The sequence below is a fragment of the Chryseobacterium sp. UF-290 genome (genome assembly GCF_058245615.1).
The window spans coordinates 173015-230685 of record NZ_JBSICB010000002.1; the positions used below are offsets into that span (position 1 = coordinate 173015).

The window sequence follows — 57671 nt, forward strand, 5'->3', positions numbered from 1 at the left end:
CTCTCTAATGGCAGCCTCCAGATTGAAAGGCACTTCATTTTTTCGCCTTGCAAGGGTTTCTTCAAACCAGTCAAAACCGATCATTGACCTTCCTTTGATCAGATACGCTCCATTGGAAAGTCTCACATTCAGCAATCCGCCGACACCATGACAAATAGCAGCCACCATTTTCCCGCTTTCATATTGCTTTTTGATCATCTGCTGCATAGCCATATCATCAGGAAAATCATACATCGTCCCATGTCCGCCAGCCAGATAAATCAGATCATATTGCTGATCGGCAACTTCTGACAATCGGCAACTGTTATTCAATAATTCACGAAAAGAGATGTCGTTCCAGTATATGGTGGAAATTCTGTCGAGTGTAAAATATCTGAGGCTTTCCGGATCTACCGGCACATGACCACCGCCGGGACTTGCAATGGTTATATCATATCCTTTTTCTTTTGCTGCATGGTAGATATGCGTAAGCTCACTCAGCCATAAACCGGTCTTCAGGTGTCCATTGGCATATATACCTACATTGGTTACGATAATCAGGATCTTTAAAGCGCTCATATCAATACTGTTTTGTACTTCAAAGTTCGGGAGAAACACTAAAAACAGAGTAGCTGAATCAAGGAAAATTGTAACCCAATCTCTGAATGTTCCAATATTATTTTACTTGCGACCTTGCCAAATCTTCAATGTATGGCTGATATTAAAAGCTTTAATGAAAAGAGGCCCTGAATTCTAATGGTGAAACAGAGGTACGGCTTTTAAACAGACGGTGAAAAGACTGCGGATGTTCAAAGCCCAGATGGTAAGCAATTTCAGAAACTGACATTTCCGTAGTGGAGAGCATCTCTTTAGCCTTATCGATCAACCGGCTCTGGATATGCTGCTGTGTAGTCTGCCCCGTCTGTACCCGAAGCATATCACTCAGGTAATTGGCACTCAAATTCAATTGCTCGGCGATAAAGTGAACGGTAGGAATACCATTGAGGATTAGTTTATCATTATTAAAATAATCATCCAGCAAATATTCCAGCTTTGAAAGTAAATCGTTATTGACTTTTTTTCTGGTCAGGAACTGACGGTTATAAAAACGGTCACAATACTTCAATAAGAGATCAAGATTAGAGACCAGCAGATCCTGTGTAAAGGAATCCATATTGGCATCGATTTCCTGACCTATATTGTTTATAATATCCATAATGGATTTTTCTTCCTTTTCGGAAAGATGTAATGCTTCATTCGTTGCATAGGAAAAGTATCCGTAACTCTTAACCTTTGATGCCAAAGGATAGCTTTGAAAAAAATCGGGATGAACCACCAAAACAAATCCTTTTACCCCGTTCAGAAGTATATCTTCAAACTGCAGTACCTGATGCGGGGCAATAAAATACATGATCCCATCATCAAAATCATAATACTGCTGGCCGTACCTGCACTTTCCTCCGGCACAATCCTTCTTCAGGGCAACAACATAAAAGTCAGTTATTATCGCGCTGAGAATGGTTTCCGGTTCCAGTTTCACATCATCAAAACTGAAAACACTGATCAGTGGATTTGACGGTCTTTTCAATCCCAGGGCCTGATGCATCGCGCTTATTGATGAAATTTTTATCGGCGTTTTCATAAGTTGATTTTCAGATTTATACATTTTTTATAAACCACATAGGGACATAGCCTTATGGGTTAGTAAAACGCTAAAATATTCATTGACCAAAGTCTTCTGTAAGACTACTTGTAATCAATTCTAAGGTAGCGATTTTATTTTTTCCCTGAAAGCTGCTCATTTTTGATCTGCCCAATTCCCTGTTTGTAGGTGGTCACCTGAAACTCAGGAAATCTTTTTCTGAACCTGGAATCGTCAAATATATTATCGTATTCATATCTTGGAAGCAGCTCCAGCAGTTCTTTTACCCGTTGATTAAATAATGCGCCTATCATAAAGAAAAATTTAGGAACAACCGAATATTTCAGATCTTTGCCATAAATTCCGGAAGCTATTCTGATAAACTCCTGATACGTAGGATGACTTTTATCAACCGGAAGATGCCAGGTCTGCCCGAAAGCATCAGGTGTATTTCCGATCAGTGCGGTTGCCCGGCTGGCATCAGGAGTCCAGATCAGACTTCTTTTCTTATGAGCACTCAAAGGAACCTTCAGCTTTTTGCCTTCCTTTATGTTGTTAAAGACCAATGTATTGGTAATGCTCTGGGTCTTACCCGGTCCGTAAAATTCAGGGGCACGGCAGATAACCGCTTCCAGCTCACCAGACTGCATTTCTTTCAGAATCATTTCTGCCATTTCTCTTCTTACCTTCCCTTTTCTGCCTACCGGAGCAAATATTGTATTTTCAGTCAGGGCACGGTCATCTTGCGGATACATATAAGTATTGTCAAAGAACACCAGTTTCGTTCCATTCATCTTACAGGCATCGATCACATTACGGAGAATAAGCGGAAACTGCTTCTCCCAGAGGTCAGAACTGATCGGAAGACCTAATGTGAAATAGGCGATCTCACTGCCTTTTACAGCTTCAACAGCCTTTTCACGGATTGACAAATCCGCTGAGAACACTTCGTCCGTATCATTTACTTTTCGGGCATCTCTGCTGACAATACGAATATCTGAAGTAAAATTTCTTTTTAGCTCTTTTGCAAGCTCTTCGCCAATCTGTCCATTGGCTCCTAATATTGTTTGCATATTATTTTATTTTTAAATGATCGACCATTAAAAAACTCTAAATTTCTTAATCCCTTAATCTCTTAATTCACAAGGTTTACATTACCTTTTTCAGCCAGTGCATTTTTTTATCCGTATAAGGCGGATACTTCCAGTCCGGCTCCCCCCAGTTCGCTTTTTCAATTACTGATTTCTGGTGCGAAAACGTAAGAAAGCCGAATTCTCCATGATAATTCCCGATCCCTGAGTTCCCTATTCCTCCAAAAGGCAGAGAGTCACTGGTAATGTGCATCAGGGTGTCATTGATACATCCTCCGCCAAAAGAAACCTCTCTTAAAAGCTGTTCTTTTTCTTCTTCATTTTTTGTAAACAGATATGCTGCCAGCGGTTTCTCTCCATCTATTATTTTACATAGCATATCATTGTAATCCGTATAGGAAATAACAGGAAAAACGGGGCCAAAAATTTCTTCCTGCATCACAGGATCTTCCCAGGTCACATTATCCATGATCGTTGGCTCTATGTAAAGTGTGTGAGCATTATATTTTCCACCATATACTATTTTAGGCTCATCAATAAGGCCAAGGACACGGTCAAAGTTTCTTCTGTTAATAATACTTGTGTAATGTTCCGCACCATCTGAATAATTGATCTCATCCAGTTTCTCTTTCATCAGCTGTAAGAGTTTGGGTTTCACCGATTCTTCTACCAGCAGGTAATCCGGAGCAATACAGGTTTGTCCGCCATTCAAAAATTTCCCCCAGACAAGGCGTTTGACGGCAACTTCCAGATCCGCAGTTTCAGTAACGATCGCAGGAGATTTACCTCCAAGTTCCAGGGTAACCGGAACCAGGTTCTTTGCAGCTGCTTCATAGACGATCTTTCCTACTTTAGGGCTTCCTGTGAAAAATATCTTATCAAAACGGAGGCTCAGAAGTTCTGTTGTTTCAGGAATACCACCTTCCACTACGTACAGATAATTCCACGGAAAATTGCTGTTGATAAGCTCTGCCAAAAGATGCATGGTATTTTCAGGCAGTTCACTGGGCTTTACAATACAGGTATTTCCCGCTGCAATGGCACTTACCATGGGGCTCAGTGTCAGCTGGTAGGGATAGTTCCAGGCACCGATGATTAAAGTTACTCCCAATGGATCATAGTGAATATGGCTTTTTCCGGGCTGCAGGTTGAGTGCTGTTTTTACCTTTTTAGGTTTGCTGAGCTTATCCAGATTCTTCAGGAAAAAATCTATTTCATTGTACACCAGATTCAATTCAGTGAGAAAGGTATCAAATTTTCCTTTGCGGAAATCTTTATAAATCGCTTCGTAAAGTCTTTCCTCATTCGATTGTAAAAGGTTCTTCAGCTTCAACAAGGTTTCCTTCCGAAAAGCAATATCCTTTGTTTGATGAGAATTAAAAAATTCTTTTTGTGACCGAAATATCGTAGCGAAATCCATTTTTTTATCTTTAAAAGGTTGAAGCTATTATTTTTTTGTGTCCTCTACCCAATCAGGGGTGTACAGTGCTGCCTGAAATTCAGGCTGGTAATCGTAGCGGATCAGTTTTCCCAGATCCAATGATTTGATAAATGCAGATAGCGGGCCATTGGTAAGCTGAAGCTGAAGATCTTCTTTCTTTTTACTGCTTGCTTTTTTCAGCGCTCTTACATCTGTGTAACCATGTGTCAGTTTTCCTTTTGCATCCAGATTGATAAAATTGGAACGAACAATCTCAGGCTTAGTATCTGCGACATCGAGTTTTTTCCCCTGGATTGAAAAATCCATTTTTCCGGATTCATCGTAGAAATTAAAGGTCATTGAATTTCCTTTATCATCGTAAGTAATCGGAATCAGCCATTTCGGCAAATTGTAGCCCACTACTCCACGTACCCTTGCCAGCTCCGTATCTACCGGAAGTTTCAGAACATATCCCCAAAGATTTTTATTCTTCACTTCACCCATCAAAGAAAATATCCCCCAGTTTCCCGAATTGGGCTTAGTCGTTACAATAGAAACGGATAATTCATTGTACGAATCGTTGTCACAATAATGATAAGCATAGGCTGTAATCGCTACCAATCCACGCCCGGGAGTAATAGAGATAGGTTTTACAACATCACGGACTTCTTCCGGAATCAGCGTTTTCAACGTTTTCATATCAGCCGTATAAATAGCTGTAATGCTGCTGTTGCTGTAATAAAAGTTTGGCGAATAGGTTGTAAATCCTACCTCTTTTTTCTGTTTCTGAATAGTTTTGAACCAGCTCAGGTCAATCTCCGGAGCCTCGTTTTCAATAACTGACAAAGGCGGGTTTGAACGAAACCTATCGTAAAGCCCGTCTTTTAAAACAGGAACTTTATGACCTGCAAGGTCAATTACTGACTGATCAGGTTTGATCGTATCCATTATAATGTGATTTTTATTGTTTGCAGTTGTTATATCGGAACCCAATAAATGCTGACCTGTAAAAGAACTCCCACCAACCGCTGCCATTCCATTGAAATAAACAGCAAGACCGGCAGCTGTAACTAATATTTTAAATGTATTCATATTCTGTTGTTTTGTACGACAAAGTTCAGAAGAATACGGATGATCAAAGTATCTCAATTAAGGTAAGTTGTAACAGAATCTCTGTTTTGGATTTTGGAGGTTCTTCACCGGCTCATGATGACAAAATGCGACTTCTGGTAAAATCAGAGGAGAATGAATTTGTTGGCGTGACTGACGACAAAGCCTGGAAGCATGTGGATGATATCAAATCTACAACAATAAAGGCCAAAGTATTTCAGATGACGGTAGAGATTGTATCGGGAATTAAGATTCCGGTTTCTGAAATTTTTCCACTACAAATGCACGAATAAATGGAAAAATTCGTGCATTTACGGCTATAAATAAAGCGTTTATTTTATGTTTACTTAAGCTAATTTAGTTCCTGATTAGCCTTCTGAATAAAATCATCCCACTGTTTGTTCAGATATTCTACGGCCTGTTTCTTTTCATTTTCATTCAAAGAGGAATAACTGACTGAATTGAAAACCAGTTTTTTCAAAGCTTTTACATCCAGATCCCAATACACAAAAGCCATCCAGAAATCATAGCTAAGACCTTCGTATCCATAGACGGAAGGGTCATCACTGCTAATAGAACATTGTATTCCGTTACTTAACAAAACTCGTGCGGGATGATTCCTCAGGTCACTGACATATCCTAAGATCTGATTGCTGATAGGGCTTACCTCAACCAATTTATTCTGTTTTCTGATCAGTTCCATTGTTTTGGGAAAATAGATCAGATTCAGACCGTGACCGATCCTTTGATTGTTCAGTAACGCAATATCCAGGACATTTTTATTAAAGACAGAATTGCTTTCACCGGCATGAAGAAAAAGAGGCATTTCCACCCCGTATTTTTTAGAAAGCTCATTCAGTTTCACCCAATTTCCCTGGAAATAATTAATACTGTTTCCGGCTGCCTCATCTGCAACAAGATCAAAACCGGAAATCATATCCGGGAATTCTTTTTTGAGTCCAAAAGCGGCCTCAAGCTGCTTTTCAATCTCTTTCTGATCATAAAACTTAAAGCTTGAATAAATTAATTTCAGAGTGAACCGGGGATTGGATCGATGCATTTGCTTAATAATATCCTGCAAATCAGTAATCGCAGTCTTTAATGGGTACTTCCCATGCTGAAAATCATAAAGCTCTTCAAAGATAAATCTGATTTCCACATGCTGTACTTTATCTTTCGCCAGATCCTGGAAGCCTTTTAAGTAATAGTCCTTGAAAAAAGGGCGATAAGGCAATAACAGATTAATACGCTTAAAACGCTTCTCAAATTCAGTCCAATAGTCGGTGTAAGTGCAAAGGTTGTCCCGCTTCAGGGTAAGAAGTTCCTGTAATTCTTTTTCAAATCCAGGATTGGAGATCAGCTTCTGATCAAGGCTGACGAATCCTTTTGGAACTTTTCCTTTTTCAAAAAAAGCCAGCTGCCCGAAAATGAATGAGTCATTATCCTTCTGATCGTAGACATAGCATTCTTTATATTTTCTTGCCGCTGCAATTATCCATTTCACATCTGTTACCCCTCCACTGTGAGTATGTAATAACCCTCCTTTAGGCATTGACCGAATGACTTCAAACAATTTACTGCTTTCTATCATCGGCTTTATTTCACTGAAAGAGCGGTTATATAAAGGGATCTTTTGTTTTTCCGCATCAGTAATGAATTGCTTCCGTAACCCGAACATTTTTTTATCCAATGCCTGTTCAGCATCAGATAATCTGATATCAGCATCAAAAGCCAGCGCTTCATTTTCCTTTTCCAGTACTGTCCAGTTCTTTTGATAATCAGAATTCTGAATGCCATTATTCTGACAGTTAAACCATGGGGATCCTAAAAGCAATATATAAGTAAGGTATTTTCTCATCGTCATATGGGTCTTTTACACGAACTCAAACAGTTCGTGGGTAAATTATTTTCAAAAATATAATTAATTTTCTGGTAAAAGAACAGCAAATCTAAGAAGATCACAGATACACAGATAAATTCCTTTGTTTTTCAGCAAATAAAATAAAACTTTTGTTGAAAATATTATTCTTACCACACTTTAATTCAACAATTTCATTGTATACCATACTTTTATGCAAACAATATTCACATTCTTATGAGCCTGTTTAAATTTAATGGCTAATCATTTTGTCTCATTAATTTAACGCTTTATTTTTTTATTTTCCCGCTGATTTTGCTGATTCATCAGATCATTATTCGTAAATCAAATCAGCAAGAAATAATATTTTAATACAAATTTAAACAGGCTCTATGACTCTAATTAAAAACAGAACCCTGTTTGCGCATAAAATAAGCAAAAAGTCTACAAAAACAATAGACTTTTATTATTAACCTTTATTCACAACAAAAGAAAGATCTCCTGTACTATCTTTTCTTTTTCTACAAAACATAATAAAATACTGATATACAATATATTAAATTCAAAATAAGATATCATAATCTATTATCCTACTAAATTAGTAGACTTATATGATATATCTCATATGCTCTTTTAACAAAGTTTTATGAATTATTAAATAATTTTGAACCAGTTAAAAAAATATAAACTTTATTCTCATGAATAAGAACAACTTTGATTCTTACCTATGCACAATTACGGCTTTAGTATCTGTTCAACATAAGTGTTCTACGGTACCTGCCCATTCACAGCACAATTTTATTTCTAAAGAAATGTGTTTTGATATGATGTGCAAAATGATGATGCCATAATTTCCAAAGAAATACATCCATTACTGTAGGAATTAAAGCGATTATTTTAAAGCTTCTTTAATCCGGATACTTCTCCTGTAAACTTTTAACATCTCTCATAACCTCCCTGAAAAAAGGAGGCAGGAAATTATTTTTCTTATCCGAAGAGACCGGCAGTAATACACACATTCAATTTTAAACCTAAGATTAATATAATGAGAAAAAAACAATGCAAAATTGGTGTATTGGCCGTGGTCCTATCCGCACAGTATGCCTTTGCACAAACCAAAGACAGTCTTTCCAAGGAGACCTCCATCAAGGAAGTGGTCGTCGTAGCCTTCGGGAAACAGAAAAAAGAAGAAATAACCGGGTCCGTACAATCTCTGAAAGCAAAGGACCTGTCTAACCTTCAGAACGGAAATATCCTTCAGGGAATTGGAGGTAAGGTCGCAGGGGTACAGGTGATCTCATCCGGGCAACCCGGCTCCCAGCCCACCATCAGAATGAGGGGAATAGGTTCCATCAACGCTTCCAGCGATCCGTTGATCGTATTGGATGGCATCCCCTACAGCGGAAACCTGAACAGTATTGCGGCTTCGGATATCGAGAGCATTTCTTTTCTTGAAGATGCCTCTTCCAACGCGCTATATGGTTCCAGAGGGGCCAATGGTGTCATCATTGTAAATACCAAACGCGGTAAAAATAAGGGACTGAGCATTGAGGCTGATATCAGAACCGGAGTCAATTTCAGGTCTATTCAGGATTATTCGGTGTATACGTCTCCACAGGATTATTATACGGCCTTCTACAACAGGGGAAGAATCGGGGAAATCGCGAGATTAAAACAGCCGGGAGCTGTTCCCTCCGGGGCTACACCTCATGATGTGGGACTTGCTGCATTGAACAAACTGGGATATAATGCCTATAATGTACCTTTCAGCCAGCTGATCGGCAAAGACGGTTCTTTCAATCCTGAGGCACAGCTTCTATATCAGGACAATTGGAAAAAACTTCTTTTCAGACCGGCATTGAGAAGAGAAGCAACTGTCGGGATCAATGCCAACGGTGATCAGGTAAAATCTTACACCTCTCTTAATTACCTGGATGACAAAGGATATCTTATCTCTTCAGGATTTGAAAGATTCGGGATAAGATCAAATGTAGACTATTCCATTACTTCAAAACTAAAACTGACCAGTGCTTTGTCTTATACTTACAGCAAGCAGGATTTCGGGGAAACCGGAGGCTTTTCCAATCCTTTCCAGTTTGCCAGAAACATATCTCCTTTTTATCCTGTCTTTCTCAGAGATGATAATTACCAGAGGCTTTATGATATTCATGGAAATGCCCTGTATGATTATGGGGACGGGCAAGGTCCCAATGGGGCAACCAGATCTTATGCGGTTTTTGAAAATCCGGTAGGTAATCTCCAGAAGGATAAATCCCAGACCGTAAGTAATATTACCAACCTTAATCTCGGATTAAATTATGAGATCATTAAAGGATTAGACTTCACCTATAATTTCGGAGCCTACCTTGAAAATGTAAAAAATCTTCAGTTCGGGAATACGGAAGGAGGAACCTCATCTTCCGTTGGCGGAACAATTTCACAGGCCTCCGTATTCAAATATACGCTGAACCATCAGCAATTGCTTACCTATCAGAAAAAACTGGATAAGCATAATTTCAATCTTCTTGTGGGCCATGAATTAAACAAAATAAAAAATGAAGGCTTCTCCGGTTCAAAGCAACAGCTTTTGCTACCCAACTCACAGTCTTTTGATAATGCGGTAAAGATAACAGATCTGTCAGGAAACGGATATGAATATGCTGTAGAAGGATATTTCTCAAGATTGCTTTATAATTATGACGGGAAATATTTCTTTAATGCCAATATCCGAAGAGACGGTTCTTCAGTATTTTCTCCGGAAAGCAGATGGGGGAATTTTTACGGATTGGGAGCAGCCTGGAACGTCGCAAAAGAAGACTTTCTTAGAGACAACAGCGTGATCAGCGCTTTAAAGTTAAAAGTATCGTATGGACAGCAGGGAAATGACAATATCCTTCTGGATGGTTCCAACAGAGATTATTATGCTTACCAGGATATCTATGGGATCAATAATTTTGGGGATGACAAACCGGTCCTATCTTTAAAGAAACAGGGAAACAAGGATCTGAAGTGGGAAACATCCAAAAACCTGAACGCCGGATTTGAAGTGTCTCTTTTGAGTAACAGAATCACATTGAATGCCGATTATTTTGAAAGAAAAGTTTCGGATATGATCTACACCCTGCCTCTCCCACCATCCAACGCGGGTTCTTATGTGAAATACGGAAACATTGGAGATATGACCAACCGAGGGATACAGGCCAATATCAATGTAGATCTTTTCCGAACGGAGCAGTTCCAGTGGAGCATTTACGCCAATGCGACCCATTATAAAAACAAGATTACCAAATTACCTGCCGAGCAAAGAAATACAGGTCTGGTTACAGGTTTGTTTATCCTTACGGAAGGAGGAGACCGCTACACCTATTACCTTAAAGAATTCGCAGGGGTAAATCCTGATAATGGAGATGCGTTATGGTACCGCACTATCATCAACCCGGATACAAAGCAGGAAGAGAGAATCGTCACCAATAACTATAAGGAAGCTACCGATTACAACACCGGAAAATCAGCCATTCCGAAAGTATATGGTGGATTCGGGACAGATGTAACCTATAAGAGGTTCAATCTCGCCGTTAATTTTGCCTATCAGTTTGGCGGATATGGGTATGACGATATTTACAGAAGCTTATTCCATTCAGATACGTATGGTTCCAATTATTCAACCGATCTGGACAAGACATGGACTCCTGAAAATCCTACCGCAGCTTTACCAAGAGTTGACCTGACCGCAACGAATCAGAATGGAAATTCTACCCTTTATCTGATCAAATCAGATTATATCAGCCTTCAGGATGTAACATTATCTTATCAGTTGCCCGATGCTTTCGCACAGCAGGCAGGGCTATCCGGCCTGAAAGTCTATTTCACTGGAAACAACCTTTATCTGTGGTCTAAAAGAAAAGGTTATGACCCGAGAGCTTCCCTGACCGGAGTATCTGATCCGTACAGATATTCGTTGTTATCAAGCGTTTCTTTAGGCTTTAAATTAACATTTTAAAAGAATACAATGAAAAAAATAAAATATTTTATAGCCGCTATTGCAATAGGTATTATTACCAATAGCTGCGCCAGTGATCTGAACACTTCGCCGGAAGGAGACATCTCCGGAGAACAACTGAATGAAGACCAGTCAAAACCTGAAAAGATATTAGGTGGAATTTATCTGGACTTCCGCAGTAACGGAGCCGGAGGGACCACTGCTCACTCTGATTTCGGTATCATGGGTATAAAAGCAGGAGCGGATCTGATGTCTAATGATGTCATACAGTCTACCAATCAGCATCTGGGCATGTTCTATAATTATGAAGCGACAAATGCCAGCAATATAGCTTCAGAGATCGTCTGGACTACTTTTTATGCAAGAATATTCGTCATCAATAAACTGCTTGACGATCTGCAGAATGATACAAGTGCAAAGAACAAGGCAATCAAAGGACAGCTGCTTGCGCTAAGAGCGTATTCCTATTTTCATCTGATCCGGTTCTATGCCAATGATTATAAAGGGCATCCATCTGATCCGGGGCTGCCTCTGGTCCTTACAAGCAGCAATCCGAGCCAGGGACTTCCAAGATCTACGGTATCTGATGTTTATGGGCAGATCATCAAAGATATTGAAGAGTCTATCGTACTTCTGGACAGCTTTGCGCGTCCATCCAGAGCCCAGATCGATCAAAGAACCGCTAAAGCCATTGCCGCAGAGGTATTTTTGCAGACGGGAGATTATGCAAAAGCCGGAAAGTATGCTGAGGAGAGCAGACAAGGGATCGCTCTGATGACTGAAAACGAGTATACCACGACCGGATTCTCCAATATCAATAATCCTGAAGTGATATGGGGCTTCCACAATACCATTGCCACGATGAGCATCGGAAACTATTATGCTTCCTTCTTCTCAATGTTTGATAATACCAATGAAGGCTATGCCGGTGCCGCACAGATCCGTAAGCTGATAGACAAACGTCTGTATGAAGCTATTCCGGAAACGGATTACCGTAAAAAAGTATTCAATGGCAGCCAGAATGCGCAGTATACTTTTAACGGAAAAACAAAAAATTATCCGGCTTACGTAAGCTGGAAGTTTAAAGATCCTACCCTTTTTGAAGGTGATTATATCTACATCAGAGCTTCCTCACTCTATTATATAGAAGCTGAAGCCCTTGCCAGACAGGGAAGAGAAGCTGAAGCCAGACAGATCCTGTTTGACATCACTTCCAAAAGAGATAATGCCTATACTTTGTCTACAAAATCAGGAAACGACCTGATCAATGAGATCATTCTGCAAAAAAGAATAGAGCTCTGGGGAGAAGGCTACGCATGGTTTGACATGAAAAGATTAAATACTCCTCTGGAAAGAATCTATACGGACACCAACCATACTTTCGGAAGGTTTAATCTTACACCGGATAAATTCAGATTCCAGATACCGAATAAAGAGATTAATAATAACCCACAAATCAAGCAGAATGAATAGATAGACAAAACATTAGCTGAAAAGCACGACAATTTTAATATATTTTGAATAAGAGTCGGCCTCATGAGGCCGACTCTTGTTTCATGTATAAACATTCAAAATAGGGTCTCTTTTTTATTTTCCTCTGCTAAATTACAGTGCCCCATCAGGATTTCAGCATCTCTTCTCAAAAAACAAATGACACCATTATTGAAATGATGTCATTTTTATACAATTTGATGATCAATAGCATTACTCTTAGTTTTTACCCTGCTTGCTTTTTGAACTATGTTTCATCCGCTGAATTTCTTTTGTTCTTGTTTACTGCAACAACTCATTTAAAAATGCAGTATTCAAAAATATAGTTATAAAGATACGAATATTTAATATAGTATTTCATGCTTCTCTCTATAAAAGCTATGAAAGTCAGCACATTGCCAGCAACCAGATAAAATGATAATTTTACATAAACATAAAATTTAAAAGCCATGAATGTCTTCACCTTATTAATTCTCCTTCTAATATTGGCTGCTGTCTATCCGTATACAAAGCAGATACCGGAAAATACAGCCTCTGAGATCATGCCGCCTGACCAGCCTCCTAAAAATGGAGGTCAGTGGTAAAGTATATATTCATTAACCTATAAAAAAGTCTCAGAATTATTAAATTCTGAGACTCATTTACATTTTTATTAATCTGAAGCACTATCAATTATGAATACATCCGTTTCCACTTTGTAATGGTATTTCTGCTGATCTTAAAGATCAGGGACAGTTCTTTATTACTGCAGGGGTTATTTTTCTGATAGGACAAAATTTCAATAATGGAGCTTTTGTCATATGATTTATGCCTCTGATTACTTTCCGTATGTCCGAAAATCATTTTATTAAGGGTGATAACGTCCAAAGCTTCCAGATTTCCTTTCTTTAAGACTTCAGAACAGATTTCTTTTTTATCCGGATATTTCCAATCCAGCATATCCATATAAATTCTTTTATAGTTGGGTCTTATTACTTCTGCCATATTATTTATTTTGATGAGTGGGTGTCTGTAGAATCTGTCACCTGGTGTTTGGTGATCCATTTATAAAGGGTTGTTTTGGGAATCCTGTAGTCGTCCACAACCTGTTGTCTGGTCTTTTTTCCGGTCTTTATGAGTTCCAGAATAAACTCAATCAGCTCATCCGAATAAATATTTTTTCTGAACTGCATTGATTTTGAAGGGGTTTTCTTTTTGACCGGGGTTGGATACTGCGGGGTATAAAGAATCAAATGTTGGGAGTATATTCTGAAAAAATCATACCTGAGAAGTTTAGACCATTTTAAAAGCTCCCCGGTAGAAATTTCCGGCTTATCGAATGTTTCTAAAACAGCAGCAGCAGGTATCCTGAAAACCTCAGCAATGTGGTGTACCGTCACCTCCATTTCATTCACTTTGTTCCTGATCATTTCTCCTATATGAATTTCTTTATATAACATATTCATTCTTCAAGTATTTTTTAATAATAAGTTAGAGTACCATACAATACTCTAACTTATTTATGTAAAGATTAGTTTTCTGTTTAAGTGTCCTTTTCATCCAATATGAGGGAATAATATCGGGGGTCCGGACAGAATAATAGCTCAGATATGTAACTTGTGTTTTTAGAATCAGTATGCCGTAATCTGATCGATTTTGAAAAAGATTTTTGTGCCATCACATGTTCCTGCCGGACAATTTGTTACATTACCTGCACCGCCTGGATTATTAGTCCCCATCATGAATTCAAGTGTATAAAAAACTTTTGTTGTAGGGGTAAATTCTGTCCATTTGTAAATTCTCTGTTCAGGCATAGATCCTGCATATACACCGGGGTCTCCCCAGTAAGGAAAGTTTGCGGCAGTTTGTGCTGTAGCATTTATAAGACCGGATCCTCCGTTATTCATATTACCGGACCAAACATTCGCAGGCAGTCTTAGCTGATTATTCTGGGTTCCTCCAGCTCCACCCCATAAATAATGGGTATTGGAAATAATGTCAACAGGAGATGCAGTATTGTTTCTGATCTGAAGATTGGCATTCGAAAAAGCAGTACCATCTGGAAGGAAACAACGTACGGAGTACTTTCCATCCCTGGTTGTAATAACTGTCGCATATCCGTTTCGGCCATCTTCACTGGTAGCCACCAATGGCCCCAGTATGGCAAATGTTTCCAGATTCGTGGCCAGCGTATTTCCAACTGTGATATTACATGTACCGGTATAGAACGGAACGATACTGCTATCAATCGGGAACGTTGTCGTTGCCGGTGAGCTTACCGTAGGAGTTCCTTGTACCTTGAAGTACAAATAGCCGCTGGCATAATCAAGGATACCTTCTATAAGCGTTAGTGTCAATCCATTCACGGTGATAGATCCGCCCGGAATATAGGGACGTCCATTTCCTCCTTCGTATGGAACTCTTATTGTCCCGTTGAATGGAACACCTGCAGTATAGCTTGATGGATACATTTCAGCCGAACCACAATTAAGCGTTGTAATAGAAGGGGCTTCAAAAGATGTGGACATTACCAGCTTCCATTCTGATCCATTCCAATAGTAGTACCCTTGTGAAAGAGAGCCGGAACCTAAATTCCATACCCATAAGCCGGTAGCATTTGCTGAAGTAGCGTTTAGCTGCATCGTTTTACTGGTCAGAGTAACTCTCGGAGGTAAAAAGCCTTTGTCTGTTGCTGTGACATCAAGCATTGCTGAACCGTCCGGTACTGGAGTTCCAATTCCAACAGTCCCATCATCCTGAGCTACAAATTCCGTCCCTGCAGTTCTGGCAGTTCCGTCCGATTTGCTGCCCAATTCTACACGGGTATCGGTTATATTGTCAACCCAGGCATCTTTTGAAGGGTCACCCGAAGCACCTCCGCTTCCCGCAAGAGGTTGCCAGACCGTTCCGTCCCAGTAATGAAATCCTTTTGTGAATATTCCTGCATCAGCCACCAGGTAAACCAGCTGACCATTTACAGAACCACTTACAGAAAGAGCGTTCACTCTTGGGACCAATACCCCATCCTCTGCCGTAACAGTTCCAAGATGATTTTTCGCCCTTACATCTAATGTCGATTCAGGAGCGGATGTATTAATTCCAACTTGGGAATACAATCCGCAGGAACATAATGCCAGAAACAGCATTGATAAATTTGTTCTCATAATGTAATATTAATATTGGTTTCACTTGTTATCTGTCGTTTTTAGTTTCAAACACACCTCCATATCACGTTTACTATTCAATATTGAAACTTGTTTGTCACTACAGTAAATTTAAATGAGACCAGGAAATACAACCAAAAAATACCATACTACAAATATCCTTCGAAAATAACAACATCCTGAATATCAGTCTATTATTTTAAAAACAACAGACACTACAGTATAAAAAATATAAACACAATACCTACCACAAGTGAAAATTCAAATAAAATAAAAGCATTGTAGTATAAAAAATAAATAAATAGACACCTATTATATTAAAATTATATCCCATAAAGCTGAGAAACGTAATCCATTTGAAAAAAATGAAATGATAAAAAGCAGCAAACAATAAAAAAACCATCCCGCAACAGGACAGTTTTTTAAGGCTGTTATTTATTGACCCCATTCAAGATCAATCCGTTATTGATGAAATGCCATTGATAAGGCCCGGGTGAATGCCACCGTTCTCGTCCAGTATACTATTACAGGTTAGGAATCCAGCCCCTGAAAGAAAGTATACAGATCCTGATCACTGGGTACATTAAGCTTTTTACGGAGTCTGTATTTTTTCTGCTGAGCAGATTTATGCAGAATAGACATATAGGCAGCAATTTCTTTTGAGCTGAAGTTCAGCTTGATCATGGCACACAACTGCAAATCTGCCCCTGAAAGATCTCCATTGATATCCAGCAATTTCTCTATAAAGTCCGGATACACTTCCTGAAACCGGGCAAGAAAAGAAGAATCATTTCTTTTAGCCAGCCTGATAAGATCACTGAAACTTTCATTCACCTTACTGGCCAGAACCTCGGTCTCATTGGTCAGAAGCTCAGTCTGATTCTTCAAAATAGCCGTCTCTTCTCTCAATTTACTTTTTTTGTTCTTCAGCTTTTTATATTTCAGGATAAAAACAGTTACCAATACCAATATGAGCAATGATACTCCCACAAACAACTTCATCTTAAAGCCTTCAATATCATCCTCTTTTTCAGTTAACAGTTTATCGATCAGAAGATTGACGGTCTCATTCTGATCCTGTGAAAGCTTTGCTTTTGCATCAAGATATTTATTTTCATATTCCGTTTCCTTCTCTTCATCCCCCATTCCCTTATAAGCCTCTGCGATAGATTGATAGATAAAAGGAATATTATACACCCTATGGGTCTTAAGGAAAACATCGAGGGCTTTCTGGTAAAAATCCCTGGATTCGGAATAGTTCCCCAATTGTCCATAATAAGCTCCCGCAATCCTATACACCATTCCCTCCTGTGCATCCAGTAATGCTGTATCCTGCTTTATAAGCATTAGAGACTTGTCAATATAAAATTTTGTAGAGTCAAGATTTCCTGAATAATACAGGTGATGCTTTGCGATCAGACTATTGACCAACGGGGTATTTTCAATTGTAAGCGCTTTATGAAAATAGATCAGGGATGAATCTATTTTTTTTGTTTCGTATAGAAAATCGGCCCTGTTTGCAAAAACCTTACTTAAAAAATATCTCTTTTCATCTTCATGTGTGCAGCTCCTGGTATAATACAAGGCTTTTGCATTGTATTTTAATGCATTCTTATACAGACCTGTCACCTGGCTAAGCTGCCCGTATTCCTGATAAAGCCTTGCCTTAAGTGCTTTATTTTCAGATTTTTTCAATATTATCTCTGCCTTTTTCAGAAACACAAAGCCTTTTTTGTAATTCCCGATCGTCACACATATATTGGATAAATTGATATAGCAAAGAGCTTCCCCATCCTGATACCCGTTCTTTTTTGCTTTTTGCAGATATTCCTCATTGAGAAGCATGCATTTTCCATAGTTCCCGGCAAGACGTAAAACTTCATTATCATGAAGCAGAGGATAATCAAAATTTTTCGTTGACAGATCCGACCCTGTACAGCTGTTCAGAAAAATAAAACAGAATATGCTTATAATAAAATAATCATTCTTCAGAGAATTAATATCTATCATAAATTATTTATACATAAAAAATTAATTACAAAACCCATTTAGGAATATATTTTGTGAAAAAAAGTTTAACGAAAATAGTAAAACAGACATAGGCTTCAGAAAAAACGCATCCTACAAATATCCTTCAATGCAACAAACTTTATGAAAATCAAACAATTAAAAAAATACGCACATTAAGCCTTACAAAAGGATTAAAAGCAATATCCCGTGTTGTAGTATGTGAAATTCTATCATCATAATCTTGAAAACAGATAAATATTTTCGTTAAAAAATGACTTTTTTTTCAAAATATGGTTCTCAAAACCCGGCTCAAAAATCCAAAGAATCGTATTCAAGAAAAGATAAAAAACTCAACTTAACGGGGGCAAAAAATTACGGCATTTTACCCGCCCAGCTTTTTCAGAAATTATACTGTATAATCTAAATTTTTAATATCCGTCAAAAAGAAGGACAGGAAATACATATATTTGACCATTAAAAAACTTACTAAATAACTACATAAAATGAAGAAGGAGATCATTTTAACAGTATTCATCCTTTTTTTAAGTTTGCCACTTTTCTCACAGACGAAAACATATCCGGACTTAGTAAAAACGCTTGAATCTATTATTTCAAGCAAGAAAGCCGACGTAGGGGTTTCAATTGCAGGACCTTATAAAAAGAAGATTACCCAAATCAATGGAAATAAGCTTTATCCCATGCTCAGCACTGTAAAGTTTCCTATCGCTTTAACGGTTCTGCATAAGATAGAAAAAGGTGAGCTTTCTTTACAGCAAAAAATATTCATCACAAAAGAGGAGCTTCTAGAAGATACGTGGAGCCCTTTCAAAAAAGAATATCCTGAAGGGAATATTGAGATCAGTCTGGAGGAAGCAATAAAATGGATGGTTTCTTACAGTGACAATAACCTGACGGACATTCTGCTGAGATTGATCGGAGGTCCTGAACCGGTTCAAAAGTTCATCAACCGTAAAGGCTTTATCATTCAAAACAATGAAGAGGATATGCATAAGGACTGGGAATCCCAGTTTGTGAATACAATAACACCCAATGAGGCTGTGAAATTGCTTGAAGCATTCAATAATGAAAAGATTCTGAATAAAGAGCATACCCAATGGCTGTATACCGCTATGGTCAATAACGTTGCAGGAGCTAAAAGACTTAAAGGCAGCCTTCCAAAAGACGTAAAAGTAGCTCACCGGACAGGAACTTCTTTTACCAATGAAGCCGGAATGACCGGAGCTGTGAATGATTTTGGAATTATTGAGCTTCCCAACCGCGAGCGAATATATATTGCGGTATTCGTTCATGATACTTATGAAAAATTTGAAAATGCAGAAGCTATCATTGCAGATATTGCCCAAGCGACTTATGACTACTACCATAAAAAATAAACGATGGACAAAACAAAATCATTCCTCGTTTTGATACTTTCCGTATTGCTATCTATAGCTACTGGCTACGCGTGAAAATATTATTTCAAAAAGTAAAATAGCAGATCTTGAAGCAGCTTTATCAGGGAAAGGCTTTGTAAGGCTCCACAGGTCTTTTATCATCAATTCCAAATTCGTTACAGCATTCAGCCATCATGAACTGCTTCTGGGCAGCCATCAGATCCCGGTGGGAAGAAGCTATAAGCAGGAATATGATTCTTTCACATCTGACATTAAAAAAAACAGGCTTTTATAAAACTGTTCATGAATAGCTTATCACCAGGTGTTATTTCCTGAATTATTATTTTTAACATTTATTTTTAATAATTTTTAATACAGGATATCAGACCTTCATTTTTTTAATCTGTTTTTCAATGCTTTACGTCTTATTAACTCATATAATCTTCCTTAATAGCAGGGGGTCACAAAACAACTAATCAAATGATTTACAACACATTATATTATCTATGAAATCCATAGCATTCGCAGATCAACGCCTATAAATATTAAAAAAAAGTATTACTTTTGCTTCAAGTAATAAAATTGTTTTATAACTTTTTTATTAATAAATTTATGTGCACCAAGTTATAAAACATTAAAATTCATTCCATGAGAAAAATAATTCTACTTATTATATGTATGTTCAGTATTTCAGTTTTCTCACAGATCAAAGTGTTGAAAAATGAAAGTTTGGTGGAAATTGGTAAAGATAATTCCGTCGGTCTATATAAAAAGGAAGATAAATTTACAGTTAACTACCAGGACCTGAACACCAGTAACCTGAATACGATCAGATCTTTTTCATTTCAAAACCTGAACGGAGATGTATCAGGATTATACAAACTCATTATGGATGGTTTCATATCCGCTCCTGAGGGAAATATAGTACTGGAACTTCCCAATGATATCATCGAGCTTCATTATGAAAAAAACTATGGTCAGCAGACCGTACAGTTTATCCAGGTTATCAACAAGAACAGGAAATACATCGGAAAATCCCAGTTTCTGACTCAAAAGCAGGTTGAAAAGATCTTCGGAAGAACAAACGGAAAGTATACACTGTATGATAAGCCTGCTACCATTAACAATAATACCCCCAACACCAACAAGCAAGGTTCAAATACGGCTTCTACAGTCACTCCTACCTCAGGTGCCGGCAATGGCAAAAAATCAAAAAAATAATCATAATTTATAAATATTACGAAACTCATTCCGGCGAATGAGTTTTTTTATTTTATTTTTGCAGAAAGACATTACAACTTATGCCGCTTCAGATAATCAATCTTACCAAACAATTTGGTGAACAGACAGCTCTTAACAACATCAACATTTCTATTGATAAAAATGAGATCATTGGTCTTCTCGGTCCGAACGGAGCCGGGAAATCCACTCTTATGAAGTCGATTGTAGGGGCATTGAAAATCGACCAGGGAGAAATTATCTTTAACGGTTTAAATATTTCGGATCACGAGATTGAAAGCAAGAAAAAAATAGGCTTCCTGCCTGAAAACAATCCCCTGTATCTGGAAATGTATGTCAAGGAATACCTTCAGTTCGTTGCCAATATCCACAAAATCTCTGAAGCCAGAGTAGATGAGGTGATCGAGCTGGTAGGGATCACTCCGGAAAAATCAAAAAAGATCGGACAGCTGTCCAAAGGGTATAAACAACGTGTAGGACTCGCACAGGCTATTATTCATCAGCCGGACCTGCTGATCCTGGATGAGCCGACTAACGGATTGGATCCTAATCAGATCCTGGAAATCAGAAATGTAGTGAAGGAAATCGGTCAGCAGAAAACCGTTTTGCTTTCCACTCACATTATGCAGGAAGTGGAAGCGCTTTGCTCAAGGGTTATCCTTATTCATAAGGGAAATATCCTTCAGGACTGTCCTATTGATGAATTTAAAGGAAAATTCAACAGCCTGGAAGAAGCTTTCGCCAGCTATACGGCAGTTCATGACTAATGATTTTCAAGCTGCAGCAAAAGTCACAAAAGCTTCTAAATAAAAACTTTTGTGACTTTTGTGGTTCATATGATATAAGTTTAGCATCTGCTTCTTTTAAAGCCTATTCAATTTCCCCAAACTCCTCTTGTTATAATGGCGTCATATTTGATAAGGTTTGAATGTTAACCAATAACCACTCATATGATCAGACATTTTTTATTAGGAGCTTTTTGTTTAGCTCAGTTTTCTTTCGCTTATGCTAAAGAAACACCGAATGATCTAAAAGCTGAGAGTTCTCTTGCTTCTCCGGCTTTTCAAACCGTACCCAAAACAGTCATCATTAAAACCAAAAAGTTCAAGATCAGAATTGATAAACAACCTAATGGTAAATACCTTTACCAATCATGGAACGCTAATGCAAGCCTTAGCACGAAACCGAGCATGATCATCAGTGACGGAGAGCTGGTTCCGGACGGAACCGGAGGGAATTATTATATTGTCTTCAATAATGAGGGCCATACCTATCAGGTCTGGAGAAATTATCTGACCGATTCTGCGAAAAAGGCACCATACACCCTGACTGTCACTGATCCTAACGACCGTGAGATCGTAAGCCAGGACGGATATGTGGTAAAAAAGTAGGTAATCTGATATTATAAAAAATAAAATCCTGTACTTTGTGCAGGATTTGTCTCATGTTCCGGACTGTCTCAGCTCTGTAAGGAAACGGCTGGATTCATAGCTGTCTTTAGCGGCTTTGTAGCCGATATTAAAGATCTGTTCCAGGCGGTCTTTTCCTCTTTCAAAAGTTCCGTAAGTCGATAGCTTCTGGGAAGAGATAAACCAGTCACAATAGTCAAATTTCACCTTTTCAATCCTGTAGGAAAGAAGATCATAGGAACGGGAAACAATGGCTTTGATCGAATTCAGGTCTTTGATCTTGGCATCATTCGGAGGTGATACAAATACTCCGATAAGTTTATCACAGTCGTCCCTGATGATATCTGCCGGAAAATTGTTCAGGACTCCCCCGTCACAATACATTTCCTCACCGATGATATAAGGAGTGGTAATTCCGGGAATGGAGCAGGAAGCAATGATCGCATCAACGACCTGAAAATCTTTGTCAAAGATCTTCTGGGTTCCGGAAACTAATTCTGTAGCAACAATTTTAACCTCCATATCCAGGTCTCCCAGCTTCATTTCATGAAAAACAGGCTTAAGATAATTTCTGAAGATAATGGAAGAAACCAATCCAGGCTGATTGAATGTAAAATGTTTCCAGTTGAAAAAGTATACCGAATTGAAAAAATCCAGAATTTCTTCCGGCGTCTTTCCTACGGCATGAAGGCATCCTACAATAGATCCGGCACTGCAGCAGGAAAGAATATCTATTTCAACATCTTTTTCCTTTAAGAATTTTAATACTCCTGCATGGGCGATCCCTTTGGTACCGCCTCCTGATAAAACAAGTCCTACTTTCTCAAAATTCATAGAATAAATTTAAGAAAAGACCATGAGATAATCAGGTTAATTTTTATAAATATGCTGATTTTAAAATTATTTTAACAAAAGACATGGCCAGTCTGCTTAAAAATGTACAATAAAAGGAGACAAGCGACTTTCAAACAATAAAAACACTACAGCAAATGGCAAAATACTATTTGTTGTAGTGTCATCATTATCTGTCCCGAATGGCTATTTCAACAGATATTCCTGCATAAACCTGATCATTGCAAGGCGCTGGAAATCTATATTCTCTTTCTTTCTGAAGCCATGTCCTTCATTTTTGGCTTCAAGGTACCATACCGTTTTTCCCTGAGCTTTCAGCTTATCACGCATTTGTGTTGCTTCAGAAACAGGAACTCTGGGATCGTTGGTCCCCTGAACGATAAACATTGGTTTTTTAATCTTGTCGATATTGTTCAGCGGAGCAATTTTGGTAAAGAATTCAGCCATTTTAGGAATTCTTTCATCACCGTACTCCACCCTTCTCAGGTCTCTTCTGTATTCTTCCGTATTTTTGAGGAAGGTGTTGAAATCTGAAATTCCCACAACATCCATTGAGCATCTGATCCTGTCTGCGTATTCGTAAGCTGTAGCCAATGTCATAAATCCACCGTAGCTTCCTCCTGTGATCATGATCCGGTCTTTATCTAATTCAGGCTGCTTGGCAATCCAGTCTAATAAAGCGCCGATATCTTTCACGGAATTCATTCTCAGGTATCCGTTATCTGCGGCAATATAGGTTTTTCCAAATCCTGCAGAGCCTCTTACATTAGGATAGATCAGCGCAATTCCCATCTCATTGGAAAAATAATTGGAAGCTCCCAGAGAAGATGCCATTGACTGGCCTTCAGGGCCTCCGTGAATGGAGATCAGAACCGGTCTTTTCCCGGTAAATTTCGCAGGTGCGGGATAGTAAAAGCCTGTGATCTTCATTCCGTCAAAGCTTTTCCAGTCGATCAGTGTTGGAACAGCCATATCTTCCGGCTGCATTTCGCCCTGCTCACTTTCTGTCCATCTTTCAATGTGCTGGGAAGCTACATCCATTTTATAGACATCTGTGCCTAAATTGGCAGTTGCCTGTGAAAAATAGATCGTACGTCCGTCCCCTGAAAATTTACCGCCACCAATAAGCCCTGCCGGAATTTTATTTACCGGAACATATTTTTGAGTATCGGTATTCAGAATATACAATTTATTAATTCCGCTTTCATTGGTAATAAAGGCCAGCCTGGATTTATCTTTAGAAAGGTCATAGCGTTCTACATTCCACGGAATGGCTGTAGTAAGATAGCTGATCTTTTTGGTTTTCAGGTTTAAAATTGCCAGCCTGCTGAATTCATTATCACGGTCTGTAATATAAAAGATCTCATCAGAATTTTTCCCGAAAGAGGCATTAAGCTGTACTATTCCCTTTTCTTTTCTGTCCGTAACAGGCTCAAGCTTTTTAGTCCCGATATCGTAGATATAGAGATAGGAATCGTTTGCAGAAACATATTCTGTGATCAACAGCTTTTTGTTGTCATCAGAAATATCACTGATTCCCCATCCACCCCCTTTCAATTCCAGGACAGGCTGAACTTCTTCCGGTTTTAGAGGGTTGATGTAGTAAATATCACGGTCTCCTCCGTTTCTTTTAGTAGAAGTAAAATAAAATCCAGAGCCATCTTTTTTCCAGGTAATCCCACCGTTTTGAGATCTTCCTCCATCGGTAAGCAGCTTAGATTCCAATGTTTTTAAATCCAGTCTGTAAAGCTGCCCGAACTCATTTCCTCCGGTATCCCTCGAATAAATAAGGTATTCACCTTTTGTAGGCTCATAGGAAGCTATATTTACCGGCTCATCGAAGAAAGTGATCTGTTTTCTAGCGCCCAAAGGCATGGATATCTTATAAAGCTGATTGGTAGAAGCAAAACGGGTAACAGCAATAATTTCTTTTCCATTGGGATGGATATCCGCCAAACTCGCATTTCTGCTTTCAGAATATTTCTTGATCCCCTGGCTCAATGTTTTGGGAATTGGTAAAATATTTTCGGTAATAAGATTTTCATTAGGAGTTACAAATTCAGTTGTATTCTGGGCCTGAACAAATATTCCTCCCAACATCAACAGCGCTACAATAGATGTATTCTTCATGTTAAATTTTTACCGAAATTAGGCATTTTTTACAAAAAAATCATGAGAAAAAGTGGTGGTTTAAGTGAGTAAATATTATGCCTATAAAAACCTAACAGGTTTTAGAAACCTGTTAGGTTTAGTCTCTCCCCATTTTTTATCAGCTTTGCATCCACTCAATAATACCAGCCTTAACTCATTTCAATGAAAAAAGCCCAGATTTCTCTGAGCTTTTTGTTATATAAAATTCTGTATATCTTCAGATTAAATGTGGATCACCTCTCCGTAAGCTGCTGCTGCTGCTTCCATGATCGCTTCAGAAACTGTTGGGTGCGGGTGGATCGATTTGATGATCTCATGACCTGTAGTTTCTAATTTTCTCGCTACTACAGCTTCAGCAACCATATCCGTTACGCCTTCACCGATCATATGACATCCTAGCCATTCACCATATTTCGCATCGAAAATAACCTTGATAAAACCATCCGTATTTCCGTTAGCCGTCGCTTTACCACTTGCAGAAAGAGGGAATTTACCAACTTTGATCTCATATCCTTTTTCTTTAGCCTGCTTTTCAGTAAGACCTACAGAAGCTACTTCAGGGTGGCAGTATGTACATCCAGGGATATTGCCATAGTCAATTTTCTCAACATGCATTCCTTTGATTTTCTCAACACATGTAATTCCTTCCGCAGATGCTACGTGAGCCAATGCCTGAGTAGGAATGATATCTCCGATCGCATAGTAGCCAGGTACTGAAGTTTCATACCATTCGTTAACCAATACTCTTCCTTTATCTGTCTGGATTCCTACTTCTTCTAAACCGATGTTTTCGATATTGGCAGCAATACCTACGGCAGATAATAAGATATCGGCTTCAAGGGTAATGTTACCGTTAGCGGTTTTAACGTTAGCTTTTACTCCTTCTCCTGTTGTATCTACACTTTCTACAGAAGCGTTTGTCATGATCTCGATTCCTGATTTTTTCAGAGATTTCTCTAAGTGCTTAGAGATTTCCTCATCTTCAACAGGAACGATATTCGGCATAAATTCTACAATCGTTACTTTAGTTCCCATTGTATTATAGAAGTCAGCAAATTCTACTCCAATGGCTCCGGAACCTACAACAATCATAGATTTCGGCTGCTCAGGAAGAGATAATGCCTGTCTGTATCCGATTACTTTTTTACCATCCTGTGGTAAGTTTGGCAATTCTCTTGAACGAGCTCCTGTAGCGATGATAATATGGCTGGCAGTATATTCAGTTACCTTACCGTCTTTATCTGTAACAGAAACTTTTTTACCTTTCTGTACTTTTGCAGTACCAAGAATTACGTCAATCTTGTTCTTTTTCATCAAGAACTCGATTCCTTTGCTCATTTTGCTGGCAACACCACGGCTTCTCTGAATAACATTCGGGAATTCAAAGCTTGCTTCCACTTTATTTAATCCGTAATCTTCAGCATGGTTGATATAATGAAAAACCTGAGCAGATTTCAATAAAGCTTTAGTTGGAATACATCCCCAGTTAAGGCAGATCCCCCCTAAGTTTTCTTTTTCGATAATTGCGGTTTTGAAACCCAATTGTGCTGCTCTGATCGCAGTAACATATCCACCAGGACCACTTCCAATGACAATAATATCGTAATTCATTACTTTAAAAATTTTTATGCGAATTTAAGGAAAAATATTGGATGTTTCATGTTTATGCAAACTGATCTTAAAATGCATTCATAAGGCTATTTTTATTTAATTTTAGATAAAAAAAGAGAACACAAACTCATTCCCTTTCAATAAATTTTATTTAAAGTTAAAAATTCTTCAAAACAAGCCCTATAAAAAATGATCCTTCTGATTTTAATAATGGCAAGAAATCCGTATTATTTCATTTTTTTAAGTAATCGTTTCTGGCTTTGATATTTTTTATTTAAGGCTTTCATCTGATCTCTTTTCATTTGTTTGGTAGCAAGCGGATGATTCAGGATCAGCTTCTTTTCTGTATTGTATCTTTTATCCAGTTCCTGCATCTTATGATTGATCAGTTCACTTTTCGACGGGTGTGAAGGATGTTCCTGCGCAGGAACATTCATTGATAAACCTAATAGCAATAATGCTGATATTAAAAACTTCTTCATGATATTCATATTTTTGAATGAATTCAGCAAACCTGTCTTATTTAGATCCATTCATATTTTATACAATACATCTGCATATACCATACCAACGTTCTATTGGTTCAATGTAAAAAATACACCCAACCTTCATATACTATGTAAGACATACATTTATAATTATTCTAAATATCCATCCATGCTTTTATAATTTATAAAATATTTAGTCAGAATAAATTGATGATCACTTATAATGAGTATTGCTTAAGTTTAACATTTATATCACTTAAAATGAGAACATTATATTTAATATAGTAAAAAAAATAAAATACTCACAAAATAGAGATCTATATTAAATAATTATAAAATCTATTGATTTAAATCTGGTGCCAATGTTTTTTTTATACTTTTGCAAAAAAAATAATTTCTTAAAAAAGTCAAGATGAGAAAATATATTTCAATTCTTTTATTTGGAGTTGTCACTTTACATGCGCAGGTTGGAATTAATACAACTACCCCTAACAGCACCCTGGCCGTAAACGGTTCTTTAAGAGCAGGGTACAAAGAAGTAGCGACTACTTCGTATGCGATCACGGCTACTGATCATTATATTACCTATAATGGAACGGGTGCTACGACATTTACGCTTCCTGCCATCGGAACCGGGGCAACAAGCTACACAGGAAGGATATATAAAATAAAAAATATCTCTAACTCAAATCTTACTCTTCAGCCCTCCGGCGGTAATACTTTAAGAATAGACAACACTCCTGTTTCTTCTTTTGTTGTTCCTGTAGGAGCATATGCTGAAGTAGTCAACAACAGCAATACCAGCGGTGGGACATGGGATCTTTCTTTTACGGTTCTTCCCAAGCCAAGTAATGTGGAAATTTATGGTGTACAGCTTACGATACCTCCCCATAATGGAGGAAGCCCAAGTGTAGGAGACTGGAGTGCCCACCAAAATACGGCATATGACACAGGAACAGGAACTGATGCATGGTGGGTTATCAGTAAATCTTCTGTAAATGCGGCTCACACATCTGCCTATTCAAATAGCAGTAGAATGACGATTGTATATGAATACCAGGGAGCTCCTTTCAATGTAGCCAATATGTATCCTATCCTTACAGCAGGAAATAATTCAAGTTTTCCGGATGTATTTACAGCATCATTCGTAAGTCTTGCCAATGTAGGTGGAAAAACCAGACTTACCGTATCGGTTGCCCGTGTAGATTTCATGGGAACCAACTCAGGTAACAACAGTAACTGGACCGGTACATTCCTGTTGAACGTACTGCTGGCAAGAAAATACTAAATTTTTAAACTCATATTTTTCATAAGAGCAGATGTATCTCTGCTCTTTTTTGTTTTCTATTGCTTTAATTGGATCACAGCAGCATATCTGAGTTTTTTCCTGTCCTCCGGAAGCTGTACTTTGACAATGTTTCCGGATCTTTTCCACTGTACTTTAGAGAGTCCTAAAATGTTGAGTGATCTTGGGTTAAATTTTGCTGGCAATGTAAAGGTTAATTCTGCCGGAGCATGGTATTCTGAATTTTCATCAAGATGGAAAACATTGACAGTATTACCGTCTTTGCTTTGGGTGTAATAAAAATTCCCTTCATGATAAGGAGCAATACTTCTCGTTGCAAAGACAGCAGACTGATTTTTATCCATCCAGCCGGAGATTTCCTGTAATCTTTCATAGACTACCGGATCATAGTCACCATCAGGCCCCGGCGCAATATTCATCAGGTAATTTCCACCTCTTGAGATAATCTTAACCAACGTTTCAATGATTTTCTGTGAAGATTTATAATGGTCATTGGGTACATAAGAAAAAGAATCTCCCATGGTGATGCAGCTTTCCCACGGAATGGAAAGGGCATGCTCGGGAACAGCCTGTTCAGGGGTAACATAATTTTCCCATTTTCCGGGAACTGTACGGTCTACAATAATAATTCCCGGCTGATTTCTCCGGGCCATCGTACCTATCTTATCCATATCAATATCCTGTTCTACCTTGATCGTCCGCTGCCACTCGACTTTGGGATCAATGGTATGAAAGGGACGAACCCAGCCTCCGTCCAGCCAAAGGATATCAATTTTTCCATATTGGGAGGTGAGTTCATTCAGTTGGTTGAAGGTAAACTTTTTAAAGCTTTCCCACCGTTCAGGATATTTTTTAGGGTCATAATTGACGTTCCTGTCTTTTGGCGGAAAGTAAGACCACCAGTAATCATCGGAATGCCAGTCTGGTTTTGAAAAATAAGCACCGATTTTAAAGCCTTCTTTTCTGAAGGTGTTAAAAATCTCCTGGGTAACATCTGCCCTCGGGTTTTTCGAAAAAGGTGTTTGGGGAGAGGTAATTTTATAATCCGACTGTTGGGTATCAAACATCGCAAAACCGTCATGGTGCTTGGTTGTAAAAACGACATACTTCATTCCGGCTTTTTTTACCGCATCCGCCCACTTTTGTGGATTGAACTGAACCGGATTGAAAGTGGTCTGAAGGTTTTCATAGTTTTTTACATACTCATCATAAGATTTTCCGTGCTCAGGCTTTCTTTGGGTCCATGATTCGTCTTCCGGACACAGGCTCCAGCTTTCAACAATCCCCCATTGACTATAGGTTCCCCAATGCATAAACAGACCGAATTTCAGATCCTGCCATTGTTCCAGGTTCTGAACAACAAGCGGATCTAAAGGTTTCTGATAGCCTTCAGATACATTATGAGCCTGTGAAAACAGGACTGAACCGGCAAAAAGTGATGAAAAGAGCAGCAAGTTTGCTTTTGGGATTAGCATATGGAAGTCGTTTCCGCTAATTTAATTATCCTTTGACTAATTTACAAGTATTAGGGACTTAACAATTTATGGATGGCTTCATCAAAAGTTGGATAAGAGAACTTAAAGCCAGCTTTCATGAGGTTTCCGGGATATACGTTACGGCTTTTCAGTAATAACTCGGTTTCTGTTCTAAGGAATATGGAGGCTATTTCCAGCTGCCAGACCGGAGCATTCAATCCAAAAGGAATTTTCAGCTCTTTTCTCAATTTTTCCATCATCATCTTATTAGATATTGGGGACGGAGCCGTTATATTGATTGCTCCTGAAATATTTTCCTCCTGAATGATCCATTGTACCGCTTTACAGAAATCATCAATATGGATCCAGCTTACCATCTGATTCCCTCTTCCCTGTCTTCCTCCCAGTCCCAATTTTGTAATCATCCGCAGTTTCGGAAAGGCGCCTCCATTGTTTCCCAGAACGATAGAAGTACGAAGAGCTACTTTTCTTATTTCTTTATTTTTTGTCTTAAAAAACTCTTCTTCCCAGCTTTTGCATATATTCATGGAGAAGTCATCTCCTATTATCCCGTTCTCTTCTGTATTCAAATGTTTTTCTGAATGCGCATAAATCGTTGCAGAGCTTGCATTCAGCCAGACCTTCGGTGGATTCGGACATTGATCAACAGCATCCTGCAAGGTTTTTGTACTGTTTATTCTTGAAGAATAAATTTCCTGCTTGTTTTTATCATGATACCGGCAATCCACAGATTTTCCTGTAAGATTGATCAGGACATCTGTTTTTTCCAGGGTATTCCTCCAGTCGCCTACTGTTTCTGCATCCCAGTAGATTTCATTTTCTTTTTTAGGATTACGGGTCAGGATATACACTTGATTTCCTTTTTCTGTAAAGTATTTTTCTAAGTTTTCGCCGAGAAATCCGGTTCCTCCGGCTATGAGTATTTTCATTGTTTCGGGTTTTAAAGGGTTAGGGAGTTCGAGGGTTCGAAGGTTTGAGGGTTTGAGAGTTTGAGAGTTTGAGGGTTAGGAGAATAAGATCGGCTAACTGATTTGTTTTTCCTCAAAATTATAATGTTTCAGATTGCATATTTCTTTGTTCGTACTTCGATTTCGGAGCCTTCGGCCAACATTACGGAGATAGGGTTCTGATGATCCAGCTCTTCAAAATCTTTTCCGTAGATCTTACTGAAATGAATCTCCAGCTGATAGTCTTTGACCAGATAATAGTCCCATTTCGGATGGCAGACTTCATATTCTGACGTTCTGCCTTCTTTCCTGGTAAAGCCCCAGTAATGCTCCGTGATAAATTCAAATTCCGAACCGGCTTCCATTGACCGTGCGGTACTCTCTGCTGTAACCTGAATGGAATGCCAGCTTTTATCCTTCCAGGAATACCTGATCAGCAGCTCATCTTCTCCTTCATGAATCAGATTTTTCATTGGCATGGTATGATAGTTTTCTTTATATACAGAATTGGCGACAAAGCTTAAAGCCGGCTTCGGAACGATTTCCTTGATGAAGGCCACTCCTCTTTTCCAGACTCCGTTTTCTTTTTTCTTTACATAAAACCTTAAGTTCACCTCTTCGAAATTGCGATGAAAAGGAATCGGCAATCCTAGCAGCTTTGTATTTAAAAACATAAATCCGACTAAACTTACATAGCATTTTCCTTTATAAAAATCCAGTTCGGTACCTTCAGGAAGGTATTTTAATATTATATTGGGATTGATCTCGTAATTGATGATCGCTAATTTCCGCCATTCTGCTTTTAAAAAATTCATAATTACCTGTGTTTTGATTGATTATTATATGTTATTTATAGAACTGAATTCTATTCCGGTTGACCGTCACTCCGCGGCTTTGGAGGATTCTGCCTTTGCTTTGATTAAACTGTTTCTTTCCAGCAGGAAGTTTTGAAGATATTGGGTGAGAAAAATTTTATTAACGAATTTTCCTATCATACCTAATGGAGACTCAAATTCAAAGATGTCTATCATCTGTGTTTTTCCATTGACGGATTTAAAGATATGCTGATGGCGGAGGGATTTGAAGGCTCCTTTCTGCATTTCATCTATAAACCGGTCCGGTTTCTTCATGCTGATGATTTTTGTGGTAAGGGTTTGATAGACTCCTAAATGCTTAGCTCTCCAGGTCACGGTTTCATTTTCTTCGATCAGCCCTGATGTACGGCCTTCAATTGCTTTTTCGTGGGTGCGTGAGGTTGATTCCTGGTGCAGGTCAATATTCCTTGCCAGATCAAACACACATTGAATATCAGCATTGATCCATGTTTCTAAATAAATTCTTGCCATTTTTCAAAAGGTTTATTTTTTATATAGTTTCAGGAATCGCTGTCAAAATGATAACAGCTAAAGCTGCTATTCTGAACAGCACCCACGAAATTGTAGGAAGATAACTGAATTTTAATATTTTACATCTTCTCCAGTGTTCAAAAAGCATTAACAGCACTACAACTCCGAAATAAACGACATAGAAAAAAGGAGAAAAGTCTGTGAACAAAACCGGAATTAAAAGAAGTGTGCCTAGTAAAGAAACGGTCATCATATTTCCCAGGTAATCCCAGAACTTATCCTTCAGGTAAGTTCTTAAGAAAACAGTCTGCCAGAGAATCTGTCCTAAACAAACAGCCAGTTCTCTCATAAAATTCCGGTTAATATTTAGCTCCATCTTTCCTGAAAAAAGGTTTAAAATATAAGCTGAAAAAAGGGCAACAAAAGCTATATAGGCTACTCTATATTTCAGGTTAAAATCAGGAACACAGGATTGTCCGGTATTATCTTTTGCAGACGGAATGATCTGCTTCCGGTTATAGGATACAAAAGAATACAGCTTTGTGAAAAACCAGTACAATGGTGATACTCTTGCTATTTTCTCCAACAGCGGAAAGGAGTTTCCGATGATCAGAAGAAGACTGTCTAATCCATACACTACTTCATTTCTGTTGTAGTCTACCAATGCAATCTCGTTTTTCGCCCTGTTAAAATCCACAAGATCACTGTTCTTCGCTGATATTTCCGTAAAAGCTTCTCTTCCATTTTCATCCAGCATTCCACATTGGATAAAGCCTTTGGAATAGAGATTACACATTGGACATTCGTTGTCATAGATAAGTGTGTGGTTGCTAAGGGTTTTCATTGGTAATTATTTTAAGGTTTATACATATTAAAGGCGAAGAAAGTCTCCTCTGGTTCTTTTATGCTGTGATCTGAACGTAAAATACATCCAGATTTTAAAGATTAATGTTTTCATTTTTGATTTGTATTTCTTTATTTAATGCATGCTTACGGCCTTTCAGAAATAACAGAAGATTCAAAAGCATCATCAGCCCAAGGTAAATTGAAAATCCACCAATCTTTTTACTTAAAGCTACCACTAGCCTTTCTACTGTTTCAATTTGGAAAAATTCAATAATGCATAAGGCAAAACCGATATTTAAGAGATAAAAGCCTATTTTAAACAAAGAGTTTGTCGCCATAGCTATATCTTTCTTCTGATGAAAAATATCAATCATAAATGTTTTTGAATTTTTAAACAGAAACTGGGAAACAAAAACTGTAAGAGCAATGACAATAGGCAGATAGATCATGTACGCAGAAAAATTGTAGGTTGTGGTTAAAACTGTAGTTTCCATAATGGTATTATTGTAAGGTTATTTTTTTTCTCAAAAAGTACAGGACAAAAATGTTTGTATAATGTAATACACAAAGAATCAAAGCAATGCTTCCAATGCGTACTGCTGTTACTCCCACTACCTCCTCCACGTTGTTTACTTTCTCCCAGAAAGTGAGACTCAGTGCGATATACCCCAGATTCAACAGATAATAACATCCAAGAAGGATCCTGTTGATCGTCAGGCAAAGGTCATCGTCATGAAGTAAATATTTCAGATATACTTTTCCTGCCTGAAAACATCTTCTCCCCACATCGATCGTGATATACGAACTAATACCAAGAAAAAGTATATATGAAATAATATTGAACATTTTAAATATATTATATTTTCAATAATTTTTGAAAGATTAATTGAAATAAAAAAGGATTTTCATCCTCTTTTCTATTTCAGCAGATTGGTGATCTTCCCTACCAGCCAGTGATCATCGCTTTTTATCGCAAGATCCATAATATTGTTGATCTTCCCTGTTACAGAACTGAAGTCATTCATAAGCTTGATGAACTCCTTTGCTTCTTCCGAGTCCTTATCATCAATATTCTTTAACTCTTCCAGGAAAGAAATGACAGGCTCGATCTCTCTTTTTCTCCGTTCTTTGGTGATCTGCTTAAAAAGATACCAAACATCTTTTTCCGCTACAAAGTATTCTTTTCTGTCCCCCTTGATGAATTCTTTCCTCACAATTCCCCAGTCTATTAAGGCTCTGAGATTCATATTGGCATTTCCTCTTGAAATTTCGAGCTGTTCCATGACCTCATCGGTAGAAAGCGGCTTACCACTTGCCAGAAGCAATGCATGCACCTGTGCCATCGTACGGTTGATTCCCCAGTTGGTAGCAAAGGTTCCCCAGGTCTGAATATATTTTTCTTTGGCTTCTGAAAGTTGCATTTTGTATTCTCTTTTAAGTTTCTGATACAAATATAATTATATTTTCCGAATTTTCAATAATTTCTGAAAATTAATTTAAAAATAAAACAGACATCCTTTTGAATGCCTGTTTTTATAGTAGTTAATTTTTAATAATTTTAAAAGTATCCCATTGTTTTCCATATCTACATCTCATCAAATAAACACTTTGAGGATAAGATGTAATATCAACCTTGTTTGTTCCTATAGGTAATTTTTGTTGTCTGATTAAAATTTTACCGCTGAAATCATATAAATATAACTCATCAATTTGCTTGCTTGATTGAATATTGATCAGTCCTTTTGTAGGATTCGGATAAATTTTAACCTTCGGATTTTCTTCATTCTCTAACTCTACTTCAATCTTCTTATTAATATATCCATTATTAGAAGGAGCCTGGCAGGAAGGTATTATTGAACGCTGCAGAATCAATCTTAATAATAGGTCATTCAATTTTTCAACTTCATAAGAATCTGTTGTTGGTTCAATATGATTATTTCCAATCCCACTATGGTTGGTAAGGAATGTATATGTACCGTTTGTAAGCAATGCAAAAGTTCTCATCAGGTATTCTGTCTGCTTGTCCGTATCACTTGCAGCCAGTGGAATTATTGTAATTCCTTTTTGTGCTGCCAATTTTATCTTATTGTACAGTTTATTAATATTTTCCTCTGTATAGTGAGGCGGAGCGTCCAGAATTAAAAACATAATCTTAGTAGAGTTTCCTTTGCTCCAGCTCAGTTTATCTATCGAAGAATCCAAGGCTTCCACCACAGCTTCAGGAAAGTCTCCGCCACCACCTGCACTTTGATTTTTAATAAAGTCAATCATATCTACAGCTTTATCAGAAAAATCAAACTCTCTTGTTACATATTCGTCCCCCTGATCCCTGTAAAATACAGATCCATACCGAATATCAGTCGTGTTAGCTAATTTTTTCTCAACTTTTTTCAATACATCCAATAGTTCGGATTGCAAGTAGGTAATCTCATCACCCATAGAACCTGTAGCATCTACGACAAAAACCAAATCCAGATTTCTTTTTTGAAGACAAGGAGCGTCAACGATAATTACATTTTGACCTTTTTTGAATAAAATTGCATTGCTTGATAATATTTCTCCCGTATCATCTGCAATAAAATATTTTTTTGATGAAGATTGCTGATCAGTTCTTGCATCAATCCATAATTCAGCATTCCCTTTATTGTCAGAAACAGCCTGCCAAATTATTTCATTCTTGTCATTCAACAATCTTAATCTCTTACCGATAACCGGTTTTTGGCTTTTATTCACTAGTTGAACCGAAACTCTTTTGTCCGGAAAAAATTTCCATTCTTCTTTATACTGAGATAAAACAGGAACAGCCATATCCTGCCAATAATCCCATTTTGAAAAATCATTTACTTCTCCTGCAGTTAGTTTGCCAGCTTCAGGAAATTCATCTTCAGCTTTGATTTTTGATTTTTTTGATTTTTTTATTCCTGAAACCTTCCCTGCTACTGCCGATCCACTTCTTGCACTACTGGACACTTCCGATGCCAACATTGATTTTGGCTTCGGACAGCCATTATAGTCCGGCATTCCCGGAACGGTAGGGCAGGCATCGTCTTTATCCAGAATACCATCACCATCTGTATCCGGCCACGGGCAGCCATTATTTTCAGGTGGTCCAGCTACTTCAGGACATGCATCATCTTTATCAATGATATCATCACCATCTGTGTCAGGCCATGGGCAGCCATTATTCTCAACCGGCCCGGCAATTTCAGGGCATTGATCCAATTTGTTAGGAATTCCGTCCTGATCTTTATCCTTTCTGATGCTGTAAGGTTTAGCCTCCTTCGTTGAATCAGAAGCATTTTGAGTTTTGCAGCTTACGACTAAAGTAAGTCCGAGCAGGGTTATAAAAGTTTTTTTCATCAGTTATAAATTTCGGAGTGGAAATTATTAAAATAAATCCATATAATATCAACAACTCCGAGTAATCATAACCTTTTTTCAAAAGTTCTGAAAAGAAAGGGTTTGTTATTAACTATAGATTTGTATCAGATTCAACTCTATGGTTCGATCCTGGTGGTTATCCCCTGATTCCAGTATTTTAATTCCGGCATATAATAGAGATAAATATTACTTGATTTACCGGTATACTCCCCGGCAAACTCCACTTTCAAATCAAGATTGATCACTTTTGTTTCTTCAGCATCCAGATGCTCCCAATACAGCACAAGATAATTATCGAAAATCTCATAATAAGAAACCTGCTTTTTATCTACCAAATCTTTTAATAGGGCATTTTGCAATGTCAGTCCTGCAGGAATACCTATTTTGGCAGCTGTCATCGGCAGCTGATTATTCACTTTATTTTTAATGGTAACTATCATCCTGCTCGTCTCTCCCACTTTAGACCGTTCGGACTTCAGTTTTGTTTCCATGGTCACAGGGATATCTGCACCTGCCGGAACCTGTAAAGTGTAATATTCGTATTCCAGCTTATAAGGAAGTCCTTTTTGGGCCGGATAACGTACATTGATCTGGTTTCTTCCTGATGTATAGGCTGAAGAAATGCTTATTCCAGGTAAGGCAGGGACACCATTGATTGAAATAGCCGGTGTGTCATTTCCATACAGTTTTTCATTTTTAGAGAAAAATTCAGATAAGGCTTCTATTGCCAAAGTTGTCGCCTGTGTAGAGCCAAATCCATAATAACCGTTATAACCAATAAGTTCATCTGCAGCTTCTGCAATCTTCAACCAGTTGAGCTTTTCATCTTTCTGAAGTGCCATCATATACAGGGAAAGGGTTTCTGCATTTGCAGACATTCCTCCGGAACCGGTAAATGTAATCTTATATTTTACGTTCCGGGTTTCATACTGCTTGCTTAGAATGGCCATCAGATCTCCATATTCTCTATGCTTTCCAAGATTAGCAGAGGCATTGGCCAGCAATGCCAACTGATAAGAGTCTTTTGTTGCCAAGGCTCTGCGCAGCATTATCGTATAAGAATCTTCAATTTCGCTTTTTAAACCAAGTTTAGACAAAACATAAAGAACATACATATTTCTTGACCATGAATGATCAGAATAGCCTGTTTTTGGTTCATAGCTTCTCCTCACTTCGAAAAGCCCGTTTCCATTTTTCTTAGACAGGATAAAGGAGGAAAGTCTCTGAATTAACCCCGGATCAACAACTACATACTTCTTCAGGGCAGTGAACTCTAACAATGCAAATGCGGAAAGCGCAACATCAGATTCAGCTGTATTGAAATATCCAAAACCACCATCCTTGTTTTTATAGCTCAGCATTTTCTGAAATCCTTTTTTCAAATTTTTAATCACATGGTTTTCTGTAGAACTGTCAATTTTTTTACTTGATTTTAAGTAGTTCAGGATAAATATATTGGGATAAACCGTTGATGAAAGCTGTTCAAAGCATCCATAAGGTTCTTTTTTCAATCTCTCCAGGTCTTCAAACATCTGCAGTGCTGCATTTTCAAATACATAATAGAATGAACGAAAACTCCCGTTTATGAACTCCGGAATATTGATTCTGATGTTCTCAGTTTTATTGTTGATAAGGGAATACCGGTGGGGAAATCCTTTTTCTTCTACAGTAAACGGAAGTATCATCGTCTCCCGAAAATCTCCGGACCTTAATGTAAACTGAATATTGGAACTCACAACTTCATCGGTCTGTATCTTAACGAACAATCTTCCGGATTCTAATGGCTTTAAAATAATTAAGCTATCAGACTGCATCAGCTTTACATGGTTGGGAACAATAACATCCATGATCATTTTCCGGGTTTCCGGGGAATTATTTTTAATAACAACGGGAATCGTCATCTGATCTGTTCTTGTCAGATACTGTGGGATCTTGGCATCTATTGAGATCAGGCTTTGTACAGCATAAGTGGTTTCATCTCTTCCCAAAAGTCCTGATGCAGAAATCCCTTCAGTCATAATCCTGAATGTAGAATTGGCATCAGAATTATAGAACTCAACTTTGGCCTTTCCATTTTTATCGGTTTCTACTACCGGATTCCAATATAATGCTTCTCTGTAATCAAACCTGTAGGATGTATTGACCGATTTATATTCAGGGTAGGCAAATTCCCGTTTCTCTGAATATACTGTAAAATGATCATTTGTTACGGCTTCTACTGCAAAATACGATCTTGGGGTAATATCCCATTTCATTTCAGAACCGCCACTTCTAAAAGAGTTAATCAAAACAACTCCATTAGCAGCTCTGCTTCCGTAAATCGCCGTGGCATTGGCATCTTTAAGAACTGTAATACTGTTGATATCATTCGGATTAATTGTGGTATTAAAATTCTCAACCGGAATCCCGTCAACAATAAACAAAGGACTTTTATTGGGTACAGAAGCTTCACCTCTAATGCGTATTTGTGTATTAGCTCCTGATTGTCCATCATAAGTTATTGTTATTCCTGCTACCTTTCCATTTAACAATGAACTTATATTGGAATTCTGAATTTCAACAGGAGCCACGATTGTTTTAGCTGCAACAGATTTTTGTTCTTTAGCTGTAGAATAGCCCAAAACAATGACTTCTTCAATTCTGCCGCTACGGACTGTGTCTGATTTCGCTCTGCCTTTATTGCTTAACTGTTTTGGAGTATTGTTTATTTCTTTTTTTAATTCTTCCTTAACTTCTGCCTCCTTTATAACCTCCTCTATATCTATATTCATCAGCTTCTGCTTGGCCAGAGGATTGATATCCAGATTATAAGATATGATTCTGATTTTTACTTTATGCTTTGGTTGAAGAGATTTAGCAATAATTTTATATCGACTGTTTCCATTCAGGTCTGAAAAATAAAATCGGCCGTTTTCAGTAGTTACCTGTCTGATAATCTTACTATTATACTCATCTACAAGAAAAACCTCTGACTTCACAGGCTTCTTGCCTTCATCTTCTACAATTCCATAGATCGTATTCTTTTTTTCAGGGAAATAGTTATATTTATTGGTTTTAATGATATCCGGAAGAAGTTCAAAATATCTGTATCCATTGGTCAGCATAACAAGATCTAAACTTTTATCGGCCTTTCCTTCTTTTTTGTCAAAATAAAACTGCGGTTTTTCAATCTTACCCCTCAATTCGGAATCCATCAGAAACCATGAAACAATATGATTCTGCTTATCATCAGCATAGGTCCAGAGTTTGTCATCCACCACACTAAGAGCCAGATTTGCAGTAACAGGTCTGTTGTTTCCATCTGTTGTTTCAATATCCAGGACGACCTTTTCTCTTGGCTGATACTGCTGCTTTACAGGCTTTATCTTTATATTCATCTGCTGGTCTTTATTCGTAAAAACAACACGTTCTGCCAAAGGAATATTATTCTCGAATACTGTAAATCTGCAGATTCCAACCGGAAAGTCTTTTTCCTGCAACTCCAGAGAGTTGGTTCCCTTTTTCAATAAAAGTTCCTTATTGTACACTTCTTTTCCACGAAAAATTCCCTTTAACGTAACGCTCCTTTCCTGTGTAGAAACGGTTTTAAATAACAGCATTCCTCTTTCTTTTCTGATATTTAAAATCAAGCCATTATTTTTAGCTGCAGGAAGATAGTAGATCTTGGTAATATTTTCCGGTCGTACAATTTTTGCATAATACATTTCTCCTTCTTTAGGAGTAAAATAGAAATTCCCCATCCCAAAGTTATAGGCAGCAGCTTCTGTTATTTTTTGATGATTTTGATTGTAAATACCCAGGACAGCATCTACCGGACTTTCAAATTCATCAAGAATTTTAAATGCCATATTTTGCTCTATTCCATTGATAAAAGTGCCTCCTTCAGGCATAAATTTTACGTCCGGATTATTCAAAACAATTGGAATATTCCGGGAAACAGATTCCGTAAAACCATCAAAATTCACTTTGATATTCAACAGCGCATCAGAAGATTTTAAAACTTCAGGAAGCTTAAATTTCAATACGTTTTTGCCTTCTTTATCGGTAATAAGTTTTCCTTCTGAAACCGTTTGTCCATTGTGCATTACAGTATAATCTGCTTCATAAAAAGGAATGGGAAGATTACTCAGACTCCGCATAGAAAAATCCGCCGTTACCTCATCTCCGGCCCCATACCCTTTTTTAGGGAAGTCCAGTTTCATTAAAATTCTTGGGGATACTATTTTCTGGAGGGTAATCTCTTTTTCAAAAGCATTTTTTCCTTCTTCATTCTGCATCCAGTTAGTATAAGCTCTGATCTTATAAATTCCTCCTTTCATCTCATCAGAGAAATAAAAATATCCCTGAGCATATCCATTAGTAATTTCATATTTCATTTTTTTCACAACACTTCCTCCCGGATCAAGCATTTCAAAATTCACCACCCTGCTGTCCTCTGCCGGAAGATTATTTTCCCCCTGTACTACGTATATTTTGAAATACATTTCTTCTCCGGGCTTGTAGAAAACATGATTGGTCTGAATATAGGTCTTTTCTTTTTCATAATCCTGGAATGAGCCTTGAGCCCTTATCAGTACAATTGAAAACAGAAAGCTCAGTAAGGTAATATATGATGTTAATTTGAGATTCATAGGTTAAAATTTGAATGAAACAATGCAGCCAAATGTTTTAAAAGAGGGTAAATTGAAAAAATCCAGCCCTCTTCCATTATCCATATCATAAAAAGTATGATTGGGATCTGCTCCCTTATTGGCCTGCCAAAGCATTATATTATCGGCATAAAAAGTAAGCTTCAGAGAACGTTGGCTATAGTTAATAGGAAAATTAACCGATAAGGAAATCGTATTGATCCTTATATGATCTGCTTTTTGAACATAATTTTCCGCGATCCCCGGATAGCCATATCTTGACCATCTGTTTTCCAGAACATCAAGATTGGGGTTATAAAAGTCCACAGGAATTTGATTAACGCTTCCATTAGCCTGTACCCCTTGAAAAACATAATTTTTAATATTTCTTTCTTCTCCTGAATTATAGGAACGTCCGTAATAATCCAGAACTGCCTGAGTTCCGTTCCAAAGCTGTCCTCCTTTTTTCCATTCCCAGTTGATATCTAAAGAAAATCTTTTGTAAGTAAGATTATGATTGAATTTCATCACAAAATCAGGAGTAGGGTCTGCAATGATTTTCATTCCATCCGCCTTTTTCGGAAAGCCCAACTCATCAATAATTAATTGTCCGTCAGCATTTCGTTCAAAATAACTTCCTCTTACGGACCCCAGGACCTGCCCTTCTTCCAATGTTTTATAAATATCCTGAAATCCTGAAACAGCCATATTGTTATAACCAGGAGCAACACGATCCACAATATCCTGATATTTAAAAAATGAAACTTTATTTGAGGTAAAAAAATCATATCCTAAACGCAGCCGCTCATAGGCAAAATTAAACTCATATCCGCTGTAGGTATGATCTGCAATGTTCTTTATCTTCAACTGATTATTTTCAAATACAGGAAAAACATCATCTTTGATTTTCCTGTTAAAATATTCTCCTTCGATACTTATGCTGTAATTGATATTTATTCTCCCTCCTGCTTTCCACTCTCTTGTATTGACGTTGGACAGTCCACTAAAGCTCTCTGCTTCCTGTATTGGAAAGTATTGATAATAATTCTCCGCTTTCAGTAATGTAGTGGCGTAAAAAGCGTAAGAACGTGTAATTTCCGGTTCGTAGCTTTGGTGTATATAGCTCCCTAAAATTTTAACATCAAAACGGGACCAGTTAAAAATATCCTCAAATTTCACATATGCATTTGCTTTTGGAAGCCAATAGCTGTTTTTATACGACGTATTGGAGATGTAGAATGAATTTCCAAGATTGAAACCGGCCTCAAAATCATGATCATCAATTTCCATATTATAATTCAACAGGTAATCCTGTGAAGTTCTCTGATAAACATACTTTCGATGTATCAGACTGTTATTTATCTCCGATTTTCTGTCATTTAAAATAAAATTAATGAGGAAACTGTTTTTAAAATCATATTCTCCTGGTAGTGTATATGTTCCCTGTATATTGGAATGATACAAACTGTTATTTTGTCTTCTTTCATTGAATATTCCGTTGCTGAAACCGTAGGTAGAAGGTTTATATTGATCAAAATTCCCTATACTGTCATGCTCATAAGACTGGGTGATATTTAATTTAAAATCTCTCCAGGTTTTAGCTATATTCAAACTAAACTGGTTTTGATAGCTTAGATAGTGATATTTACGATCCTGTGCTAAAAGAAATGATGGATTATCAGCATATTGGCTATAACTTCTCTGTGAACCGTCATTTAAAAGTATCTGCTGTGTATTTGAAAATGAAATGGGTGTCAACAGCGCATTTTGATAAATCCTGTTGAAAAGTCCTGCTCTATTAGTATTTGTAGCTTTATTTTCTTCATAATTGAACGCCAAATTAATGGCATAGCCTCCGAAATTGGTAGTAAGCTTTGTCTTAAATGTATTGGTATTATTAAATTGATCCATAAAATACATTTGGTTTTTCTGCTGTCCGAAGTCTAAAGAAAGTCGGAATTTTTCAAGATTTCTTTCTTTGATAAAAATATTTGTATTAAGCCGGTTACTGTATCCTACCGTAGTTTTAAAAAGGTCATTACGATAAATTTTTGCCTGCGGCAGTCCATCTACCCAACGGATCAGCCTTCCGTTCTCATCATAGGCATAAGGCTGTCCATCGAACCCCAGTGTAGAAATATCCGGTCCAAAGCTGAACATCTCATTCGTTTCAGGTCCTTTCCAAACCAGACTCCCATTTTCAGATCTTCCCTGCGCATATTGACTCTGCGTTTCAGGAATAGCATTTCGGTTTTTAATCTCAACGGAAGTGGTAAAACTTCCGTTAAAAAACAATGTCCTCTGATTGAGATTTTTCAAGGTATAGCTGCTGTCATTTTTTTGTCTCAGTTTTTTAACGTTGCTGAAGTACCTGTCTGAATTTTTGCTTAGAACTGTTTTGGTATTTTCTATACTGAAATCATCCTTCATTTGCTTCAAAGTCAGACTATTATAAGTTTTGCTGTGAATATTTTTCACATATGCTTTATTTATCTGACTCTCCAGGATTGTTTTCAGCTCTTTCAGTTGGTAAGAAGAGATTACCTGAATATTTTTTCCCTGATTCCAAACCAAAGTATCATAAGGCTTCGCAGCAATGATTGCCCATCCTTTTTCATCAGTCAGTTCATAAATCCCACTATTCTTATTGTAAACTTTCAGAAAGTTTTGTGCTTTATTTTTAGGTGCTAAAAATATCCCTGAATAATATAAGTTTGAGTTTTGTGCCTGCAATACTGTAACAGCAAACGTCAACAATAGTAAATAGTTTTTTTTCATCTGCCAATAATATTTCTCAATATAAAGAAAAAAGAAATTCCCGGAGAAATTTCTTTCTGTTTTTAAATTAATTTTTAATGACTTTAAAAGTTTCCCAGGCTTCACCGGAGCGTATGCGAATCAAATAAATACCTTGTGGATAAGAAGTCATGTCAACAGTGTTTTTATTTTCAATCAAATTCTCTTTTCTTATGATAATTTTTCCGGCCCAGGCCTTGAACGTATCTGGACTCTGAAATTTTCAGGTGAGTTAGAAACATGGTAATTTTTTTTAAGGCAAAAAGGCGAAACTACAAAAGGGCAAATCAGTTTTTTTGCCTTTTAGCGATTTTGCTTATTTACCCTTTACATTTCTTAATTCCAAATTTAACTTTTATCCCTGTAACAAATCTCTATTATGAACGACTATTAATACAAATAATCTTTTTATAGTAATGAAAAATGCCAAATTTGCAACATTACTTTTTGTTTTGTCTGCAGGAAGTATGATGTTTGCCCAGGATGACTTAATCAATAAGTTAAAAAACAATCACTCACAAAATGCTAATTTTCAGTTCACAACGTTAAAAGACGTTGGTGCGACTTCTGTAAAGAACCAGGGTTCATCAGGAACCTGCTGGAGCTATTCAGGGAACTCTTTCCTTGAATCTGAAATGCAGAGAATGGGCAAAAAGCCTGTAGATCTTGCTGAAATTTTTACAGCGAGAAACTCTTATCATGATAAAGCAAAGTTATATGTGTTAAATAATGGCGCTATCAGCTGGGGTGATGGAGGAGAACTTCACGATGTGATCAATATGTACAAAAAATACGGTGCCGTTCCTCAGGATGTATATTCAGGATTAAAGCCTGGCCAGACTACCAATAACTTCAAGGAAATGCAGGGGAAACTGAAGCCTGTTCTTGACAGCCTTGTTCAGGCTTCATCAAAAGGGAAGCTTACAGACAACTGGATGGATTCGGTAGATACAATCCTTGATGAATATTTAGGAAAGGTACCTTCCAATTTTACCTATGAAGGGAAAAGCTATACTCCGAAAACATTTGCGAAAGAAGTAGTAGGAATAAATCCTGAAGATTATGTAGAATTGTCTTCTTATAAAGATTATCCATATTATCAGAAATTCGTAGTTCCGATTCCTGATAACTGGAGCCACGACTCTGACTGGAATGTTCCGATGAAAGACCTTACAGCGATCATTGATAATGCGGTGACGAAAGGATATTCTGTAGGTTGGGCTACTGACGTTTCCGAGCCTTACTTCTCTTACAAAAACGGAGTAGCTTATGTTCCGGATATGGATTTGGACCAGATCAATGCAGACAATAAGCAGACCTTGTTCACAGAGCCTAAAAAGGATAAAACCATTACTGAAGATATGCGTCAGAAAGGACTTAATAACCTTTCTACAACTGATGACCACGGTATGCACATCGTAGGTCTGGCAAAAGATCAGACCGGTAAGGAATATTATATGGTAAAAAACTCCTGGGGGGTAACGAATGACTTCGCAGGATATCTATATGTAACAAGACCATACGTTGAATATAAGTCAACAGCGATCTTGGTACACAAAAATGCGATTCCGAAAAGCATTCTGAAGCAATTAAAGCCTACCAAGAATATTGGCTTATAGTAAAATAAAATCACTTCTGCCTGTTTATAACCGGCAGTTTTAGATATTTAAATCTGTTAAAATGCCGCTCCCGGAATTGCCGGGAGCGGCATTGTTTTTATCTTTGAAACATTGCAATAAAAACCGGCTTTCAGAAATTCTGAAAGCCGGTTTCTTAATAAATAGGTGAAAAATTAAATATAAAATAAAGTGAATTATGATAATTAACAGAAATGGTGAATTGTTGGTTTGCCTCGCAGGTAAATAAAATATGCTGTTAAAAAAAACTGACAGCGAGGCCCATTCACCATTCGCATTAAAATAATACGCCCATACTTTCTGCTGAAAAGTCCAGAAGAGCTTCCGTATTGCCTTCTTTGATCTTTTTTACCCATTGGTAATCCTGTAAAATAGCACGTCCTACCGCTACAAGATCAAATTCTTCATTATCGAGTCTTCTGATCAGTTCCTTAAGATCCTTTTTTTCAGTTCCCTGACCGGCAAAAGCATTAAGGAAATCTCCGTTCAGGCCAACAGATCCTACTGTAATAGTTGGCTGTCCGGTAATTTTTTTAGCCCAACCCGCAAAGTTAAGTTCAGAACCTTCAAATTCCGGTTCCCAGAAACGACGCTGTGAACAATGGAAAATATCTACTCCGGCTTCCTTTAACGGTAATAACCAATCTTCCATTTCGTTTGGAGTAAAAGCCAGCCTGGTCTTATAATCCTGCTGCTTCCATTGCGAAAGACGAAGAATGATGGTAAAGTCCTCTCCTACTGCCGCTCTGATCGCTTTCACCACTTCAACGGCAAATCTGCTTCTTTCCTTTAAGGTCTTTCCGCCATATTCATCGGTTCTTGTATTGGTTACCTCCCAGAAAAACTGATCGATAAGATACCCGTGAGCTCCGTGAATTTCAAGACAGTCAAATCCAAGATCTTTTGCAGATTTGGCGGAAGCAGCAAACTGTGCAATCGTCTCCTGAATATCTTCTATAGTCATTTCAGAAGCTTTTTCCATGGCTACCAGCGGATAGTCTTCCGACATTCTTGTATCGCCTACATGCCAGATCTGGGGACCCATTTTACCACCATTCTGATGTACGGTATCTATTACGTTCTTCCAGCCGTTTAAAGCTTCATTTCCGTAGAAATCAGGAATATTCTGTAAGTTTTTTGACCCTGGCCTGTTGATAACGGTTCCTTCTGAAAGAATCAGGCCTACTTCTGAGGCGGCTCTTCTTCCGTAATAATCCGCTACTTTCTGTGTAGGAACTCCATTGTCAGATTGCGCTCTGGTCATAGGAGCCATTACAATTCTATTTTTAAGCAGTAGATTCTTATATTCAAACGGTTTAAATAATGATGATGTGCTCATATTTAAAATTACATTTTATAATTGTTACACAAAGTAACTAATAATAGTTCGTTTTTGTATCTTTCATTGAAAAAATAGTGGTAACTTTGCAGTAACTTACATTAGTAACATAAAAGTAACTTCTATGAAAAAGAATGAATTGATGCAATACAGCTGTCCTCTGGGCAAGGCAATGGCCGCGTTGGGAAGCAAATGGAAACCTATCATTGTATTGGTGATCAAGGACAGAAAGTTACGTTTTGGAGAGCTTGCCGTCCGCATTAATGTGATTTCCAGAAAAGTATTGACTGACCAGCTGAGAGAAATGGAAAGTGACGGTCTGGTTATCCGGGAAGAGTTTAAAGAACTTCCTCCTAGGGTGGAATACTCATTGACACAAAAAGGATTGGCATTGCTGCCTATTTTATATTTACTGGAAGAATGGGAGGCCAAATATCAGAATAAGGATCTGCAATATGATAAGGATTGTGCTATTCTGAATGGGAATAGCAAGAAGAAAAATATTATAGAAGCCTAATTCTTCAATATGAGACAGGTACTTTTATTAATTTTGATGTTTTGTATTCAATGTAAAGAAGTCAGGAATACTGATTTTTCAGGTGAATGGAACTATGAGAATTTTGATAATGAGAATTCTCTCGAAAATAAAACGTTTTCCCTGCACTTGAATCAAAATAAAGACTCTATAACCGGATATTACTGCTCTTTATCAAGAAATGGCAATAGAATAGATTGTTTCGACGAAAAAGATGAAAATCTGAAAGGTAAAGTTGATAATGATACTTTATATATTGATTTTACAAGCAGTTTTAATGACAAAACAGGCAAAGCGAAACTCTATTTTAAAGGTAAAAAACTCTATTGGAGCATCACAAAATCTGAAGGGGAAATTTATTTACCTTCAAATATTTTGCTTGAGAAATAGATAATTCAAAAATAAAAACCGCTTCCAAAAGAAAGCGGTTTACAATTTATTTAAAATTCCAATTAAAATATCGCAGGATATTTCTGAGGATTTGTTTCATTAAACATAGCGTAGATCTTTTCTACCATGTCATCTGCAGATGGTTTGCTGAAGTAGTCACCATCACTCGCATAGGCTGGTCTGTGATCATTGGCAGCGATCGTCAACGGATCTGAATCCAGATATCTGAAGGCTTTCTGTTTTTCCAGGATCTGCTGTAGGATGAATCCTGTAGTTCCTCCTTCCACATCTTCATCGATCACTACCAGTCTGTTCGTTTTCTTAACGCTTTCAGCAATTTCGTGAGATAAATCGAAAGGAATTAACGACTGAATATCAATCACTTCTGCAGAAATCCCTAATTTTTCCAGCTCGTTAGCCGCTTCCGTTACAACTCTCCATGTAGAACCGTAAGTCACCAAAGTAACATCTGCTCCTTCTTTTGTTACCTCAATTTTACCTACAGGAACGGTAAATTCTCCTAAGTTGTCAGGCTGCTTTTCTTTTAATCTGTATCCGTTCAGACATTCTACGATGATGGCCGGATCATCAGTCTGAAGCATCGTGTTATAGAATCCTGCTGCTTTCGTAAGGTTTCTGGGTACCAATACCATGATACCTTTCGAAAGGTTCAGAATACCTGCCATAGGAGAGCCTGAATGCCAGATTCCTTCTAATCTGTGACCTCTTGTTCTGATGATCAGCGGAGCTTTCTGACCTCCTTTGGTTCTGTAATGTACCGTTGCAAGGTCATCACTCATCCCCTGTAAGCAGTAAAGGACATAGTCTAAGTACTGAATTTCTGCAATGGGTCTTAAACCTCTCATTGCCATTCCAATTCCCTGCCCCAGGATCGTTGCTTCACGGATTCCCGTATCAGCGATACGCAATGCCCCGTATTTTTCCTGCATTCCTTCCAGTCCCTGGTTTACATCACCGATGTTTCCGGTATCTTCACCAAAGATTAATGTTTCAGGATATTTTTCAAAGATTTTATCAAAATTATTTCTGATCACTACTCTTCCGTCTACATCTTCAGAACTGTCAGAATAAACCGGCTTGATCTCCTTGATGTTTTCAGCCTTCCATTCAGACTGAGAATATAAATGAGATGAATAGTTGTCTTTTTCGACCTCAGCAACTTCATTATATTTCTGCATCAATTGATTTCTTTCTGCAGAGTTTGTTCCTCTTGTTGCCAATAAAGCTTTTCTGGCTAAATGGAACACATCTTTTTTAGCTTTTGAAACCAACTTATTGAAATGAGTAAGAGCAGCTTCTACTTCAGCATTCTGATCTTTAAGGTTCTCTACTAAAGGTACAACAGACTGAATCAATTCTTTAATGGCATTCTGGTAATTATCCCAGGCTGCTTTTTGTCCTGCTTTAGCTGCTTTTTTAGCTTCTTCATCAATAGCTTCCAACTCTTCAGCAGTAGCAATCACTTCTTCTTTTCCGTCAATCTCAATAGAGTAATTCAAAATCCACTCTTTGAACTTTGCCAATCCGTCAAACTCGGCTTCCCAGGCAAGACGTTCTTCATTTTTATATCTTTCGTGAGATCCTGATGTAGAGTGCCCCTGAGGCTGGGTTACATCCACTACATGAACCACTACAGGAACACTTTCCGTTCTGGCAAAATGCTCTGCTCTGGCATAGGCATCCAATAATGCGGGGTAATCCCATGCTTTTACCTGAATGATCTCACAGCCTTGGTTTTCACCTTCTTTTCTTTGGAAACCGCTTAGCATTTCACTGATATCAGCTTTAGCTCTTTGGTTTTTGGTAGGAACCGAAATTCCGTACCCGTCATCCCAGATCGATACGATCATAGGAACCTGAAGTGCACAGGCAGCATTCAAAGTTTCCCAGAAATGTCCTTCTGCTGTAGAAGCATCTCCGATTGTTCCGAAAGCGATTTCATTACCTTCTCTGGAGAATTTCTCAGAACCTTCGAATTTTACACTTTTATAGATCGTGGAAGCCTGAGCCAATCCTAATAATCTTGGCATCTGCCCTGCTGTAGGAGAGATATCGGAAGAAATATTCTTCTGCGCCGTCAAATCTTTCCAGCTTCCGTCTTCATTTAAACTTCTTGTCGCGAAATGCCCGTTCATCTGTCTTCCCGCTGAAGCAGGCTCTCTTTCTACGCTTGTATCCGCATACATCTGTGCAAAGAAACTTTCTACTGTCAATGCATTTATTGCCAATGCAAAAGTCTGGTCTCTGTAATATCCTGAACGGAAGTCCCCATTTCTGAAAACCTTCGCCATTGCCAGCTGAGGAAGCTCTTTACCATCCCCAAAAATTCCGAATTTAGCTTTTCCAGTGAGTACTTCTCTTCTTCCGAGATAAGACATTTCACGAGAAATCCTTCCTAACCTGTAGTCCTCAAGTATCTGATTTTTAAAATCTTGAAAGGATATTTGCTGTGTTTCAATATAGGTTGTTTGCATAGCTAAGTAAAAAAGTTTTTAATCTTCAAGTATTTTGCTAATATACAATTTTTAAATTAATTTTAATTTTTAATAATCTTTTTTAAAAATTTGATAATAAAAAAAATTGTGCTTTATTTTGAAAAAAATTGTAAAAGATGGAAAAAAAATCACCTCACATCCTGAATGCATCCAGCAATCTTCTAGGGTTTTCATTGATCATTATCACCTCACTGAAAATCACTAAGATCAGTCACAACACATATTTGGACGAATTTGCAGGTGTTGCCTGTCTCCTTTTTGCATGCAGCTGCTTCTTTTCGTTTCTGGCTATAAGAACCCAAAACAAAAAGCGGGAATACACGTTTGAGAGTATTGCGGATTATTTATTTTTAATCGCTTTATTTTGTATTGTCCTAGCTGTTATTATTGTGACCCTGAAAATAATTTGACTTAAAATTTTCGCTCAATGACATAATCCAGCATAATATGTAACGATTTTCTCGCTTCAGAATCCGGAAATTCATTCAGAATATCCTTGGCCTTCTGGTGGAAATCTTTCATCACCTTGATCGCATACTCCAATCCGCCGGAGTTTTTCACAAATTCTATAAGCTCCTTTACTCTTTTGGGATTATTATTATAACGTTTTATCGTATCAAAGTAGTATTTTCTGTCCTTTTCATTGGCTGTTTTCAGGGTATGGATCAAAGGAAGGGTCATTTTCTGCTCTTTAATATCAATTCCCACAGGCTTGCCAATTACATTGGAGCTCAGGTAATCAAAAAGGTCATCTTTGATCTGAAAAGCCATTCCGGTAAAGGTTCCGAAATCCTGCATTTTTTTGGCCAAAACCTCATCATTGCTGTTGGAGAGGACTCCGATTTCACAGCAGGCAGCGATTAAAGTAGCCGTTTTCTGGCGGATGATCTCATAATAAACATCTTCCGTAATATCCAGCTTCCTTGCTTTTTCCAACTGAAGAAGTTCTCCTTCAGACATTTCACGGATCGTTCTTGAAATAACACTCAACAGATCATAATCTTTATGATCCGTAGAGAGTAATACTGATTTTGACAAAAGGTAATCTCCTACCAGAACAGCGATCTTATTTTTCCACAAAGCATTGATAGAAAAAAAATTACGACGCTTAAAGCTTTCATCCACCACATCATCATGTACCAGAGTTGCGGTATGGATCAGCTCTATCATAGAAGCACCACGATACGTTTTCTCCGTAACCTCTCCCACCAGTTTAGCGCAAAGAAATACAAACATAGGTCGCATCTGTTTCCCTTTGGTGGTAACGATAAAACGGGTTACTTTATCTAATAAAGCTACTTTGCTCTGCATTGATTCATAAAACTTCTGTTCAAAAAGCTTCATTTCCTCATTGATCGGTTGCTTGATTTCTTCTACGATATTTGCCACAATCTGCGAATGCTGGGTGAATAATTATTAATTCTCACAAAGATAATTTTTTTCGCTTAATTTTAAGAGAAAATTAATCCCTGAGTTGATCTTTTGGAATAAAATAAAAGGATGGTTTTGTACTTCCCAGCGGTGACCTGAACTTTTCTCCTGATATATAGATCCCATTTTCATTTACGGCGATTCCCTCGATCTGCCCTATTGACATGGCACTTCCAAGATAATAATGCTTTGGAGTTTCTTTAAAGAAGACTCCCGGCTCGGTTTCTTTAAAGATATCCAGAAATACTTCCGTTTTCCTTGTATACCCTACCAGATACAGTTTATTCTCAAAATAAGAAGCATCCGTTACTACAAAATTAGTTTTATAAGATTCTGTTTTTACGGCATCCTGTTTTTCATATACTTCGGGGTCGATTACATAATGTGTTGTTGCTTTTGCGCTCCATTCCTTTGTGAAAAGATGAATTTTTCCGTGAGCAAATACCATTGCTTCCGCATCAAAGTCGGTCTTCAAATATCCGGCACCGTAATCATCCTGCTCAGGATACTGAAACTGGATTTTTCTGATCTGCCCGTTCTGCAGACTGTCATTTTGAAAGGGAACTTTGTAAATTTCAAGATCCCTCCTCTTTCCGCCATTGTTTCCAAAATCACCTATATAAAAATGAGTGCCATCATTCGTCAAAGCTTCCCAGTCCTTATTTTTAGCATTAACCTTTAGCGTATTTACAATCTCCCCTGATGTTTTACTGATCTCAAACAATTCCGGATCATTCCCGCTATCATTGAACGTATACAGTTTTCCATCCAAAAAATTCAGTCCGGAAGTTTCCTGGATTTTATCATCCAAATGGCTGACCCTATATTTTCTTATTTTCAGGAAATCAGCCTGTTGTGAAAATACTGTCTGGGCAGTAAGAAGAGTAATAATCAGAAAGAGGTTTTTCATATAACAAAAGTAGGTTTTTTATGTTTAAATGAATGTTTCAGAGTTCTGGATGCGGGGTTCGGGTTTGTGAGTATAAGAGGTGCAAATGTAAAGTCTGCATACATTAGATTTTTTTGATTATCCAAATTGTCTTTTTCTCCTTATCAGCTTTCTTCGCCCTTTTACCTTCTTGCAATTTTGCTCTTTTCGCAACCCAAAGCTTCTTCTACAACAGAAAAACGGGCCCAAAAGCCCGCTTTTCCCTTAGATTTCTATTGATATAAAACAGAAGTTAAGCAATTTTCTGCTCTTTCTGATTTTGCTGTTGTTCTTTTTTCTTTGCCTGCTTTGCAAAATATTCCCTCTGATATTGTCTTACGGTTTTTCCTGTTCCATCGTGCCTCCATCCCGGGGAATTAAAAATATAGTTGATCCTGTCTGTGAATTTCAATCCCGGCTGTTTAAGGTCTTTCCAGATCTTTCTCCATTCATAGAAAAGAACCGTATCCGGTCTGTTATCCGGCATTTTTGGATAGATCCCATATTTTACCGGAACATTCGGATCTTCCTTTTGAAAGGTACCAAATATCTTATCCCAGATGATCAGGCACATTCCCATATTCTTATCCAGATATTTCACGTTGCATGCATGATGCACACGATGGTGAGAAGGAGTTACCAGAATATGTTCCAGGAATCCCATGCTCTTCACCGTCTGTGTATGTACCCATGTTCCATATACCTGTCCGATAGCATAAGCTACCATGATATGCCATGGATTGAACCCTAAAAAAGCCAGTGGTGAAAAATATAAATATCTGTAAAGCGGCTGTAATACAGGGCTTCTGAATCCTGTCGTAAGATTAAAATATTCTGAACTATGGTGTGTAATGTGAACGGCCCAGAACGCTCTGGAGCGGTGATCGACATAATGCAGTACATAGTACGCAAAGTCCGTAATCACAAAACAAGCCAGCAGATACCAGATGCTGAGATCCCATGAAAAAAGTCTGTGATTGTAAAAGAAGAACATGACTCCCATGGCAAATGCCTTCATGATAAGGTCAAGGCCAAAATTCATCAATGCCAGATAAACATTCGTAGCAAGGTCCTTACCACTATATAATTTAGCTTCTGAAACATGGCTGTAAATCATTTCAGCTAAAATAACGGTTGCATGTAACGGAATAGCCCACGCATAAACATTTTCTAACCCGTCCTCGCTCATAAGAAAATCCATCATCACAAAATAATTTCTGCAAAGGTAGGATTTTAAGCAGTTCTTTAAGAGAGTTTTAAGTTTTTTTTAAGGAAATTTTAATCCGCATTTTTGTTTGCTAACTGCCCGCAGGCAGCGTCAATATCACCTCCACGGCTTCTTCTCACCATAACTGTAATTCCGGCATTTTCAAGCTGACGGATATAGTTTTCCTCCGCCTGTTTGTTGCACTGGTCATACTTTCCGTCTCCGATAGGGTTGTATTGAATAAGGTTTACTTTAGAAGGAACCTGCTTACAGTATCTGATCAAAGCTTTGATATCTTCATCAGTATCATTAATTCCTTTCCATACACAGTATTCAAAAGTAATAACCGAACCGGTCTTTTGATACCAGTACTGAAGGGCTTCCATAATGTCCGTTAACGGGAATTTGTCTGAGAAAGGCATAATCTCATTACGCTTTGCTTCGATCGCAGAGTGAAGGGACAAAGCCAGCTTCACACGCAGCTCATCATCCGCAAGCATCTTGATCATCTTTGGAATACCGGATGTAGAAACGGTAATTCTTCTTGGAGACATTCCCAATCCTTCCGGCTGGGTAATTTTTCTGATGGCTTCCACTACATTCTTGTAGTTCATCATCGGTTCTCCCATTCCCATGAATACAATATTGGAAAGGGGTCTTTCGAAGTACATTCTGCTTTGGCTGTCAATAAGTGCCACCTGGTCTACGATCTCAGCAACTTCAAGATTTCTCATCCTTTTCAGTTTTGCCGTTGCACAGAATTCGCAGTTCAATGAGCAGCCTACCTGTGAAGATACACAGGCTGTAGTTCTTGTTTCAGTAGGAATAAGAACAGATTCCACCATCAGTCCGTCATGAAGTTTCACTCCGTTTTTGATGGTTCCGTCCGAACTTTTTTGAAGAAGGTCTACGGAAACAGGATTAATGGTATACTCTTCGGAAATTCTTTCACGAAGTGATTTCGAAAGATTCGTCATTTCATCAATCGAATGGAGATTTTTACTCCATAACCAGTCATAGACCTGCTTCGCACGAAACGGTTTTTCTCCTAAAGACACGAAGTAGTCTTTAAGCTGGTCTAATGATAATGTACGGATATCTTTCATAATATTCAAGAGCCAAGTTAAAAGTATAATTTAGTAAGTAAATCATTTTGTCTCATTTCGACTTGTATTACTTTTAACTTGGCTCTTTTTATTTTTTTATAGAATTAACATAGCGTCACCGTAAGAATAGAATTTATACTTTTCTTTTACGGCTTCTTCATAAGCATGCATGATAAAATCTCTTCCCGCAAATGCAGCGATCATCATAATCAATGTAGACTTCGGAGTATGGAAGTTGGTGATCATAGAGTTGGCTACACCAAAATCGTGAGGTGGATAGATGAATTTATTCGTCCATCCGTTGAATGCGGAGATTTTTTTGTTTGAAGAAACAGAGGTTTCCAAAGCTCTCATTGTTGTAGTACCTACTGCACAAACTCTTCTGTGAGCATCTACGGCCTTATTAATGATCTCAGCATTTTTCTCATCGATGATGATCTCCTCAGACTCCATTTTGTGCTTGGAAAGATCTTCTACTTCAATCGGGTTGAAAGTTCCCAATCCTACATGAAGGGTAACTTCAGCAAAATTGATTCCTTTGATCTCCAATCTCTTCATCAGATGCTTAGAGAAATGAAGTCCTGCTGTAGGGGCAGCAACCGCTCCCTCTACTTTTGCGTAGATTGTCTGGTATCTTTCCGCATCTTCCGGCTCTACTGCTCTTTTGATATATTTTGGAAGTGGAGTTTCTCCCAGTTCTTTTAATTTAGCTCTGAATTCTTCGTAAGAACCATCGAACAGGAATCTTAATGTTCTTCCTCTTGAAGTGGTGTTATCGATAACTTCAGCTACCAAAGACTCATCTTCAGTGAAGAATAATTTGTTACCAATTCTGATCTTTCTTGCCGGATCTACCAATACATCCCAAACTCTGGTTTCCTTATCAAGCTCTCTCAGAAGGAAAACTTCAATTTTAGCACCTGTTTTTTCTTTATTTCCGTAAAGACGTGCAGGGAAAACTTTGGTATTGTTGAAGATAAACAAATCATCCTCATCAAAATAATCGACTACATCCTTGAACAATTTGTGCTCGATAGTTTGTGTTTTTCTATCAAGTACCATTAGTCTAGCCTCGTCTCTGTGTTCTGATGGGTGTTCTGCTAATAATTCCGCAGGAAGATCAAAATTAAAATCTGATGTTTTCATTTTTTAAATTACGGTTTAAAAATTATTGAAATTACAAGGTGTAATTTTCGGAGTGCAAATATACGACAATGAACACCCCTTTGTCAAGTATTATTTACAATCAAATGTAAAACCGTGATTATACGGGGGATTTTGATATAAAAAAAGATTATTTTAGTGCGCAGTAAAAAAAATTAACGGGAGAATTAGCTAGCAGAATTTACTTCCAGAGCAGTCCACATCCTGACGAATATAAAAACTCTTGCATTCAGCTTAAGCGGAAAATCTGTAGATCTGAACACTAAAAGTAACAAAAGGGAACATAAAAGCAACCAAATAAAAAATTATAATTATGAGCAAATATTCAATCGAAGCATTTATCAACGAAACAAAAGAAAATCCACAACAAAGAGATTATTTTGAGCTGGAAACCAAGCATCTTTTGGAAATCAATCTTAACAATCAGGCAGTGTGGACAAAGAGAGGAAGTATGGTGAGCTATGTAGGCCATATCAATTTTGAAAGGCAGGGAATGCTGGCCGGCGGTATTGGTAATCTTTTGAAAAAAGCCATCAGTGGAGAAGGAAGCAAACTTATGAAAGCTGAAGGAACAGGAAAGCTTTATGTGGCAGATTCAGGAAAAAAAGTCCGTATCCTGTATCTTAATAATGAATCGGTATGTGTCAACGGTAATGATGTTTTAGCTCATGAGCAAAGTGTGAAAAGTGATATTACCATGCTTAAAAGTATTGCGGGAATGATGTCAGGAGGTCTTTTCCAGGTAAAGCTTTCCGGAACAGGACATATCGCCATTACCACTCATGGAGACCCTCTGACTTTACTGGTCACTCCGGATACTCCGGTTTTCACAGATCCGAATGCCACTGTTGCATGGTCTGGAAATCTGAGCCCTGAGCTGAAAACGAATGTTTCTCTTAAAAGTTTAATCGGAAGAGGGAGCGGAGAAGAGTTCCAGATGAAATTTTCAGGAAACGGATGGGTCCTGATCCAACCTTATGAGGAAGTATATTATATGGAAAGATAATTTAGCTATTATGCACAATATGAAGGACTGTCTCAAAATATTGAGGCAGCTTTTTTATTTATAGAAGGTAAAAAAATAGAAATTATCACCCCTGTAATATTCTCCTGACCGGGATTTACAAAAGTTTTAATATATTTAGAAAAAAAATAGATGGACAATAGCACTTCCCGCAGAAACTTTATTAAAACAGCAGCTTTGGCAAGCTTTGGCGCCTTGGTTTTACCTAATTCTTTATTTGCCTATTCCAATGATTTTACAACAGATAAAAAGGTCCGTGTCGGATTCATCGGTGTAGGGCTTCGTGGACAGGAACATGTAAAATTACTGGCAAAACGCAATGATGTAGAAATTGTAGCTTTTGCTGATCCGGATAAAAGAATGCTTGTTGCCTCTCAAAAAATATTAAAAGACAATAATAAGTCTGCGGCCCAGGAATTTTCTAACGGTGAATATGACTATCGTAATCTTTTAAAGTTAAAAACCATAGACGCAGTTGTCATTGCTACTCCATGGGAATGGCACCTTACGCAAGGAGTGGAAGCGATGCGTGCCAGGAAGATCGTTGGTATGGAAGTATCCGGAGCGATACAACTTCAGGACTGCTGGGAATTCGTGAAAGTATATGAGGAAACAAAAGTTCCTATTTTCATGATGGAAAATGTATGCTACCGAAGAGATATCATGGCCATTCTGAATATGGTCCGCAAAGGGATGTTCGGGGAGCTGGTTCATGGAAGAGGTGGCTATCAGCATGACCTGAGAGGTGTACTTTTCAATG

49 protein-coding genes and 1 pseudogene (2 of these 50 running past the window's edge) are annotated in these 57671 nt (G+C 37.8%); 16 read left to right on the forward strand and 34 right to left on the reverse strand.

All coding sequences use genetic code 11. The features are described from left to right. The 5 genes from AC4IF5_RS03105 to AC4IF5_RS03125 all read right to left on the reverse strand — a co-directional run. A protein-coding gene (locus AC4IF5_RS03105) for a type 1 glutamine amidotransferase domain-containing protein (RefSeq protein ID WP_490731582.1) crosses the window boundary here: on the reverse strand, positions 1-558 show its 5' portion. It extends 138 nt beyond the left edge of the window; the window shows 558 of its 696 coding nt (coding positions 1-558); the start codon lies at positions 556-558; its stop codon lies off the left edge, out of view. 151 nt (positions 559-709) lie between these two features. Next, a complete protein-coding gene (locus tag AC4IF5_RS03110; protein WP_490731583.1) occupies positions 710-1621 on the reverse strand; it encodes a helix-turn-helix domain-containing protein in 912 nt (303 codons plus the stop codon). A gap of 134 nt (positions 1622-1755) precedes the next feature. After that, positions 1756-2694, reverse strand: coding sequence for an NAD-dependent epimerase/dehydratase family protein (locus tag AC4IF5_RS03115; protein WP_490731585.1), 939 nt, complete (start codon positions 2692-2694; stop codon positions 1756-1758). A gap of 76 nt (positions 2695-2770) precedes the next feature. Beyond that, positions 2771-4132 (reverse strand): aldehyde dehydrogenase family protein, encoded by a 1362-nt coding sequence (locus AC4IF5_RS03120; RefSeq protein ID WP_490731587.1) that lies wholly within the window; start codon positions 4130-4132, stop codon positions 2771-2773. Positions 4133-4159: 27 nt separating this feature from the next. Beyond that, a complete protein-coding gene (locus tag AC4IF5_RS03125; protein WP_490731589.1) occupies positions 4160-5224 on the reverse strand; it encodes an acetoacetate decarboxylase (ADC) in 1065 nt (354 codons plus the stop codon). Here AC4IF5_RS03125 and AC4IF5_RS03130 point away from each other — a divergent pair. After that, positions 5215-5535 carry a hypothetical protein gene (locus tag AC4IF5_RS03130; RefSeq protein ID WP_490731591.1) on the forward strand — a complete coding sequence of 107 codons (321 nt, stop codon included), beginning with the start codon at positions 5215-5217 and terminating at the stop codon, positions 5533-5535. The two genes, AC4IF5_RS03125 and AC4IF5_RS03130, sit on opposite strands and share 10 nt — an antisense overlap. A gap of 59 nt (positions 5536-5594) precedes the next feature. Here the strand turns inward: AC4IF5_RS03130 and AC4IF5_RS03135 are convergent, their stop codons facing one another. Continuing rightward, entirely contained in the window at positions 5595-7100 is a 1506-nt protein-coding gene (locus AC4IF5_RS03135; RefSeq protein WP_490731593.1) for an amidohydrolase family protein, read from the reverse strand. A gap of 1045 nt (positions 7101-8145) precedes the next feature. Between AC4IF5_RS03135 and AC4IF5_RS03140 the strand changes: the two genes are divergently transcribed. From AC4IF5_RS03140 to AC4IF5_RS03150, 3 genes are all read left to right on the forward strand, one after another. After that, entirely contained in the window at positions 8146-11100 is a 2955-nt protein-coding gene (locus tag AC4IF5_RS03140) for a SusC/RagA family TonB-linked outer membrane protein (RefSeq protein ID WP_490731595.1), read from the forward strand. A 9-nt stretch (positions 11101-11109) separates the two neighbouring features. Next, entirely contained in the window at positions 11110-12573 is a 1464-nt protein-coding gene (locus AC4IF5_RS03145; RefSeq protein WP_490731597.1) for a RagB/SusD family nutrient uptake outer membrane protein, read from the forward strand. A 467-nt stretch (positions 12574-13040) separates the two neighbouring features. After that, positions 13041-13175, forward strand: a complete 135-nt coding sequence (locus tag AC4IF5_RS03150; protein ID WP_490731599.1) for a hypothetical protein — start codon at positions 13041-13043, stop codon at positions 13173-13175. 88 nt (positions 13176-13263) lie between these two features. Here the strand turns inward: AC4IF5_RS03150 and AC4IF5_RS03155 are convergent, their stop codons facing one another. The 4 genes from AC4IF5_RS03155 to AC4IF5_RS03170 all read right to left on the reverse strand — a co-directional run bounded on the left by AC4IF5_RS03155 (position 13264) and on the right by AC4IF5_RS03170 (position 17744). Further along, on the reverse strand, positions 13264-13575 hold the full coding sequence (locus tag AC4IF5_RS03155; protein WP_490731600.1) for a helix-turn-helix domain-containing protein: 312 nt from the start codon (positions 13573-13575) through the stop codon (positions 13264-13266). 5 nt (positions 13576-13580) lie between these two features. Next, the gene (locus AC4IF5_RS03160) at positions 13581-14036 is read right to left on the reverse strand and encodes a transposase (protein WP_490731602.1); all 456 of its coding nucleotides are present in this window, start codon (positions 14034-14036) and stop codon (positions 13581-13583) included. Between the two features lie 165 nt (positions 14037-14201). Beyond that, entirely contained in the window at positions 14202-15734 is a 1533-nt protein-coding gene (locus tag AC4IF5_RS03165; RefSeq protein WP_490731604.1) for a phage tail-like protein, read from the reverse strand. A gap of 531 nt (positions 15735-16265) precedes the next feature. Further along, positions 16266-17744: a hypothetical protein gene (locus AC4IF5_RS03170; protein ID WP_490731605.1), complete on the reverse strand. Its 1479-nt coding sequence runs from the start codon at positions 17742-17744 to the stop codon at positions 16266-16268. Positions 17745-18247: 503 nt separating this feature from the next. Between AC4IF5_RS03170 and bla the strand changes: the two genes are divergently transcribed. The 5 genes from bla (at position 18248) to AC4IF5_RS03195 (ending at position 21768) form a co-directional block, all read left to right on the forward strand. Further along, complete coding sequence (bla, locus tag AC4IF5_RS03175) at positions 18248-19138, forward strand: class A beta-lactamase (protein ID WP_490731607.1); 891 nt, start codon at positions 18248-18250, stop codon at positions 19136-19138. Between the two features lie 79 nt (positions 19139-19217). Further along, positions 19218-19433 carry a LytTR family transcriptional regulator DNA-binding domain-containing protein gene (locus AC4IF5_RS03180; protein ID WP_490731896.1) on the forward strand — a complete coding sequence of 72 codons (216 nt, stop codon included), beginning with the start codon at positions 19218-19220 and terminating at the stop codon, positions 19431-19433. A gap of 353 nt (positions 19434-19786) precedes the next feature. Beyond that, positions 19787-20359: a hypothetical protein gene (locus tag AC4IF5_RS03185; RefSeq protein WP_490731609.1), complete on the forward strand. Its 573-nt coding sequence runs from the start codon at positions 19787-19789 to the stop codon at positions 20357-20359. 80 nt (positions 20360-20439) lie between these two features. Beyond that, positions 20440-21144, forward strand: coding sequence for an ABC transporter ATP-binding protein (locus tag AC4IF5_RS03190; RefSeq protein WP_490731611.1), 705 nt, complete (start codon positions 20440-20442; stop codon positions 21142-21144). Between the two features lie 183 nt (positions 21145-21327). Then, positions 21328-21768: a hypothetical protein gene (locus AC4IF5_RS03195; RefSeq protein WP_490731613.1), complete on the forward strand. Its 441-nt coding sequence runs from the start codon at positions 21328-21330 to the stop codon at positions 21766-21768. A 51-nt stretch (positions 21769-21819) separates the two neighbouring features. On the opposite strand, the gene AC4IF5_RS03200 is transcribed toward AC4IF5_RS03195, so the two are convergent. The 4 genes from AC4IF5_RS03200 to AC4IF5_RS03215 all read right to left on the reverse strand — a co-directional run bounded on the left by AC4IF5_RS03200 (position 21820) and on the right by AC4IF5_RS03215 (position 26882). Further along, complete coding sequence (locus AC4IF5_RS03200; protein ID WP_490731614.1) at positions 21820-22620, reverse strand: patatin-like phospholipase family protein; 801 nt, start codon at positions 22618-22620, stop codon at positions 21820-21822. A gap of 204 nt (positions 22621-22824) precedes the next feature. Beyond that, entirely contained in the window at positions 22825-24768 is a 1944-nt protein-coding gene (locus AC4IF5_RS03205; protein WP_490731615.1) for a S9 family peptidase, read from the reverse strand. Between the two features lie 243 nt (positions 24769-25011). Next, positions 25012-26400, reverse strand: a complete 1389-nt coding sequence (lpdA, locus tag AC4IF5_RS03210) for a dihydrolipoyl dehydrogenase (RefSeq protein WP_490731617.1) — start codon at positions 26398-26400, stop codon at positions 25012-25014. Positions 26401-26627: 227 nt separating this feature from the next. Beyond that, positions 26628-26882 (reverse strand): hypothetical protein, encoded by a 255-nt coding sequence (locus tag AC4IF5_RS03215; RefSeq protein ID WP_490731619.1) that lies wholly within the window; start codon positions 26880-26882, stop codon positions 26628-26630. Between the two features lie 418 nt (positions 26883-27300). Between AC4IF5_RS03215 and AC4IF5_RS03220 the strand changes: the two genes are divergently transcribed. Further along, entirely contained in the window at positions 27301-28176 is an 876-nt protein-coding gene (locus AC4IF5_RS03220; RefSeq protein WP_490731621.1) for a hypothetical protein, read from the forward strand. A 56-nt stretch (positions 28177-28232) separates the two neighbouring features. On the opposite strand, the gene AC4IF5_RS03225 is transcribed toward AC4IF5_RS03220, so the two are convergent. From AC4IF5_RS03225 to AC4IF5_RS03285, 13 genes and pseudogenes are all read right to left on the reverse strand, one after another. Then, the gene (locus tag AC4IF5_RS03225) at positions 28233-29669 is read right to left on the reverse strand and encodes an alpha-L-fucosidase (protein WP_490731623.1); all 1437 of its coding nucleotides are present in this window, start codon (positions 29667-29669) and stop codon (positions 28233-28235) included. 50 nt (positions 29670-29719) lie between these two features. Next, entirely contained in the window at positions 29720-30619 is a 900-nt protein-coding gene (locus AC4IF5_RS03230; RefSeq protein ID WP_490731625.1) for a TIGR01777 family oxidoreductase, read from the reverse strand. Between the two features lie 128 nt (positions 30620-30747). Further along, a complete protein-coding gene (locus tag AC4IF5_RS03235; protein WP_490731627.1) occupies positions 30748-31452 on the reverse strand; it encodes a YqjF family protein in 705 nt (234 codons plus the stop codon). Between the two features lie 66 nt (positions 31453-31518). Then, on the reverse strand, positions 31519-31983 hold the full coding sequence (locus AC4IF5_RS03240; RefSeq protein ID WP_490731629.1) for an SRPBCC family protein: 465 nt from the start codon (positions 31981-31983) through the stop codon (positions 31519-31521). A 19-nt stretch (positions 31984-32002) separates the two neighbouring features. Beyond that, positions 32003-32827 carry a DCC1-like thiol-disulfide oxidoreductase family protein gene (locus AC4IF5_RS03245; protein ID WP_490731631.1) on the reverse strand — a complete coding sequence of 275 codons (825 nt, stop codon included), beginning with the start codon at positions 32825-32827 and terminating at the stop codon, positions 32003-32005. Between the two features lie 94 nt (positions 32828-32921). Beyond that, complete coding sequence (locus AC4IF5_RS03250; RefSeq protein WP_490731633.1) at positions 32922-33323, reverse strand: hypothetical protein; 402 nt, start codon at positions 33321-33323, stop codon at positions 32922-32924. A 7-nt stretch (positions 33324-33330) separates the two neighbouring features. Next, a complete protein-coding gene (locus AC4IF5_RS03255) occupies positions 33331-33675 on the reverse strand; it encodes a hypothetical protein (protein WP_490731635.1) in 345 nt (114 codons plus the stop codon). 71 nt (positions 33676-33746) lie between these two features. Beyond that, positions 33747-34250, reverse strand: coding sequence for a GbsR/MarR family transcriptional regulator (locus AC4IF5_RS03260; RefSeq protein ID WP_490731637.1), 504 nt, complete (start codon positions 34248-34250; stop codon positions 33747-33749). Positions 34251-34371: 121 nt separating this feature from the next. Next, positions 34372-35637, reverse strand: coding sequence for a VWA domain-containing protein (locus AC4IF5_RS03265; protein ID WP_490731898.1), 1266 nt, complete (start codon positions 35635-35637; stop codon positions 34372-34374). A gap of 144 nt (positions 35638-35781) precedes the next feature. Continuing rightward, positions 35782-36081, reverse strand: a pseudogene (locus AC4IF5_RS03270) (thrombospondin type 3 repeat-containing protein); the annotation flags it as partial. Positions 36082-36326: 245 nt separating this feature from the next. Continuing rightward, complete coding sequence (locus AC4IF5_RS03275) at positions 36327-40841, reverse strand: TonB-dependent receptor plug domain-containing protein (RefSeq protein ID WP_490731639.1); 4515 nt, start codon at positions 40839-40841, stop codon at positions 36327-36329. 3 nt (positions 40842-40844) lie between these two features. Further along, positions 40845-43616, reverse strand: a complete 2772-nt coding sequence (locus tag AC4IF5_RS03280) for a hypothetical protein (RefSeq protein WP_490731641.1) — start codon at positions 43614-43616, stop codon at positions 40845-40847. A gap of 67 nt (positions 43617-43683) precedes the next feature. After that, a complete protein-coding gene (locus AC4IF5_RS03285) occupies positions 43684-43815 on the reverse strand; it encodes a T9SS type A sorting domain-containing protein (protein WP_490731900.1) in 132 nt (43 codons plus the stop codon). A 235-nt stretch (positions 43816-44050) separates the two neighbouring features. Here AC4IF5_RS03285 and AC4IF5_RS03290 point away from each other — a divergent pair, with 235 nt between their 5' ends. Continuing rightward, a complete protein-coding gene (locus AC4IF5_RS03290; protein ID WP_490731643.1) occupies positions 44051-45253 on the forward strand; it encodes a C1 family peptidase in 1203 nt (400 codons plus the stop codon). A gap of 295 nt (positions 45254-45548) precedes the next feature. Here AC4IF5_RS03290 and AC4IF5_RS03295 read toward each other — a convergent pair whose 3' ends face one another. Beyond that, on the reverse strand, positions 45549-46610 hold the full coding sequence (locus tag AC4IF5_RS03295; protein WP_490731645.1) for an NADH:flavin oxidoreductase: 1062 nt from the start codon (positions 46608-46610) through the stop codon (positions 45549-45551). Positions 46611-46734: 124 nt separating this feature from the next. Between AC4IF5_RS03295 and AC4IF5_RS03300 the strand changes: the two genes are divergently transcribed. Together AC4IF5_RS03300 and AC4IF5_RS03305 are read left to right on the forward strand one after the other, a co-directional pair. Continuing rightward, positions 46735-47127 carry a winged helix-turn-helix transcriptional regulator gene (locus AC4IF5_RS03300; RefSeq protein ID WP_490731647.1) on the forward strand — a complete coding sequence of 131 codons (393 nt, stop codon included), beginning with the start codon at positions 46735-46737 and terminating at the stop codon, positions 47125-47127. A 9-nt stretch (positions 47128-47136) separates the two neighbouring features. Next, on the forward strand, positions 47137-47535 hold the full coding sequence (locus AC4IF5_RS03305) for a hypothetical protein (protein ID WP_490731648.1): 399 nt from the start codon (positions 47137-47139) through the stop codon (positions 47533-47535). A gap of 62 nt (positions 47536-47597) precedes the next feature. Here the strand turns inward: AC4IF5_RS03305 and AC4IF5_RS03310 are convergent, their stop codons facing one another. Further along, positions 47598-50030: an alpha-ketoacid dehydrogenase subunit alpha/beta gene (locus AC4IF5_RS03310; RefSeq protein WP_490731650.1), complete on the reverse strand. Its 2433-nt coding sequence runs from the start codon at positions 50028-50030 to the stop codon at positions 47598-47600. A 137-nt stretch (positions 50031-50167) separates the two neighbouring features. On the opposite strand from AC4IF5_RS03310, the gene AC4IF5_RS03315 reads away from it, so the two are divergent. Continuing rightward, positions 50168-50461 (forward strand): hypothetical protein, encoded by a 294-nt coding sequence (locus tag AC4IF5_RS03315; protein ID WP_490731652.1) that lies wholly within the window; start codon positions 50168-50170, stop codon positions 50459-50461. A 1-nt stretch (position 50462) separates the two neighbouring features. Here the strand turns inward: AC4IF5_RS03315 and AC4IF5_RS03320 are convergent, their stop codons facing one another. The 5 genes from AC4IF5_RS03320 to queA all read right to left on the reverse strand — a co-directional run bounded on the left by AC4IF5_RS03320 (position 50463) and on the right by queA (position 55869). Beyond that, complete coding sequence (locus AC4IF5_RS03320; RefSeq protein WP_490731653.1) at positions 50463-51440, reverse strand: polyprenyl synthetase family protein; 978 nt, start codon at positions 51438-51440, stop codon at positions 50463-50465. A gap of 73 nt (positions 51441-51513) precedes the next feature. After that, the gene (locus AC4IF5_RS03325; protein ID WP_490731655.1) at positions 51514-52392 is read right to left on the reverse strand and encodes a hypothetical protein; all 879 of its coding nucleotides are present in this window, start codon (positions 52390-52392) and stop codon (positions 51514-51516) included. Positions 52393-52663: 271 nt separating this feature from the next. Further along, positions 52664-53614, reverse strand: coding sequence for a sterol desaturase family protein (locus AC4IF5_RS03330; RefSeq protein WP_490731657.1), 951 nt, complete (start codon positions 53612-53614; stop codon positions 52664-52666). A gap of 74 nt (positions 53615-53688) precedes the next feature. Then, a complete protein-coding gene (rlmN, locus tag AC4IF5_RS03335; RefSeq protein WP_490731659.1) occupies positions 53689-54723 on the reverse strand; it encodes a dual-specificity RNA methyltransferase RlmN in 1035 nt (344 codons plus the stop codon). Positions 54724-54819: 96 nt separating this feature from the next. Beyond that, complete coding sequence (gene queA / locus AC4IF5_RS03340; RefSeq protein ID WP_490731661.1) at positions 54820-55869, reverse strand: tRNA preQ1(34) S-adenosylmethionine ribosyltransferase-isomerase QueA; 1050 nt, start codon at positions 55867-55869, stop codon at positions 54820-54822. Between the two features lie 331 nt (positions 55870-56200). On the opposite strand from queA, the gene AC4IF5_RS03345 reads away from it, so the two are divergent. Both AC4IF5_RS03345 and AC4IF5_RS03350 read left to right on the forward strand, forming a co-directional pair. Then, positions 56201-56893 (forward strand): AIM24 family protein, encoded by a 693-nt coding sequence (locus tag AC4IF5_RS03345; RefSeq protein WP_490731662.1) that lies wholly within the window; start codon positions 56201-56203, stop codon positions 56891-56893. A gap of 150 nt (positions 56894-57043) precedes the next feature. Beyond that, positions 57044-57671 carry the 5' end (the start) of a Gfo/Idh/MocA family protein gene (locus tag AC4IF5_RS03350; protein WP_490731664.1) on the forward strand. 770 nt of this gene lie beyond the right edge of the window, so the window shows 628 of its 1398 coding nt (coding positions 1-628); it begins with the start codon at positions 57044-57046; its stop codon lies beyond the right edge, outside the window.

What these genes read in the sequence shown, in the direction of transcription:
- AC4IF5_RS03315 (WP_490731652.1), top strand. Translation starts at nt 50,168, where the DNA reads ATGGAAAAAAAATCACCTCACATCCTGAATGCATCCAGCAATCTTCTA.
- AC4IF5_RS03165 (WP_490731604.1), bottom strand. Translation starts at nt 15,734, where the DNA reads ATGAGAACAAATTTATCAATGCTGTTTCTGGCATTATGTTCCTGCGGA.
- AC4IF5_RS03125 (WP_490731589.1), bottom strand. Translation starts at nt 5,224, where the DNA reads ATGAATACATTTAAAATATTAGTTACAGCTGCCGGTCTTGCTGTTTAT.
- AC4IF5_RS03325 (WP_490731655.1), bottom strand. Translation starts at nt 52,392, where the DNA reads ATGAAAAACCTCTTTCTGATTATTACTCTTCTTACTGCCCAGACAGTA.
- AC4IF5_RS03275 (WP_490731639.1), bottom strand. Translation starts at nt 40,841, where the DNA reads ATGAATCTCAAATTAACATCATATATTACCTTACTGAGCTTTCTGTTT.
- AC4IF5_RS03240 (WP_490731629.1), bottom strand. Translation starts at nt 31,983, where the DNA reads ATGGCAAGAATTTATTTAGAAACATGGATCAATGCTGATATTCAATGT.
- AC4IF5_RS03290 (WP_490731643.1), top strand. Translation starts at nt 44,051, where the DNA reads ATGAAAAATGCCAAATTTGCAACATTACTTTTTGTTTTGTCTGCAGGA.
- lpdA (WP_490731617.1), bottom strand. Translation starts at nt 26,400, where the DNA reads ATGAATTACGATATTATTGTCATTGGAAGTGGTCCTGGTGGATATGTT.
- AC4IF5_RS03185 (WP_490731609.1), top strand. Translation starts at nt 19,787, where the DNA reads ATGAGAAAAATAATTCTACTTATTATATGTATGTTCAGTATTTCAGTT.
- AC4IF5_RS03220 (WP_490731621.1), top strand. Translation starts at nt 27,301, where the DNA reads ATGAGAAAATATATTTCAATTCTTTTATTTGGAGTTGTCACTTTACAT.
- rlmN (WP_490731659.1), bottom strand. Translation starts at nt 54,723, where the DNA reads ATGAAAGATATCCGTACATTATCATTAGACCAGCTTAAAGACTACTTC.
- AC4IF5_RS03215 (WP_490731619.1), bottom strand. Translation starts at nt 26,882, where the DNA reads ATGAAGAAGTTTTTAATATCAGCATTATTGCTATTAGGTTTATCAATG.
- AC4IF5_RS03300 (WP_490731647.1), top strand. Translation starts at nt 46,735, where the DNA reads ATGAAAAAGAATGAATTGATGCAATACAGCTGTCCTCTGGGCAAGGCA.
- AC4IF5_RS03235 (WP_490731627.1), bottom strand. Translation starts at nt 31,452, where the DNA reads ATGAATTTTTTAAAAGCAGAATGGCGGAAATTAGCGATCATCAATTAC.
- AC4IF5_RS03140 (WP_490731595.1), top strand. Translation starts at nt 8,146, where the DNA reads ATGAGAAAAAAACAATGCAAAATTGGTGTATTGGCCGTGGTCCTATCC.
- AC4IF5_RS03345 (WP_490731662.1), top strand. Translation starts at nt 56,201, where the DNA reads ATGAGCAAATATTCAATCGAAGCATTTATCAACGAAACAAAAGAAAAT.
- AC4IF5_RS03260 (WP_490731637.1), bottom strand. Translation starts at nt 34,250, where the DNA reads ATGCAACTTTCAGAAGCCAAAGAAAAATATATTCAGACCTGGGGAACC.
- AC4IF5_RS03160 (WP_490731602.1), bottom strand. Translation starts at nt 14,036, where the DNA reads ATGAATATGTTATATAAAGAAATTCATATAGGAGAAATGATCAGGAAC.
- AC4IF5_RS03145 (WP_490731597.1), top strand. Translation starts at nt 11,110, where the DNA reads ATGAAAAAAATAAAATATTTTATAGCCGCTATTGCAATAGGTATTATT.
- AC4IF5_RS03205 (WP_490731615.1), bottom strand. Translation starts at nt 24,768, where the DNA reads ATGAAGAATACATCTATTGTAGCGCTGTTGATGTTGGGAGGAATATTT.
- AC4IF5_RS03265 (WP_490731898.1), bottom strand. Translation starts at nt 35,637, where the DNA reads ATGGCTGTTCCTGTTTTATCTCAGTATAAAGAAGAATGGAAATTTTTT.
- AC4IF5_RS03150 (WP_490731599.1), top strand. Translation starts at nt 13,041, where the DNA reads ATGAATGTCTTCACCTTATTAATTCTCCTTCTAATATTGGCTGCTGTC.
- AC4IF5_RS03230 (WP_490731625.1), bottom strand. Translation starts at nt 30,619, where the DNA reads ATGAAAATACTCATAGCCGGAGGAACCGGATTTCTCGGCGAAAACTTA.
- bla (WP_490731607.1), top strand. Translation starts at nt 18,248, where the DNA reads ATGAAGAAGGAGATCATTTTAACAGTATTCATCCTTTTTTTAAGTTTG.
- AC4IF5_RS03310 (WP_490731650.1), bottom strand. Translation starts at nt 50,030, where the DNA reads ATGCAAACAACCTATATTGAAACACAGCAAATATCCTTTCAAGATTTT.
- AC4IF5_RS03200 (WP_490731614.1), bottom strand. Translation starts at nt 22,620, where the DNA reads ATGAATTTTGAGAAAGTAGGACTTGTTTTATCAGGAGGCGGTACCAAA.
- AC4IF5_RS03110 (WP_490731583.1), bottom strand. Translation starts at nt 1,621, where the DNA reads ATGAAAACGCCGATAAAAATTTCATCAATAAGCGCGATGCATCAGGCC.
- AC4IF5_RS03135 (WP_490731593.1), bottom strand. Translation starts at nt 7,100, where the DNA reads ATGAGAAAATACCTTACTTATATATTGCTTTTAGGATCCCCATGGTTT.
- AC4IF5_RS03155 (WP_490731600.1), bottom strand. Translation starts at nt 13,575, where the DNA reads ATGGCAGAAGTAATAAGACCCAACTATAAAAGAATTTATATGGATATG.
- AC4IF5_RS03225 (WP_490731623.1), bottom strand. Translation starts at nt 29,669, where the DNA reads ATGCTAATCCCAAAAGCAAACTTGCTGCTCTTTTCATCACTTTTTGCC.
- AC4IF5_RS03195 (WP_490731613.1), top strand. Translation starts at nt 21,328, where the DNA reads ATGATCAGACATTTTTTATTAGGAGCTTTTTGTTTAGCTCAGTTTTCT.
- AC4IF5_RS03170 (WP_490731605.1), bottom strand. Translation starts at nt 17,744, where the DNA reads ATGATAGATATTAATTCTCTGAAGAATGATTATTTTATTATAAGCATA.
- AC4IF5_RS03330 (WP_490731657.1), bottom strand. Translation starts at nt 53,614, where the DNA reads ATGATGGATTTTCTTATGAGCGAGGACGGGTTAGAAAATGTTTATGCG.
- AC4IF5_RS03305 (WP_490731648.1), top strand. Translation starts at nt 47,137, where the DNA reads ATGAGACAGGTACTTTTATTAATTTTGATGTTTTGTATTCAATGTAAA.
- AC4IF5_RS03255 (WP_490731635.1), bottom strand. Translation starts at nt 33,675, where the DNA reads ATGTTCAATATTATTTCATATATACTTTTTCTTGGTATTAGTTCGTAT.
- AC4IF5_RS03130 (WP_490731591.1), top strand. Translation starts at nt 5,215, where the DNA reads ATGTATTCATATTCTGTTGTTTTGTACGACAAAGTTCAGAAGAATACG.
- AC4IF5_RS03280 (WP_490731641.1), bottom strand. Translation starts at nt 43,616, where the DNA reads ATGAAAAAAAACTATTTACTATTGTTGACGTTTGCTGTTACAGTATTG.
- AC4IF5_RS03295 (WP_490731645.1), bottom strand. Translation starts at nt 46,610, where the DNA reads ATGAGCACATCATCATTATTTAAACCGTTTGAATATAAGAATCTACTG.
- AC4IF5_RS03245 (WP_490731631.1), bottom strand. Translation starts at nt 32,827, where the DNA reads ATGAAAACCCTTAGCAACCACACACTTATCTATGACAACGAATGTCCA.
- AC4IF5_RS03190 (WP_490731611.1), top strand. Translation starts at nt 20,440, where the DNA reads ATGCCGCTTCAGATAATCAATCTTACCAAACAATTTGGTGAACAGACA.
- AC4IF5_RS03120 (WP_490731587.1), bottom strand. Translation starts at nt 4,132, where the DNA reads ATGGATTTCGCTACGATATTTCGGTCACAAAAAGAATTTTTTAATTCT.
- queA (WP_490731661.1), bottom strand. Translation starts at nt 55,869, where the DNA reads ATGAAAACATCAGATTTTAATTTTGATCTTCCTGCGGAATTATTAGCA.
- AC4IF5_RS03115 (WP_490731585.1), bottom strand. Translation starts at nt 2,694, where the DNA reads ATGCAAACAATATTAGGAGCCAATGGACAGATTGGCGAAGAGCTTGCA.
- AC4IF5_RS03250 (WP_490731633.1), bottom strand. Translation starts at nt 33,323, where the DNA reads ATGGAAACTACAGTTTTAACCACAACCTACAATTTTTCTGCGTACATG.